Raw genomic sequence first — 57,671 nt, forward strand, 5'->3', positions numbered from 1 at the left:
AACAGAAGGCGATACTTTTTGTGTTAGGGTTGCTGAAAATCTTTTATCTTTTGCAGTCGGATTCGTAATAGATTCTTTCTTTATAGTCTCTGTATTCGTATTATTTATAGGAGTGATAGAAGAGGTTCTACCAAAATCTGTTTTTCCTTTTATTTCGACCTTTTTTGATTGTAAAGAAGATTTGTTATTCTTATTGCTTATTATTGGCTTGAAATTTTCAGACATATTTAATCCTCCAGAGATTCTAGTATTTCCTCATGTCGGTCTAACTCATTTAAAACATCGATAAATACCTGATGAGCTTTAATATCCCATCCATCTGGTTTTCCAGTATAAGAATACGAAACACGTATACCTTCAACATCGTAAACCTTTAATCTTTCTTGATACTTAACGATTGTATCCAGAACATTTCCTCCATATAACTCTTTTGCTTGATCAAGTACTTTAGTATCTACTCGTCCGCCGGGTCTTAGCATGCAAGGTATAATCCCTAGTACTTGTAAATCATTATCGTAAGTGTCTGCAAGATATTGCATGTAAGCAATATAGGTTTGAGCACCGTCCAGAGATAATTCTTGAGTTTGTAACACAATGATACAGTAATCAGCTGCAAGCATAGCATTATCACTATAATCAGATATTGTAGGTGGCACGTCTATATAAATAGCGTCATAGACTTCTTTCAATGGTTTCAGTAGCTCTTTCAAGTAGGTAATTTGCTTAATTTCATCATTCGGGAAACGATTCATTAGTATTTTTGTTAGGTTTCTAAAGGTGGTATTGGATGCAATTAAGTCTAAGTTACTCATGATAGGTGTAATTTGAGTACTTAAGTCTCCTTCCTCAAATCCAGTAGTGATACTCTTTGTAATTTCTTCAAGCTCACCTGTTTTAGCTAAAATACTCGTTGCGTTTCCTTGTGGATCTAAGTCAACTACTAATGTTTTTTTGTTATTGATTACAGCACTTTCATATGCAAGCATAGTTACTGATTTAGTTTTTCCTACTCCGCCTTTAAAATTTCCCACGACATATACTTTTCCCATGAATAGACCTCCGATTGATTAATAATATATCATAAGTATACCAGTGTGGAGTTTACTTGTAAAGAAAATAATTGCAAAAGTAGATTGGTGTAAAAGTATACCAGTATACTAAAGGTGTTATTAAGTATACTGGTATACTGCGAATTTAAAGGAAATAATATAAAAAAGTTCCTATATAGATTCAGGAAGCACCGATATGTAAATACTTTAATCACAAAACGAAAAAAGTATACCAGTATACTGATACACCGTAATAAGTGTAGAAGTATACTGGTATACCATTAAAAAAGTTCAAAAGTATACTGTTGCAAACCATTGTTAAAAATAGTTCTTTACAAGTTGAAGAATGTTCTGTAGTCTAAAAGAAAAATAAACAGTAAAAAAAGAGACGGAAAAATAAGTGAATTGGACCTCACCTATTTTTCTGAATCACATACAAACCTATGTGTTCTCGCTCGTCTCGGTAGTTATGTAAGTGGCTGGAAACCACTTATGTGATTGGATAATCAGTTCAGACTGGGAATCTGAACTTATAGGATTATATTACCATTTTTTGACGGGCAACTCAATATATACATGCTTATTTGTCATGCATTTTAACGAAATTATGACGTTCTAAGCCATTGAGAGAACACAAATCGAAAGATTATTTGTGTTCTCTTTTTTGTTTGGAAAGGATCAGCAACCATGGCATATGATTTAGATGTTGTATACTCGACTATTTTACAGAACGGGATTCGTAAATTTAAATTTAAAAATAGCCGCCTTAAACCTATCTCTTACACAGATCAGTCGGGGAGAGGGGCGATTTTTGCGTACCGTTCAAAGGAACACATGATCGAGGGGATTGGACTAGTGATTACTTCAGAAGAAGGGGTGATCGAAAACAATAATCGATTCACTCATTGGACACCAAATGTATTTCGCTATGGAACGTATGCTGATGAAGCCAGAATGTTTACGAAAGGTCATTCGGAGGACAATTTACGTCAAATCAATACATTCTTTGTTGATTTTGACACATTGGATCCAAACTTTGACTATGGAGAAATTATCTTGGCCAGTCACGAGATCGGCTTTATGCCGACAATGATTCTACGTACACCGCATGGATTTCAAGCTTTCTATGTACTAGACAAGCCTGCATACGTGACGAAGAAATCAAATTTTAAAGTGATCAATGTGGCCAAAATGATCTCAAAAAATCTAAGAAACAAATTTTCAAATGATTATCGGTTTCCAGTTGATGTAAATGCCAATCATTTTGGGATCACACGTATGCCTTCTGAAGAGAATGTTTTATTCTTTGAACCACAGTATCGTTATAGTTTCGAAGAATGGATCGACTGGTCAATGAGAGAAGATGCGGACAAAAAAGCGGAGATCAAAAACGTTTTTGTATTACCATCTACTCAAGAATTTCGTCAAGTCGATGAACCCTGGTTCCAGCTGTTGCTAAAAAGTCAAAAAATACAAGGTGAAAAGGGCGTATATGGTCGAAATAATGTCATATTCACCTTGTCTTTGGCATACTTTTCGTCAGGATACGAAGTAGAAGCATGTGAATTGACGATGTTAGAATTCAATGACCGCTTGGCTAACCCTTTATCTGATCGAGAATTAACCAGAATCATTCGTTCCGCTTACTCCGGAAAATATCAAGCAGCGCACAGAGAAAAAGTTGTCCTATTATGCCAAGAGTGGGTCGATGCCAATCTTTCTGAAGAGCAGCTATTCAATAAAAAACGGGGTTGGTGGAAATTCAAAAAAGAAAGAGCTGTTCGCAAGTATTCACATAGTCATGAATGGGCAGAAGATCTACTGTCCTATTTGAATGAGCAATCCTATGAAGAACAACCATACATTCTTTCTACAAAAAAAGAGTTAACTGAACGTTTAAAGATCCCAAAACGTTCCCTGGACAAAGTACTGAAGCATTTAAGAGAAGAGAACAAAATTCATTTTCGTGTTCGTGCTGGTCGTAATGGAGGTATTATGCTAGCTTCGATACATGGATTGATGCGCTCCGTTATCCGGCTAAAAAAAGAAAGCCAGGGGGCTTATTTCGCTGCGATCTCAGAAGCTTTTGGAAGAGAATACACGTTTATCCAGACAGCACTGAAACGCTTGATAGAACCCAATAAGATCGGCGTGCAAACAAATCTGTTCATGATCGATACAGGTTGAAACTAAAAGGTGCAAATTGCCTATTACATTATATCTATGATACGTTCCTTCTTTTTCTTCGCCTTGCTTGCTGTTCTTAAGAAAGAGTAGTACTATTATCGCAAACGTAATAATATGGCGGGAGGTCTTTCTGACTATGAGTATCAATACCTTTGTATATCCCTACCCGATCAATGTGTTTATTATTTCGCGGCTAGGGATGACAGTAGAGAAATTTTGTGAATTACATGGCTATAAGCAGAGTACAGTAGCAAGCTGGGTAACAAGAAACCGTGCAGTAAAAACGTTACCTTGTGATTTTTTATATTGTCTTAGTCTTTCTTCAGGCTGGTCGATGGATGATGTTTATCGTCATTTATTGGTGTTGGAGGAGAAGTTCTTAAAGAGTATCAATCCAAAAAAAGAAAAAGAACAAATTAATTAGTTCTGTCGATCATTCTTCGTTGTATTTTAGTTTTTTACGTGTTTATTAAGTGTGGAATGGCAACCCTTTTTTTGACAAAAATTATAAAGTGTAAAAATCAGGTGCTTGTTATCTAATCCGATTGTCCTTGACAACGAGCCTCCATGGACGTGAATCAACCGTGGCGAAGCTACAAGCAAATGTATCGGCCACTACGCAACGCTACCACATCCATGCTCATTATCAAGGATCCGCTCCGCCAATCTCCGATTTCGAATGCTGATTGGTGTCTCATATCCCAAAGAACCGTGTAACCGAAGATAATTCCACCAATTGATGTAATCAAATAATGCAGTGACAGAGCAAGTTGGTAAAGATATTCCACTTTTTGTTACTTGAAAATGGGAAAAAAGATTATTCTGTGGTATTTAAGAACGGACAGGTAACTGATTACAACGAAGTATTTAAAAAAGTTATTGAATAATGATTCTTCCATCTTTTTCATTCATTTAACCTACCCCGTTGTTATATGACCGTACTTATACATCTCCAGTAGCTTAGGATAAGCTACTGGGGGTATTTTTTTTCGGATTTGGAACCCGACTATATTTATTTGTATCTGAAATGAAACGGAGATAGTTTCATTAAACGTTGATATATAAGTGTTTTAGACTGTTTCAGGTAGTGATTTTATTGAAAAAATTTTTAAGAAATTTGTATATTTTATACTACTAGACAGTACTGTTTTTTTATAAAAAAATCATATGTAATTGTTTCATATGTATCTGAAATGGTTTTAAAGATAACTATGTAGAAATATAAAAAATAAGTTAACGATCAGTCTAAGTTATATCAAACAACGTTAGACTCCTTTCACGTAGTTTATTAGCAAAAATAAGTTTTATTCTTTTTCTAAAAGGGAGTGTGCTAAAATAAGAGGGTATATAGCAACTTTAAATAAGAGATAGGAGTGTATCTTTTTGGGTGCAGAATTAAATCAAAAATTATTTAGTGCGGCAGATAATCTCCGTAGTAAAATGGATGCGTCAGAATATAAAAATTATTTATTGGGGTTGATTTTCTATAAATATTTATCCGACCGTTTGTTGGAACAAGTGGTTCTTTTAGCAGATGAATCCTTAGAGGAATATGATACGGTAAGCAAACAAACGATGTTGTATCGTGAATTACTTTCAGATGAGGAATCAAAAGAAGCTCTGATTGCCACCATCGTTGATATTTTGGGGTATGCAATTGCACCAGAGTATCTTTTCAACGTCTTAGCGGATCAAGCAAAACAAGCAACGTTCCAATTGAACGATCTAAACAAAGCCTTTGTGCAATTGGCATCTACCTACAATCAATTTAATGGGTTATTTGATGATGTGGATCTCCAATCAAAAAAACTAGGAACAGATGAGCAACAACGAAATGTGACGATTACCGAAGTCATTAAGAAATTGAATGACGTGGAAGTTTTAGGTCACGATGGGGACGTGATCGGGGATGCGTATGAATTTCTGATCAGTCAATTTGCTTCAGAAGCAGGGAAGAAAGCCGGAGAATTTTACATATCATAACTATGAGTAATGTTCATAAAAAGTAGCTATTATCTGAACACTTTTGCCAATACTCCAAAATTAATTAGTACTTAAAACAACAACATTAAACTTACAAAAGATATTAATTAACGCTTATTAAAATTAAATTATGATGGTTACCTAAATTAGTAGGGCGATAAAAATTTTCGTTTGAAAGAAGGTAATAGTATGAGGAAGATTGAACCAAGAATATTTGATGAATTGAAAAAAATTCTTACTTCATTTAGCGATAAGTATTTTGTGGGTGAAGAATTAAATCGTTCTAAATTATCCGATGATTTGCGCAGGTATGATCAAGCCTTACTTAGTAAATTATTTGAGGTAGAGTACATTAAACAACATTTCCTCATTGAGGTTGCTAGGCAAAAATTATTTCAAATTGAACAGCTAGAAGAAGCTATTCTTTACAATGATTATTGGGATACAAGCTATACAAAATATGAAAATCGTATTGGATTAACGACTAATGGAAAATTTCTTCAAGATATTCAAGATGTAGTATTAGATTTTCCTTTTAAGGATATTGTGCTAACCGCATCTATGACGAAAGATGATGAGAATGGCTATGATGATGCACTCCTTAATGAAGTGATTGAAAAGGATGAAATAGATCAATTATTCGACCATAAAGCATTCCAAAAAGTGAAACGTTAAGATCCTAACGGTGAAAATGTGAATACAGTCTTTGCTATCGATAATGATAATTTGATAATTAAGGGCAATAATCTATTAGCTTTACATTCACTATTGGACAATTATGCTGGAAAGGTAAAGCTAATTTACATTGATATTAAAATCACGCAATCGATACAAATACAAACTGCTAGAAAAGGCGATAATACGGGAGTTCTTGAGCTTGTGGCTTGAGAAGCTTTTTTATTTTACGATGAATTTCATCAATGAGATACAGGCATAATTTCCAAGAGGGTAAAAATATAACACCCCTAGGTTTCAAATTAACACCCTATGACACCCCTAAACACCCCCTAAAATTTACATTCCTACAAATATTTATCAAAATCTAATCAATCGTAAAAAAATTAAGCGTTCGCTATATTTTTGTGTAAAATTTCATATCAATTGTGATATAATATATTTATTATCGGCATATTAGATTTTAGAGAAAATAGGTGATAAGATGATGAGCTATAAAAAATTGTGGAAGTTATTAATTGACCGAGACATGTCAAAGAAAGATTTAGCTGAACTGGCTGACCTTAGTCAATACACCATCAACAAATTAAATAATAGTGGCACAGTGACAACTGAGACACTAGCTAAAATTTGCATCGCACTGAATTGTGATGTCGGGGATATTTGTGAAGTGGTGGCTGCGTAACATAGCAAAGGATAGAAGAATTAAAATTATAGCCTTGGGGGACGCTCATGGAATTAAAATTAATTGATAACAAGGGGGATAACACCCTAGAAAATTTAATAAGTGAAAAGGTGACGAAACATTCGAAAATCAGTATTCAAACGGCTGCATTTTCAATTTTTGCTTTTCACGCATTACAAAAGGAAATCAAGCGTTCAAAGGGGTTGCGTTTGGTTCTGACGAAATCTTTCTTTGAGAAGGAAGAAACTAGTTTTTTAAAGCGATATGAAATTGCGCAAAGTGAAGAAGATATTTCTGGAAATAAGTATGAAATTAAGCTCAGAAATAAAATGAACACGGCTTTTATTGCTCGTGAAACGGCAAGGTTGATTGAGGAAAAAGTAAAGGTTCATCAGCTGGGACCAAATCAAAATGCTTTGGATGAACTACTGATTGAAAATGAAGCAGATATTGAAGGTAATGTGGTAGTTCCTTCAATGTTCAAATTTACTTCAGATGGCTTAGGACTTACAGAGTCAAATAACGTTTCTTCAATGACGGGAATTATTGGAGAACCTAATCACTTAGCTGGTTTAAAAGCTGACTTTGACGCTGTCTGGAATGACCCTAAAAAGTCAAAAGAAGTAACAGACAAGGTGCTTGAAAAAGTCAGAACCATTTATCAAGAAAATCCACCTGAATGGATTTATTTTGTATCGCTTTACCATATTTTTCATGACAAGTTGAGTGAATTGGATGAGCAAGATATTGCGCCAGAAGGTTCTGGGTTCAAGGATTCAGTAATTTGGAATAAGCTTTACCAATTTCAAAAAGATGGTGTGATGGGCTTAATTCGTAAGCTTGAAAAATACAACGGTGCGATTCTAGCTGATTCAGTTGGTTTAGGTAAAACTTTCTCAGCCTTGGCCGTTATCAAATATTTTGAGTTGCAGCGTAAACGAGTGCTCGTTCTCGCTCCAAAACGACTACGGGATAACTGGACACTTTATACACGACCTGATGTAAGAAATGTTTTAGTGGATGACTACTTTAACTACACTGTTTTGAACCACACTGACCTTAGCCGTTATAAAGGGGAAAGTGACGGAATCAAGCTGGATACTTTTCTGTGGTCTGATTTTGATTTGGTTGTCATTGATGAATCCCACAACTTCCGTAATAACGATACCAGCGTCAATCGTGAAACCAAAACACGTTATCAACGCTTGATGGAAGATATCATTCAAAAGGGACGTAAGACAAAAGTATTGATGCTTTCAGCTACACCAATCAACAACCGAATGAATGACTTGAAAAATCAGATTGGTTTCATCACTGAAGGCAAAACGGACGCGTTGGCGAAGTATGGTGTTGATGATATTGACACGACACTGCGTTTAGCACAACAAGCTTTTAATCAATGGATGGAACTGGATGAATCTGAACGGACGACTCAAAGCTTTCTTGATAAGGTCAATCCGGATTATTTTAAGTTACTGGACATGTTGACGATTGCTCGTAGTCGGAAACACATTGAAAAATATTATGATACGACTTCATTGGGAGATTTCCCTGAACGCTTGAAGCCAATGACAGTGAAACCAAATATTGATGCATCAGGGCAGTTCCCTGATTTACAGGATGTTTATGATTCAATCGGTTACTTGAACATGGCAATGTACCAACCACTTCAGTATGTGCTCTCGACTAAAAGAAAGCGCTACGAAGAATTGTATGACACCAAGGTAAAAGAAGGGAAGTCGTCATTCAGGCAAGTTGACCGTGAACAAGCCTTGGCTAAATTGATTCGTGCCAATTTGTTCAAACGACTGGAAAGTTCCATTTATTCGTTTGGATCAACCCTTGACCGAATGGTTGGCGGGATTGAAGATATCCTTGAAAAAATCAAAGAGCATCAAGCGGGTAACGTGGAAATGCCAAGTATCACTGATTTTGATGATGAGGATTTGGAAAGTGCCTTTGACGAACAGGCAGTGGGGACAAAAACTAAAATATTGATTGGTGATATGGACTTAGTGAAGTGGTCCCAAGCTCTTAATGAAGATCTTGAAACGTTGAAAGAATTGCAAACCGTCACGCATCGAGTAACACCGGACAAAGATGATAAGTTGATGGACTTGGAGAAAATTCTCAAGCATAAGTATGAGCATCCAATTAATGGCAAAAACAAGAAAGTAATCATCTTTACTGCCTTTGCAGATACGGCTAACTATCTCTATGAGAACTTAGCTGACAAAGTAAAAAGATTTTATGGTCTGAATTCTGCGTTGGTGACGGGTGGTTCTACACCGAACAAAACAACCATGAAAGGTGTGGCCGTCAATGATATGAGTGATATCTTGACGAACTTCTCACCGATATCAAAAGGACGTGACCAGATCAATCCGAACGCAACCGAAGAAATTGATTTGTTGATTGCAACGGATACCATCTCTGAAGGGCAAAACTTGCAGGATGCAGATTACTTGATTAACTACGATATTCACTGGAATCCAGTGCGTGTCATTCAACGTTTCGGGCGTATTGACCGTATTGGCTCACGTAATAAACAGATTCAACTAGTAAACTTCTGGCCAAATGTGGACTTGGATACTTATCTGAATCTGGAACAACGTGTCAAGGGACGTATGGTCATGTTAAATACGGCAGCAACCGGTGAAGATGACTTATTGAATATTAAATCTAATAAAGAAATGAACGACTTGAAATACCGTAAGAAACAGTTGGAACAACTCCAAACTCAAGTCATTGATTTGGAAGACGTCAATGGGGCAATTTCCATTACCGACATGACCTTCAATGACTTCAAAGCAGACTTGCAGAATGCTTTGAAAGAGCATGAGAAGTTGTTGAATGAAGCGCCGCTAGGCATGTATGCAATTACGGATACAACCAACTTCCCTGAAGCTGAACCGGGTGTCATATTGACCTTGAAGCAGCAGACGAATGACTTGGGACAAGAAAATAGTATCTTGCCGTACATTGTTGTTTATATGCGAATGGATGGAACAGTCAAAATAAACTACATGTACGCCAAGCAAGTGTTGGACTTCTTTAAAAAGCTGACGGTCGGTAAAAAGACGGTCAACCAACCACTTGTAGATGAGTTTTATGATGAAACGAATGGTGGTAAGGACATGAGTGCCTATTCTGAAATCTTGAGTAAAGCGATTGAAGCAATTCGAGGTAAGCAAGATGAAGTAGGGATGGGTTCATTGTTTTCACCTGGTGGTACTAGCGTCCAAACTGAACTATTGGATGATTTAGATGATGTTGAGTTAATTTCATTTTTGATTATTAGGTAGGTGAGCGAATTGGAAACGAAAGACATAATCAAATGGTGGAAATTTCCAAGTGCTACAATCATCAATCGAAATCTACCAAAAACGCAAATCTATCCACATATGAAAAATGCGGCGGACAAGCAATTCTTACAAGATTCCGTCCAAAGCATTTATATGTTGGCAAGTCTGAAAACTGACAATACACATATTGCTGTGTATGAGGACGACAAGGAACTTTATCAAGAAATTCAGTTTCTTTATGTGAAAACCAAGGATAAAGGTGACTCGACTAAAATCTATAAAATGTTGGCACACCTGATTCCATATCCATTAGTTATCCTCACCGATGAACCGGATAGTTTTACGATCTACACGGGTCGCTTTGAGAAGTTATCAACAGGCTTTTTGAAGTTGATGAATGTGTATCCATCCCCGGTTTATCAAGATGAAAACTTGGAAGAAGTGTTGCAGCAAATATCACTGATTGATTTACCACGGCAGAATCTGAAAACTTTTTATGATGGACTTCGGGATGAGATTGTGACAGCTACGGCTAAGTCACAATATGGTGAAGCAGTTGCTAATATCACTGGTGAAGAAAAAGACCAGCTTGATGCATTAAAGAAACAGATTGAAGATTTGCGTGGCCAAATTAAAAAGGAACGTCAACTGAATCGCAAAATTGATATGCAGATGAAGCTGAAAAAGTTAAAAGATGAGCTTTCAAGCAAGATTAATCAGTAAGTGAAAGTGTGAAAGGAAATCCTATTTATGATAAATGAGAATAACCAAGTGCCTTCAAGTTCTCTTGATATCACTGAACAAAATATTGAAAAGCTGAAGGAATTATTTCCTGAGGTATTAACTGAAAAGAAAATCGACTTTGATAAGTTACGTTTGATTCTTGGGGATGAAGTTGAAACAGCACCCGAACGCTACAGTTTTACTTGGAACGGCAAGAAACAAGCGATGCAGCTGGCTCAACAGCCAACGGTGGCAACATTGAAGCCAAATAAGGCAAAGTCAAAGAACTGGGATGAAACACAAAATCTTTATATCGAAGGAGATAATCTTGAGGTGTTGAAGATTTTGCAAAAGTCTTATGCGAATAAAGTGAAACTCATATATTTGGATCCACCCTACAACACGGGTAGTGATTTTGTGTATAAGGATAGTTTTTCTGATTCGCTTGAGAATTATTTAGAAGTTACTTGTCAGGTTGATGACGAAGGGAAAAAGTTTTCAACTAATTCAGATACAGATGGAAGATATCATACTAACTGGTTGAATATGATGTATCCACGTCTTAAGTTAGCTAGAAATCTTTTAAGACAAGATGGAGTTATTGCAATTTCTATTGATGATAATGAAGTTGCAAAGCTTAGAAATTTACTTGACGAAACTTTTGGTGAAAATAACTTTATTCAAGAGATTGCATGGCGACGCTCTGATAATCAGGCTAATATTGGTTTAGCTGCACGAGTGAAAGAGTATATTTTAATTTATGCAAAAAATAAGAAGGAATTAGTTTATGGACGATTGCCTTTATCAGAAAGTGCGATTCGGGAGTATCGCTACTCTGATTCTTATGCAGGAAAGTTCCGACGAGGAATTTTACTGGATAAAACTCGCGGACGCTACTCTTATCCAGTAACAACAAAATCTGGAAATGTTTTAAATGGTCCTTGGATGGTTGCGGAAGAAAAATTTAAAGAACTAGATGAAAATAATGGCATTTACTGGACAAGCGGTGGTGAAGAACAACCATATAGCAAAATTTACTTGTCTGAAAGTAAAGGTGCAATACCGAATGACTTTTGGGGAATTGAATATGGAACGAATCAACGAGCTAGTTTAGAAGTAGAGGTTTTATTTGGAGAAAGATACTTTGACTTTCCAAAGCCTGTTTCATTAATCAAAAGTTTGATTTCACTTGGTGCACCAGATAAAGATGATATCGTCCTAGACTTCTTTTCTGGCTCTGGAACTACAGCACAAGCGGTAATGGAATCCAATATTGATGATGATGGAAAAAGAAAGTTTATTCTCGTTCAATTGCCGGAAGATATTGACGCAAAACATAAAGCATACAAGGCAGGAATGCGGAAAATACCAGAAATTGCAGAAAAACGGATCTCTTTAGCCGGGGACAAGATAATTGCTGAAAATCCTGAACTAGCAGGAAAACTTGACGTTGGTTTCAAAGTTTTTGAACTCTCTAAATCAAATATCAAGAAATGGAACGCAGAACCCAAAGACTTGAATGAGCAGTTTGAATTACTGGCTAACAACTTTGAAGAAGGTTCAAAACCAATCGATGTTGTTTATGAAATCATGTTGAAGCAAGGTCTTGATTTGACTTATCCAATTAGTGAAACAAAAGTTGGGGAAGCGGTTGTTTATGATATTGCCTTTGGTGCAATGTTTGTAGTACTTGGTGACAAGATTACGAGCGAAGTGGCAAGTCATATTATTAAGCAAATTGCTGATGAAGAAGCTGAAAACTCAGTAGTTGTTTTACAGGATGAGAAATTCATCAATGATAGTGAGAAGTTAAATACGATTGAGCAGCTCAATGCAAGTGGCATCCAGTACAATGACATTTTAAGTATTTAAAGCAAAGGAGGTAAAGACTCTTGAAAATACAATTTGATACACTCGACTATCAAACAGATGCCGTTAACAGTGCGGTGCGCGTGTTTGAAGGTCAGACAATTAAAGAATCAAATTTTACGATTACAGATGATTATTCACGAGGTTCGATGTTCACTGAGGATGGAATCGGTGTTGGTAACCGTGTGATTATTAATGAAGAACAGATGTTGAAGAACGTCAACAAAACTCAAATTCTGGATGGAATCGTGCCAAGTGACAATCTGTTTGGAAATAACAAAGCTTTCCCGCAGTTCAATATTGAGATGGAAACAGGGACTGGTAAGACTTTTGTTTACTTGAAAACGATTCTTGAATTAAACAAACAATACGGATTTTTGAAATTCGTGATTGTAGTGCCAAGTATTGCGATTAAGGAAGGGGTACTTAAATCCTTCGAGATTACAAAAGACTATTTCAAAAATCAATACAACGGTGTGGTTTATGATTTATTCATGTTTGATAGCAGTAAACTTGACCGTGTTCGTTCATTTGCATCGGCAAATACGATTGATATCATGGTTACGACCATTCAATCTTTCAACAAAGATACAAACGTCATGAACCGTGAAAATGACCAACTTTCTGGTGCACGACCAATTGACCTGATTGCTGAAACACGGCCGATAGTTATTATTGATGAACCACAGTCTGTTGATAATACTGACTTGGCTAAAGATGCTTTGAAGAGTTTAAATCCGTCAGCGGGCTTCCGTTATTCAGCCACTCACCGAGATAATACTTATCCGAAGATTTATCAACTTGGTGCGGTTGATGCTTACGACAATCAACTCGTTAAGCAGATTGAGGTAGCCGGCATCGAGATGGACGAAGATGGTAACCGTGCTCATTTGAAATTGATTGACGTAAAAACTGGTAAGAACGGTATCAGTGCCAAGATTGAAGTTTATAAAAAGACACGTAATGACGCTGATAAAATAACTATGAACTTTAAAGCCGGTGACGATATGTTTAGTAAAACCAAGCTTCAGGCGTATGATGAAGTTGGGTTCATTCAAGACATTGATGCTACACCTGGATTTGAATCAGTTACTTTCTCGGGTAATCCTGAAAAAATCACGCTTGAGTCAGCTACATTAGAAGATGAAGCAATAAAACGTGCTCAGATTTCTAAGACGATTGAAGAACACTTGAACAAGGAGTTGAAGTTCAAACAATCGGGGCAACGAATCAAGGTGTTGAGTTTGTTCTTCTTGGATAAGGTTGAAAACTACCGCGTTTATGATGAAGAGGGTAATCCTAGTCTTGGCCGTTATGCTCGTATTTTTGAAGAAGAATATGAACGCTTGATTCATTTGTCCAAGTACAAAGAATTGAACGATGTGAATGTGCCAGTATCCGAAGTCCATGATGGTTATTTCTCAGCAGATAATAAAGGTAAGTTAAAAAATACCAAGGGTGATACTCAGGCCGATGAATCTACCTACGAGATGATTATGAAGGACAAGGAAGGCTTACTGACTTTCTATGATGAAGAGAAGCATCATACAGCGAAGGCTAATAAAATTCGCTTCATTTTCTCTCATTCAGCTTTGAAGGAAGGTTGGGACAACCCGAATGTATTCCAGATTGCCACTTTGATTGAAACAAAGGATACAATTAACAAACGTCAGAAAATTGGTCGTGGCCTGCGTATTGCGGTTAACGAAGATGGTGAACGTGTCCCTGGATTTGCTGTTAACACGCTGACTGTTATGGCAAATGAAAGCTATAAGGATTTTGCTGAAGGTCTTCAAAAAGAATACGAAGAAGATGGTGTTATCTTTGGTGTATTTAATAAAGATAGCTTTGCGACGATTATTACGCATTACGATGAAGTTACGGAAGAAATGGAAATTCTTGGCAAAGAAAAATCTGAGCAATTGTTCAACTACCTCAAACAGGAAGAATTTATTAATTCATCTGGGCGAGCAACCGATAAGTTGAAACAAGCGATTACTGATCAGGAAATTGAAGTACCGGAAGAATTTATTGATGTTGTGCCACAGATTTTGGTTGCTGCTAAATCTAAGGTTAAGAGTCTTGATATCAAAGATGCCAAGGATAAAGTCGAAGTCAAGGTTGTAAAAGAAGCCTTAGCAGATGACTTTTTAGAACTTTGGAACAAAATCAAATACAAGACGACTTATAAGATTCATTTTGATTCAAACAAATTAATCGAATTTGCTGCAAAAGGAAATGAATCATTTGACGGAGTTGATTCCATTCAGACTCGCAAGGGGACCTACCTTTACAAGAAGGGGATGGTTGAGATGAGTCAAGCCGGTGTAAAGGCTGATGAATCTGGCGAAAGCAGTGTTCGTGCAACAACGAGTGGTATGTACAAATTGCCAGATATCATTACTTTCTTGCAAAATGAAACAAGTTTGACTCGCAAGACAATCGTCGCAATTTTGCAGTCAGTCAACAATCTGGATAGTTTTAAGAACAATCCATTGTCATATATGAATCAGGCTGCGAAGATTATCAACGCAATCAAGAATCAATTGATTGTGGATGGTATTGAATATACTCGTACAAATGATGAATATGAACAGACGCTGTTTAGCACTGAAACCTTGAATGCTTACCTCGGTGAAAAAGGGAATTCGGTTAAAGTTGATGAAAGTAAACAAAAGACTGTTTATGACTATGTTGTAACTGATTCAAACATTGAAAAGGATTTTGCTCGTAAGGCTGAAATGGATGACAATGTTAAGTTCTACATTAAGCTGCCAGATTGGTTCAAGATTCGCACACCGCTTGGGCCTTACAATCCAGACTGGGCATTGCTGTATGAAGAAGATGATGAGCAACACCTATACTTCATCGTTGAAACGAAAGGTGATACAAGCTTTGAACAGTTACGTCCTCATGAATGGGCTAAGATTCTGGCTGGTGAGAAACACTTTAAAGCAGTTGATACAGATATTAAATTTAAGCGGGTTTCTGATGAAGCGGAGATTCGTGGGTAATCTATATTTGAAATAAAGTAGGGAGAAGTAAATCAATGGTACAGCAACGTTAATTTAAAAACTATGTTAATACGCATCAGTTTTACAGAGGGTACATTATTAACTGCTATGAAAACCGCTAATAAAACGGTTGATGATGAAGAAGCAATCAAGATTTTACAAGAAGTCGAGGGGATCGGAACAGAAGCGACAAGAGCAAGCATTATTGAAGCCTTGAAACAAAAAGAATATATCCAAGTCATTAAAAATAAACTTGTTGTGACTGAAAAAGGTAAATTATTGTGCCAGGCAGTTGAAAGTCAGCACCTCTTAACGAGTGCTGAAATGACGGCTAAATGGGAAACGTATTTAAAGAAGATTGGTAAAAGAGAAGGTAATCAAGAAAACTTTATTACGAATATCAAAAAATTTATTGTTCATTTACTGGAAGCTGTACCTAACGATATAGAAAAACTAAATTTTTCTGATTACCAGGAACAGAAAGAAAAAGAAGCAGAAAAAAGTATTGTAGGAAAATGTCCTAAGTGTGGCAACGATATTGTATTAAAAAAATCGTTTTATGGTTGTTCAAATTATCCTGAATGTAAGTTTACTTTAGCTGAACATTTTAGAAAGAAAAAACTCACCAAAACAAATGTAAAAGAATTACTAGAGGGAAAAGAAACCCTGGTAAAAGGAATCAAAAACAAAGAGAAAAAGTCCTACAATGCCGTTGTAAAAATCGGAGAAAAGGGATATATTGATTTTATCTCTTTTTCAAAATAAGCATAAAAGCCCTTTAAACAGGGCTTTTATATATTAATCACAAATCACTTATCACAAATCACAAGTGATTAATCACTTGTGATTTGTGATTCTTAGCGATACAATAGACATATCAAAACAAAAGAGACTGGGGCGTTGTTATGACGAAAGAAGAATTCAAAATATTAGAAGATTTAAGACATATTCGAAACAGTAAAAATGAAGCAATTGTTATCTTAAACAATTATTTTAAAGGCGGTGTTGGAAAGTCTAAATTATCGACTATGTTTGCTTATTTGACAGACAAATTGAATTTAAAAGTTTTAATGATCGATAAGGACTTACAAGCAACATTGACAAAAGACTTAGCAAAAACATTTAAGGTAGAATTGCCACGTGTCAATTTTTATGAAGGCTTGAAAAATGGAAACTTGACTTCTTCTATTATTCATTTGACTGATAATTTAGACTTGATTCCTGGCACGTTTGATTTGATGTTATTACCAAAATTAACTCGCTCATGGACGTTTGAAAACGAAAGTAGATTGCTTGCTACTCTGTTGGAACCTTTAAAAAGTGACTATGATCTCATTATTATTGATACTGTACCAACGCCAAGCGTTTATACAAATAATGCAATCGTGGCGAGTGATTACGTTATGATCCCTTTACAAGCAGAAGAAGAAAGTACAAACAACATTCAAAACTATATTTCCTACTTGATTGATTTACAAGAACAATTTAACCCTGGACTAGATATGATCGGTTTTGTTCCTTATTTAGTTGATACGGACAGCGCAACGATAAAATCAAACCTGGAAGAACTGTACAAGCAACATAAAGAAGATAACTTGGTTTTCCAAAATATTATCAAGCGAAGTAATAAAGTAAGTACCTGGTCTAAAAATGGAATTACAGAACACAAAGGCTATGACAAAAAAGTTTTATCCATGTATGAGAACGTATTTTTTGAAATGCTTGAGCGAATTATTCAATTAGAAAACGAAAAAGAATAGAATCACAAATCACAAATCACAAATCACTTGTGATTTGTGATTGTTGATGATAAAATAAGAATAAGAAGAAATAGAAAGAAGTGAGTGATTATGGGAAATTTAGGCGCACAAAAAGCAAAACGAAATGATACACCAATCAGTGCAAAAAAAGATATAATGGGAGATAAGACGGTTCGTGTTCGTGCTGACTTGCACCATATCATAAAAATCGAAACAGCAAAGAATGGCGGAAACGTAAAAGAAGTTATGGATCAAGCCTTAGAAGAATATATACGGAAATATTTACCTGATAAACTTTAAAAAGGAGTGAAAATGAAATGGCAGTTACGTATGAAAAAACTTTTGAAATAGAGATCATTAACGAATTATCGGCAAGCGTTTATAATCGAGTATTAAACTATGTTTTGAATCATGAATTAAATAAAAATGACTCTCAATTATTGGAAGTCAATTTATTAAACCAATTAAAGCTTGCAAAACGTGTAAATCTTTTTGATTATTCTTTAGAAGAATTACAAGCCGTTCATGAGTATTGGCGGTCAATGAATCGTTACTCAAAACAAGTTTTGAATAAAGAGAAAGTGGCTTAATATGGCAAATATAGTCAATTTTACTGACAAACAATTTGAGAATCGCTTAAATGATAATTTAGAAGAATTGGTTCAAGGAAAAAAAGCGGTTGAATCGCCAACCGCTTTTTTACTTGGTGGGCAACCAGGGTCAGGGAAAACCAGTTTGCGATCAGCAATTTTTGAAGAAACACAAGGGAATGTTATTGTCATTGATAATGATACCTTTAAACAACAGCACCCTAATTTTGATGAACTAGTGAAGCTTTATGAAAAAGACGTAGTAAAACACGTTACTCCTTATTCTAATCGCATGACAGAAGCGATCATAAGCCGTTTGAGCGATCAAGGGTATAATTTGGTGATCGAAGGTACAGGACGAACAACAGACGTTCCTATTCAAACCGCAACAATGCTTCAAGCCAAAGGTTATGAAACAAAAATGTATGTCATGGCAGTACCTAAAATCAACTCATATTTGGGAACAATTGAACGGTATGAAACTATGTATGCAGATGATCCAATGACAGCTAGGGCAACACCAAAACAAGCGCATGATATTGTTGTCAAAAACTTACCGACCAATTTAGAAACCCTTCATAAAACGGGCTTATTTAGCGATATAAGGCTTTACAATAGAGAAGGAGTGAAACTCTATTCAAGCTTAGAAACGCCTTCCATTAGTCCGAAAGAGACCTTAGAAAGAGAATTAAATCGTAAAGTATCAGGGAAAGAAATTCAACCGACTTTGGAGAGAATAGAGCAAAAAATGGTTCAAAATCAACACCAAGAAACCCCTGAATTTAAAGCAATTCAACAAAAATTGGAAAGCTTGCAGCCACCTACACCACCAATACCAAAAACACCTAAACTTCCAGGACTTTAAACCTTAAAAAAGGAAAAGAGTAGTTACCAAAAAACGGTAACTACTCTTTTTTTATAAAAACATTTCCTCATGTTTTAAAAGCTGATCGAGAAATAAAGCACACAACGGTATTCTTTCTTTTTTCAGTTGGTACATTTTGCAGTCTGTAACGTGTCATTTACTGTTTGTTACCTTAACATATCCAGCCGAAAACACAAGGGTATATAAACGAGCAAGCTCGCCCTTGTGTTTTCTTTGTGTCTATGTTGCGTACTCGTCACAGCAAACGACACGAACACACTGCCGAAAATGAACCAACAAAACGAAAAAAGAAAGGAGCGTACACTGTAATTTATTTCTAGCTTTTAAAACATGAGGAAAACAGCTTCACTTCCTCAAACGCCTAACAAAAATGGTTGTCAAAAAACTAAAAATCAAAAAAAAGAAAAGAGGAAAAGAAAATGGAAAAAACAAAAAAATTACAATTAGAAGATTTTACAGAAAATGAGTTTTATGGAACACAAGAACAGCAATATCTAAAAGAAGAAAAAAAATACTTACAAGCCAATTAAGGCTTGTAATTTTATCAGAAAGGAAGTTTTAAAGTGGATATTAAAATAAAAAAAATAAATTTTGAAGGTAATATTTTAAAAGTTATAAAAGCGACAGTAACAGAAATGAGAGGAATAAACAATCATCAAAAATATGATTTTGATTTATATCAAATAGAAGCACGTTCGCCAATGTCAACAAGAGAAATAACTTTAACAGTTGATTTTATAGAAAAAGAAGTATCAGGTGATATTATCGCTTTTGGTGATTGGTACGATTTGGATATAGAATCAGTAAATGAAATATTAAAGCAATTAAAAAAGGAAGAACAAATATTAAGAACAATCAATTTTATTTAAAAAAGTATCAAAAAAAGGAAAATTATTTTCCCTTTTTTTGATACTTTTTAGGTTTATTTGCTTTAATATACTCAGAAAAAATTTTTAAAAATTCTTCTGTTTCTTCTACATTTAAATAGTCAATTTCAAAATACTTTTCTAACAAAGCACCTTTTTCAATTAGATGCTTTGTTCTTCTTTTTCTGTTAATATTTTGCTCGCTATTCGCTCGCAAAATATTTTTTTGAATTTTTAGTTTTTCTATTCTTTTGTTGATGTCATTTAAATCATTATTTACCATAACTATTTAAGTAATTCAGAAAAATTTTGACTATTCGCATTTAATAAAGTTTCTAATTCGTCATAGAATAATTCTTTGTTTTCTTCAATCGATTCAATAGAAATATCATTTTTTGAAAGAGTAGAAAGGACAAAATCACCAATATCTGCTTTTGATTTTAGAATTAATTCTTCTTTTTTCTTTTGTAATTCTTTAATTTGAAGTTCAATATCAGAAACAGTTTTTTTCTTTCTCTTTTTTGGTTTTGTTTTTGGAATGATTTGTTCATTTTCTGTCTTGATGTTTTGATCTTGGTTTTCCATAAAATATCCCTCCTAATATATTGTGTAACTCTATCATATTATATTATTTTTCTAAAATCAATAAATATAAATGGCAATGTCAGGATAAACATATTTACTTTTATAATGATAAGTGGTAAAATTAATTTATTAAGAATTCCCTTAGATGATTTACTAAGGGCGCACTTACACCCACTAAATTACATTTGTGGTTAATGTGCTATAAAACGTAACATTCGTTCAGTTTTATCGTCAGGCGTGTTTGTTAAAATTCGCTACGCTCATGTTTGAAAATAAAGAGAGGTGATACAATTGGCAATCTTCCATTTATCTATGACAATAGCAAAAAGAGAAGGCGGAAAAAGAAGTTTAATTGCAATGGCTTCTTATCGAAGCGGTGAAAAATTATATAGTGAACTATACGAAAAAACTAATCTATACAACCATAGAACTGTTAAACCAGAAGCTTTTATTTTAAAACCTGATTATGTTCCTAATGAGTATTTAGATAGACAGACATTGTGGAATAAAATGGAATTATCTGAAAAGCAACCTAATGCTAGACTGTGTAGAGAATTAAATGTAGCATTGCCAATTGAATTAAATAATTCAGACCAAAGAATGTTGATTGAAGATTTTGTAAAAGATAACTTTGTCAGTGAAGGAATGATTGCAGACGTAGCCATTCATAGAGATGATGAAAACAATCCTCATGCTCATATTATGTTAACAATGAGAGAAGTAGATAGTGAAGGTAATATTCTAAATAAAAGAAAAAGAATACCTAAACTAGATGAAAATGGCAATCAGATTTTTAACGAAAAAGGGCAAAGAGTAACCGTTTCAATTAAAACAAATGATTGGGATAGAAAATCTCTTGTTTCCGAAATTCGTAAAGATTGGGCTGATAAAGTCAACCAATATTTAAAAGATAGAAATATCGATCAACAAATAACAGAAAAATCGCATGCGGAACTTGGAAAAAAAGAACTACCAACAATTCATGAAGGTTTTTACTCAAAAAAATTAGAAGACAAAGGAGTTATAAGCGAGTTAAAAAGAAAAAATTTAGAAATTCAAAGTTACAATGATATTCTAGCCGAACTTGATAAACTTGAAAGTCAAGAGAAAGTGTTAAAACAAGACCAAAACTTCACTTTAAAATTTGAAAAAACTTTCTCACCTTTAGAAAAAGGAGAACTGAAAAATCTTTCAAAAGAATTGAAATTATTTATTAATGATGAAAACATTGATAAACGATTAGGTGAATTAAAACGATGGGAAAATTCACTTATCTTTAATAATAAAATGGAAATTCAAAAACAACGTTTGATGTTAAGTAAAATTAGTAGTGAACGAGATATGCTTACAAAGGCAAATGAAATTTTAGATAAACAAGCAGAAAGATTCTTCAAAAAATCTTATCCAAGTTTGAATATTGACAAATTTTCAAATCACGAAGTTAGAGCAATGGTTAATGAAACCATATTTAGAAAACAGTTATTGAATAAAGATCAGTTAGCAGAGGTCATTTACAATGAAAGAGTAGTAGAAAGAGAAGAAAGTAAAAAGATTTTTAAAGAAAAACCATTTCAAACTAGCCGTTATCTTGATTCAAAAATTAAACAAGTTGAAGATAGTATAACGAAAGAAAATAACCCTGAAAGAAAAGAAATTTTATCAATTAAAAAAGAAAAACTAATAGGAATAAAACAAGGATTAATAGAATATGTTCAATCAGAAGTTGAAAGAAAATTTGATAAAAATGTTTCAATAGATTCAGTCATAGAAGGCGAAATGTTACTTGCAAAAGCTGACTATTACAAAACAACTGATTTTTCTAAAGTCGAAGGAGTTGCTAGATTCAGCAGTGAGGAAATTAATTCCATGTTGGAACAATCAAAAGGCTTCTTAACTAACATTCAGACAGTGAAAATTCCTAATGATTGTCAAGGTGTATTTTTTGTTCAAGATAGCATGAAACATATTGATGAACTAAGCCCATTAGCAAAACACAATCTGAAAAAGGTCGTTAATCGCAATGCTTATTTACCTGATTCTGATAAAATTGAATTAAGTAAGGAAATTGAAAATACTAATAAAGATCAATCCCAAGAATTGGAAAAAAATGAACCTGAAAAAAATGAAGTATCTGTAAAAATGTTCCAATTTGCAAAATCAATTAATCGATTGTTGAGTGGTAACCAACCACAGAAAAAACGAAACTTAGACAAATTGATTAAGCAAACAAAAGCAAAAGAAAATCAATCATTACAAAGGAATATTCCTTTGCGATAAAATAAAAACAAGAGGTGTATAAAATGAAAAAAATTATCAAAAATACAAAGTTTAAGCTTGAAAGTGCGGTTATTGCATTAGGTACATTATTTATTACTGATCCAGTGTTTGCAGCCACTGATCCACAAGCAAAATTAGTTCAAGCAGGGAACACTATAAAAGGTGTCTTAACAGCCTTAATTGTTGTAGTTGGTGGGATTGCTTGTGCGAAGATTGTTATTAAATATTTGCCGTCTATTGATGATCCACAAGAAAAAAATACCATGTATAAAGCCTTGGGAACAGCCTTGCTTGTTACGGCATTAGGTGGGGCGTTGGTTTGGTTAGTACCTTGGGCGTATGGCTTACTTGCTTAATAGAGAAGGGAGTTAGTTATGAATAGCGATCAAGTGAAACAAGCCCTATTAGATTTGTTAAATGCAGACACTGAAAAAGGGCGGACTTGGTTTTTTCCGTCCAATGTATCTGATCGGTACACAGTCATTTTAGGGCTAGATTTAAAACAATCAGCAAAAGCGATCGGTACGGCATTAATAAGCGTGCTATTGGCAATTCTTATTTTCCGTAGCACAGCCGTTTTTCCTTTAATTATCTATGTCATTGTTGGTTTGGTGTCATTTGGCGGTGTATGGGCGTTTTATACAATTAAACCAATTACAGACCGCCCTAACATTTCTATTTCTGATTTTATGAAGCAAAGAAAAGACTTTTCTAAAAGACCAAAAGTCTATTACAAAAAGCCAAAAGAACGAGTGTAAAAGAGAGGTGATTTAATTGTTTGATTTTCTAAAAACAAGTTCCAAAAGTAACGATAATAAAAAAAGCGATACGATAAAAGAAATGATTTATTGGGAAGATAGTTCCCGATTTCAAGGCGTTTTTAAAGACTTTTTTGTCGTTTATCAGCCAGAAAAAAAGCAATTTAGCCTTGTGAGTATGCTAAAAGTTGACGGCTTAAACGTTGATACCTTGCCAGTATCAGAACAAGAAGGGTTAAACGAAGATTTTGGTGTCTTTCTATCTCAAAACGTTCTATATGAACCGCAGATCACTTCTAAGAATGTACCAGTAGAAATTGACGATTTTGTAGAAGCCTGGGGGAATACAGTAGAAAATTATCGCAAAATGCCAGGGCATAACGAAGCTTTATTACAACTAAAAGCTAGCTATTATTACCATTACAGAAATTTAGCAAGTAACATGGAAACTTCAAAGAAACAACATTTTGTAATTAATTCTGAACCAATTTCAAAGGAAACATACGACAGTTTGGAATTGTCTTATCAAGTGTTACGTGATAAGACAAGAACAATCAGAACAGCTTTAATTGCATTTTTAAGTAAATATGATTGTCAGGTTGAAATTTGTACGATTGGCGAGATGAAAAAGGTTTTGAATAGTTAGGAGCGTTAAAATGGAGAAGATACCAAAAGAGAAAATTATTGTAATTCCCGAAGTTGATACGGACGTTGTATCTGATTTAGCACCATTTAACTTTACAGTAGAACGTGACAAATTATTGATTGATGATTCATACGCAGTTCCCTATGTCATTACAAAATACAATAATAAACCAAGAGGAAATTGGTTTAATCGTATTCGTAAAATGAGTGGAGATATAACCATATCTCATTATTACACTAAAGCAAACGGTAACTCATTGAATGATTATTACAACAGAACCATTAAGAACAAGCAAGCAGAGATCGATCGTTCGCATGATCCGTTGACGATTATCCGTTTAGAACGTGAAATGAAAATTGCACAAACGCAGTTAGAACAAGCCGTTGACGAAAACACTTCTTATCTTTATTTATATACCTATGTTTTGATCAAAAGTAAGTCCGAAGATAAGCTGAAAAAATTGTGTGAAGATTTTGAAACACGTTGTATCGCAAGTGGAGTAAAAGCCTTGATTCCATATACTATGATTGATAAAGCGTATTGGAGTGCCTTACCTTTACAATCTAATGAAGTGCCTGAATACACGTACACAATCGCTAATTCAATCAGTGCAAGCAGTATTTTTCCTTTTGATGATAATGAATTAAGTGTATTTACTAAAAATATGATTATTGAGGGAATTAATAAAGATACTGAAAATATCGTTAGTATTGATTACACCAACAGAAAATTAGTAGTCAATCGTAATAAATTCGTTTTTGGTTTATCTGGTGGGGGAAAGACCACTTACCTAACGTCAGACTATCTGAAAAAATATGCTTTTGCTGATAACTCAACAGAACTAAAACACAGAATCGTTTTATTTGATCCCGAAGATGAACAAACAGAACGTGTACGTTCTCTAGGGGGCGAAATAATCAATCTTTCGTCTATGTCAGATGTTCGTATCAATCCGTTTCAAATCTACTCACGCAATACACCAGATATGGATTTAAAAGAATCATTATCCGATTTTGAAGAGGACGAACTTGTAGAAAATCTTGAAATAAAGCACAAAGATTTTGAAATGACTGAAAATGATATTGATAAAGAAATCAGTAAACGAATGAATATTTTAACGCCATATTTCCTAATGGTGGATCACTCTTTGACTGACAGTCAATTATCTATTATTAAGTTAGAAGCTAAAAAATGCTATACGAATTTATACGAAAAGAAAAACTTGTCAAAAATGGAAAACACCGATTTTCCAACATTTTCAGACTTAGAAAGTCGATTGAAAGCATTAGAAGAAACTGATCCCAAACGATACAAGCGAATTGAAGATTTTATTTATTCATTAGAAGATTTTACAATCGGAAGCCGTACCATATTTAACGGTCATACAAATATTGACTTAAACAATCCGTTAATTTGCTTTTCTTTGCGAGATTTACAGACCGAAGAAGGGATCAGAGATTTAGCATACCTCAACAGCTTTAGTTATCTATTTGAAGAAATAACCAACAATCCGCAAATTGTAACGTCTGTTTATGCAGATGAATTTCACTTTTTATTGAAGAATAAAATTAGTGCTGACTTTTTCTTCCAAGCATATAAACGCTTTAGAAAATACAATGCTGATTGTACCGTATCAACCCAACAGATTGATGACGTATTAAAAGCACCTGATAATATCGGTAAAGCAATTATTGGGAATAGCTTTACAAAAGTATTCTTTGGACTTGATGAAACGGAAGCACAAGGTATTTCAAATGAGTTGAAACTTAAACTTACAAAAAAAGAATTATCTTTCATTACCTCAAAACGTCAAGGGGAAGCTTTACTCTTTCATGGAACAAAGAGGGCTAAAATTAAAGTCGATTTGACCCAGGAAGAAATGCGTTTGCTTAACCCAGGCGGATATGAAGATATTTACGGCGTTAGTCCGAAGAAAGAGATCAATTGGCTGTTACGCTCAAAAGTCCAATAGAAGGGAGAAAAAAATGAAATACAAAATCTTGAAAAATTTACAATTCTACTATCAAGAGAATGTCATTGTCGTCCAAATAAACGAAAAATATTTGACGAATCGAGAACATATTTTTGATGTAGAAGAAAGTGAACAATATTTTGTTGATGTCGAGGAAATTTTAACCAAAGACGGAAAACTAGAAATTGTTTATCACCGTCCTAATGGCTATACACCACTACTCGATTTAAAAGAATATGCTGATTTTTATAAATTGGATATAGTGAATCGATTACTTGAAATGAATGTACTAGAAAAAACAAACACCTATCTAGCAATGCAAAATATCCTACTCAAAGATACACGTGACTTGCTTTTTATTTATAAAGCAGATCACTTTAATAATTTGCCTTACTCAACTAAAGAAGAATTAGAGCAGTGGAAAAATTTTATTTGTAGTTTTTTTGGTAAATTCACACTTGAGAAGTATGAGAAGAATCGTATTGAGGTTCTAACAAAAGAAAAAAATTCATTTTTAAATGATGTAGAAGCAATTGAAAGTTTGGAATCATTAAGAGATTTAATAAAAAATCGACTAACCGAAGAACAAAAGAATTTCTTTTCTGCTGAATTACAGGACAAGAAAGCAGACGTCCAAAAAATTCGCAGAAATAAAAGTTTAAAAATTGCGTTAGTTGTAGGTGTTATTGCGTTATATGGCGGTACGGTTTTTCTTATGAAAGTAAATGAGAAGAAACAAGTTACGGCTACACAGCAAAGCGCAGAAACCGAGATCACTATATTAAATAAGATTATTGATAATGATAGTGAAAATATCGAAAAAGATATGCAAAAGCTCAATTATCCTAAGAAAAAACAAGTTGATATTTACGTGAAACTTGGTGATTATATCAAGGCTTATGAACTTGATAAGAAGTCAGATAAAAAAATTATTCAAAGTCTGTACAAACAAGGAGAAACCGAAAAAATAGAAGCCCTTGATTTACCAGGAAGCGACTATTTAGCAGATTTCAAGAAGGTTTTAGCTTATGACAATTCAACAGATATTGAGTATTTGGTTCAAACTAGTACCGATACAACAATTGTTGAAGCTTTAATCGATAAATCAGTAAAAGAAAAAGACATTCCAACAGTAAAAAATATTCGTCAAGTATCAATTACACAAAAGAAATTAGCAATCGATCCTAAACGTCAAATCAGCATGATTGACTTATTGATTGAAAATAACAGTGAAGAATTAGAAAATATGTATAAGGATAATTCTTTAAATGACGACTTGAAGAAAAAACAAACCAATGACTTGTTAGAAGAAAACAACACATTGCTTAGTGAAAAGATTGAATTAACAAACGCTGAAAAAGATTAGGAAGGTTGGTGATTTCATATCATGGGAGCAACAGCTGCTAAACTGCTTATTCGTTATCGAAAACCGATAGCGAAAGCAATTTTAGGCTTTTTCGTCTTTATCGTTGTAATCTTCCTTCTTGTTTTTAATAACGATCAAACCGCCCCTAGTGGCGGACTAGCAACAGAAAACCAAAATTTAAGTGAATCTGTTTTGAGGTACAAACGTACCGTTGAAAAGTACGCTAGACAATATGACGGTATGGAATATGTACCTTATATCTTAGCCCTTATGCAAATTGAATCAGGTGGTGTAGGTGGCGACCCTATGCAATCAAGCGAAAGTTTAGGACTGCCCCCGAACACTATTAAAGACCCCGAACGAAGCATACAACGAGGAGTAGAGTTTTTTGTAGAAAATATGAAAAGCGCTATAAACCGAGGATCAGATATAAAAACAGCTCTTCAAGCGTATAATTATGGCGGTGGTTTTGTTGATTTTGTAGTGAAGAATGGCGGAACGTATTCTTTTGAGTTGGCTAAACAATTTTCTATTAATATGTCAGGTGGCGAAAAGGTACCTTATGTAAATGCTTTATCTACTTCAATGGGCTACAATTACCGCTATAACTACGGAAATATGTTCTATGTGCCAAAATTACTTGAATACGTTAACGAAAGCCAGGCAAGCGCAGAGGGCGTTCAAAACAATTCTAATAATACTGGCGTTGTTCAAGTTGATGTACCCAGTGAATACAAAAATAAATTACGTTATCCAAGATATGACGGACACAACTATAATACAAGCGGTAGTTATCCTTTTGGTCAATGTACCTGGTACGCTTTTAATCGTATGGCTCAAATAGGAAAACCAGTTGATGATTTTATGGGCAATGGTGGCGAATGGGGCTATAAAGGGAAAGCTTTAGGCTATAAAGTAACAAATAAGCCAAAAGTAGGTACGGCAATTTCTTTCCCCCCTGGTTCTTTTGGCTCTGATCCAGTTTACGGACACGTTGCCTTTGTAGAAGTCGTAAATGCAGACGGTACGCTTCTTGTATCAGAGTGTAATGTTGTAAACCCAGGAAGCGGAACAATCAGTTATCGAGTAGTGCCAGCTTCTATTGCAAACATTGCAAGTTATGTTGAATAAGGAGAGGAAGAAATGGAGTTTGACAAAATAAAAGTTGGTTTGTTTATCTCAACGCTTGTTTTACTTGTGGTTACCATAGGCATGATTGTTTTTGGAATAAGGCAAGGCGAACAGATCCGTCACTTAAAAAGTGATTTAAAAAGCGTACAGACGGAACTAGCAGACAAACAAGCGGAACAAAACACTAACCAAAGCGAATCGGAAAAAATTATCAAAGAATTTTACAAGACCGTTTATAACTACGAAAAAAGCCAAAAAGAAATATCTATGACAACGGTTAAAGAATTAGCGACAGATAACGTTTATCAAGAATTACAAAACGAGATCAACGTAAACAATTCATATAGCCCACAGCAAAACACGATTCAAAAGTCTTCAGTAAACGAAAATGAAATAAAAATTCTTGCTTATGAAAGTAAGGATAATTCACAGCAATATCTAGTAACAGCACCGATTCACCAGGTTTTTAACGGTACAAAAAATGATTTTGAAATAAACCAAATTATCCAAATTAAAAACCAACAAATTACCCAAAGAACGACCATTCAATTAGGAGAGGAGTAGAAGCATGGCGAAGAAAAAGCAAGAGCAAGTAAAACTGATTATCCTAGTTATACTCTATCTACTATTATTACCAGTAACATTGATTGTGTTTAAATTATTACCTTATATCATTGCGAATGATACAAACATTGAATTGAGTACCTTTGTTACAACTATTTTAAAGCACCCAATCAATACTTTTTTAGAGATCATTCAATCTAATTACATGATTCCGTTCTTCATTGTACAAATTATTGTTTTAATCGTTTTATTTGTCTTTCTACACCCTACCAAACGCCAACCGTTTGAGGTTGTCGGAAAAACAAACCCTGTTCATGGATCGGCTTATTGGGGGGAAGAATCAGAAATAAATGCACCGAAAAACGTTCATTTGATCCCTGAAAAATCAATGAAAAGTATATTAGAAAAATCAATGAGGAGGGGGAAAAATGAGTAGTTTATTAGCAGAATCAGACGGTTTAATCTTAGGGAAATTTCAAAGCGGAAATGTTGTGATCCAACCCGAAGATAGCAAAATAAGTAATCGAAATATTTTTGTAGTAGGTGGTCCAGGATCATTTAAAACACAAAGTTATGTTTTGCCTAATGTTGTAAACAATCGCAGTACGTCAATTGTTGTAACCGATCCAAAAGGGGAAATTTACGAGTTAACCAATGAAATAAAAAAAGCCCAGGGCTTCAAAACAGTTGTGATAAATTTTAAAGATTTCTTGCTAAGTTCTAGGTACAATCCGTTACTCTATATCCGCAAATCAAATGATACAAACAAGATTGCAAACGTCATAGTATCAGCAAAGAATGATCCCAAACGGAAAGATTTTTGGTTCAATGCACAATTAAGCTTGTTAAATACACTGATTAAATATGTTTATTTTGAGTATGAACCAAGCGCAAGAACAATTGAGGGTATTTTAGACTTTTTAGAAGAATTTGATCCACGCTATAACGAAGAAGGTGTATCAGAACTTGATGAACAATTTGAGCGTTTGCCAGACGGACACGAAGCAAAACGCAGTTACTATTTAGGCTTCCGACAAGCACAAAGTGAAGCAAGACCAAACATTGTTATTAGTCTATTGACGACTTTACAAGATTTTGTTGATAAAGAAGTATCAGAATTTACCAGTACAAACGATTTTTTCTTTGAGGAATTAGGAACGTCAAAAATTTGTTTATACGTGCTAATTTCCCCATTAGATCGAACTTGGGACGGCTTAGTGAATCTCTTTTTCCAACAAATGTTTACAGAGTTATATTTTTTAGGGGATAAGCACAACGCAAAATTGCCAGTACCTTTAGTTATGTTACTAGATGAATTTGTCAATTTGGGCTATTTCCCAACATACGAGAATTTTCTTGCAACGTGTCGAGGGTATCGTATTTCAGTTAGTACCATATTACAATCTTTGCCCCAGGGCTTTGAACTTTACGGAGATAAGAAATTTAAAGCGATCATTGGGAATCATGCCATTAAAATATGTCTAGGTGGTGTAGAGGAAACGACTGCCGAATACTTTTCAAGACAAGTAAATGATACAACAATCAAAGTATACACCGGCGGAACAAGTGAAAGTAAAACGTCCGCAAAAACAACTAACCGAAGCGGAAGTAAGTCAGAAAGCTACAATTACCAAAAAAGGCGATTGATTACCGAAGGCGAAGTGATCAATTTACAACAAGAAGAAAATGGAAGAAAAAGTATTGTGTTAATTGACGGTAAACCTTACATGTTAAGAAAAACGCCACAATTTGAATTATTCGGAAATCTTCTTAAAAAGCATGAAATTTCACAACAAGACTATATAAGCAGTCAAACAGAATTTGCCAAAGAATACATTGAGGAGTTGGAAAAACAGCACAAACAACGAAAAGTGCAACTAGCAAGCGCCCCAATTTTTCACGAGAAGAAACAAGAAGATGATTTGAATAAAAAAGAAATAAATCTACCTGAACAACCGATCGAATCAGAAGTAACAGAAGAAGAGGAAGAAAAAGAACTATTAATGAGTGATATTCTAAGTAGTTTTGATGAAGGTATAGACGAAAACACAACCAACAATGACAACAGCGAATTACCATTTTAAAGATCGGAGGAAATCAAATGAATGGATTGAAAGAATTTTTTGGGAATATCCCAATGTTTCAAAAGCAAGTAGAACGAGAAATTGAAGAAAAAGGGATTGAACCTAGTGAGGGTATTAAAAAAATGGAATTTAGCCGTCAAGTGATCCGTAACTTAGTGATTGGCGTTTTAGTTGTCGGTATTCTTGCTTTTGTGGGCATTTCTTATTTTAACAATAAGAATCAACCACCAGTGACACCAACAGCCACCACCGAAAGCAAAGAAAGCAACCAGTCAGAAACAAGCGGAGAAGCCACAGAAAACAGCTCACAAGCCGTTCAAGGGTCAAGCGACCATTTACTCAAATTAAGTGCGAAAGAGCGAGCAGACGAAGCGACAGAAGCTTTTGAGAGTTGGTACAAGTCTTTCTCTAATGGTGACGTGATTTTAGAAATCAACAAAGAATTATTGAAAGAAGGATCAGGCGGTACAAGCCCGATTGAATTACAAACGAAATTGATCGATAACTTAAAAGCCAAGTTCGGCGATAAGGTATCAGATGATTTTTATACGAGTTTGCAAACAAGTTTCAATTTCAATCCAGTGATCGTTGACGGTACCAAAGGTCTAACGATTTCTAAGCAAAATGACGATCAAAGCCAATGGTTAAATACTTGGTTCTTAGATACGGAAAAAACAGAACAAAACACGAAAATTGTGTTGCGTAATGATTTTCCGTTTGAATGGGTGGACTGGAGAAATGATGCTAGACATAGAGAAGCCTATAAAAATATATTCACGCAATTAGATTGGGATAATGATTTGAGTTACGAAGTTGTTGGAATAAATCTGACAGAATCTAAGAAAAACGTTGAAGGAGTAAGTATCGCATTTGTCATTATGAAGTACAATGAAAAACTTGATAAGTGGCAAGTAACAGGATCGATTGGAGGGATAATCTAATGCCTAATATTTTAGATGTTGGTGAAAATATAGTTGATTCTGGAAAAGATTTAGTTGATAAAGTTAGCGATACAATTTCAGGCGTTTTTGAAGGCGTAAAAGAGAGTGTGGATAGTGTATTGCACCCTATTGATACCTTGTTAGGGAATTGGGGCAGTGACTTGTTAGAAGCCAGTATGAAAATTGCCAATAAGACGACCTTTGATATTCCTAATATCCAATTAATTAGTACCATTACCAACGTGTTTGTCTTTGCCACGACAACCTTTGCGATTTGTATTGTGTTGTATAAGGTCATTGAAGCGCAAATACAAGCTTCTAATGGGAGTGGTGACGCATTGACCGCTAATATTGTTCAAAAGCTGTTTTACTCGTCTATTGCCTTAGCAACGTTGCCCTGGGCAATGAACTTTTTTATCAAAAAGATTGTTGCACCAATCGGGGAATATGTGATTCAACAAGTCGCTAATGATTTGAACGTGGAAACGATCGGCGAACGATTGCGTAATTTCTTAGTATCAAATTTCTTTAATGGTGGCGTTAGCGCCGTTGTTCTCTTTGTTTTCGTGATATTCTTTGCCTTTTCCATTGCCAAGTATTTTGTGGCGATTTGTGTTTTTTATGCTGATTTCTTGGTACTGACTATGTTAACACCATTAGTTGCCTTATCCCTTTTAACGGACGAGCAAAATTACTTTCAAATATGGATCAAAGAACTGTTATCCGAAGCTTTAACCATGCTAATTAAATTGATTCTCTATTTAGCAATGATTACCCTCATGATTGCTGAAAAATATACGTTGCCAAACTTTATGTTAATGATTGGTTGTGGCTTGTTGATTATCAAAACACCGTCTGCCCTACAAAATATGTGGTATTCAACCAAAGTGTCAAAAGGTGGCGGGCTTGGAAACTTAGCTATGATGGCTATGTTTAGAAAATAAGAGAGGGGGATAACGATTGTCTTATTATTTTGAAATACGAATTATTCTTCCCGAAGAAGAAAATCAATTTTTGAATCGAAAATTAAGTAAAAGCGAATTATCCGAAGTCACACACTATTTACAACAAAAGACAAGTCGAGGAATTCCAGTTAAATTTCGTGTAGGTATTTTTAGAGTAGAAGATCAAACAAAAATTATGTCTGTTACGCTGAATACAAAAAATACAAAAGAAACGGACGTAATTAACTTGTTATTAAATCGAGTAACAGATCAACACGTTTTAGTTTACTTGAATGAACCAACAGAACCAACGCTTAATACGCAAGAATTAAATCGTCAGGAGTTAAAAACGAGTAATGAACGCCAAGAAATACCGCAGACAGAAATTCCAACTGAAACAGTAAATGAACCTAGTGTTATTAAGGAAATATCGAAAAAGAACCAAGCAAAACAAACGAATAGTAGAAAAGAATCACTATCAGAATCCATAAACAAGAAAAATGTTCCCAAAATTCATTTGTTCATATCTATTTTGACTCTTTTTATTGTATTATTGATAGGAATAAGTGTTATTCAACAAGTACAACTTCAATCAGTCAAAAAAGAGAACGAATTATTGAAAGAACAAATTGAACGTGTCAAAGAAACGGATATTTCTCAATCGAAAATAGATACTTTTGGAAGATACTTTTTGACTTACTATTTTTCACAGGAAAAAAATCAAGAAAATTATCAGTCAAGTTTAAGAAAATATGTATCCGAAAAGGTAGATATATCCGATTGGAAAGCGTTAGGGAAAACGCTTAAGAGTGTCAATTACTATGGTAGTGAACAAACAAAAAAAGGGTATAGCGTTGAATACCTTCTAAATGTTTCAGTAGACAATCGTAGTAAAATGCAAAAAATCACTTTTGAGGTTGAACCAACTAAAAACGGCTTTCTTGTGACAACTCAACCAAAACTTACAGACTTCTCTTTTAACTGAAATACGCTAAAAAGAGAGTGCTTAAACAATGGGAAAAATTAATTTAAATCAAATTTACACAGCAAAAGAAATGAGTGAAAGGATAGGTAAGAATAGAAATTACCTATCCCAAGCTTACCGTAACAACAAACATGAAATACTTAAAAATTTTAATTATCGAAAAATTGGTGGAACAATTATTTTCTCTGATAATCCCAATAATGATTTATCGCAATTGATTACAGCAAAAGAAGCAAGCCAGTTGTTAGGAAAGAATGATGAATACTTTGCCCACATTTATAAACGGTTTCCTCATAGACTAGAGGGAATCGATCACATTTATACAGGTAAAACATTATTCTTAACGAAAGAATCGCTAGAAGTTTTTAAAAAAAAGATGAATAAAAATGTCAGATAAAGCATATTTATGATATACTATTTATGTACACAAATATTAATTTTTAAGGAGAGAAGAAAATGAAAAAAATTGCCTTTTTAACACTTTTTAGTACAGCGCTATTGGTATCAGCCCCACTTGTTAGTTTTGCGGACGAAGCAACAGGTAGTCCAGGTGTCAATGTTCTAGCTGATGATGTAGTTGATCCAGTAGAACCAACCGATCCAACTACTCCGGTTGATCCAGTTGATCCAGTTGATCCAGTCGATCCAACAGAGCCAACGGAACCAACCGATCCAACTACTCCGGTTGATCCAGTTGATCCAGTTGATCCAGTTGATCCAGTCGATCCAACAGAGCCAACGGAACCAACGGAACCAACGGAACCAACGGAACCAAGGGAACCAACAGAGCCAACGGAACCAACGGAACCAACAGAACCAACAGAGCCAACGGAACCAACGGAGCCAACGGAACCAACGGAGCCAACGGAACCAAGCAAGCCGACAGAACCAAGTAAACCAACAGTACCAAACAAACCAGTAGACACAAACCCAATTGAAAACCCAGTTAATACAGACACAGGCGTTGTGATTGTTGCAGTTGAAGATAGTAAACCAATCATTCAATTAGCAGACGGAACAACAAAAAAAGTTGAAGCTAAAGAAATTGGAGCAGACGTTCAAAAAGACGGAACAGTTACAGTTAAAGGTTTAGACGGAAAAATGAAAGTTTTACCAAAAACAGGTGAAACAGCAAATATTGCATTGTCTGTCCTAGGTTCATTAATGGTATTAGGATCAGGAATCATTTTTAAAAAGAGAATTTAAGTAAATTTAAAAGCATGGTCTCAAGTTTCACTAGCAGCCATGCTTTTATTGAATCATTGTAGGATATTTTAAAGATAATTGCCCACTTTAAAATTAAACATGTGCTTAGAATCGTTCTAGGCAACACCAATAACAACCGTAGAATCAGCAACTTGGAATCATTTTACAATCATGTTATAACGTTGGTAATTATGCTAAAATCTTTTTTACGAACATAGTAGGAGAATTATATTATATGTTTTGTCAAATTAAGTTAGAATAAAATGCTTCTTGTACATAGCTCAAAAATATCTCAATTGGTGTTCTGTAATTCAATGATTTTCTTGGAATATGATTACGTTGATTGCTGACACTGGAAATAAATGTCTGATTCACTTCTCTAAAATCCATTGATTTCGGCAGTCCATTACGACGCAGAATCCCGTTAGAATTCTCGTTTAATGGGCGTTGAGAAGGTGTTCCAGGGTCCGCAAAATATATATCAATATCATGTTGGTTACTAATGGCTTTCCAGTTAGAAAATTCTTTTCCACAGTCAAACGTAATAGATTTAAAGAAGTTTTTAGGGAAGCGAGAAAACCATTGATTAAGGGCAGTTTCAATATCTAATGCCTTACGGCCGTTGGGTTTAATCGTGATAATTACTTTAGATAATCTTTCAACTAAAGTAATGACGGCACTTTTATGATGAATGCCAACGATCGTATCACCTTCAAGGTGACCAAACTCAGAATTGAAATCAGGATAATTATCAGGTCTATCATGGATTGAGCGCTGATATTGTTGTTTTCCCCGTTTTTCCTGATGGCCATTGGGTTTTCTTTTACCTTTCATCGGTAGTGTGTCAATATCAAATATTCCTTTAGAAAATAAACGATAAAGTGTTCTCATACCGCATGAAACAGGCCTTTCTTTTCGCCCGATAATGACGTCAGGCGTCCAACCAAGAGTGACTTTCTCTTTAATGTAATCTACTTCATGAGCAGGTAATTGAATGACTTTTCTACCACATTTTTTCTTATTTTCTTTATACTGGTGCCAATAATCAAGAGCAGTCTTGCCTTGCTTGAACTTATTGACTACATTATAAATAGTTTGTATAGCACGTCCCATTCGGTTAGCGATTTCAACCGGTTTATTATGTTGAAGATAATATGATTCTATCATTGTCAGTTCGTCTATGGTAAGATGTTTGTAGGTCATTTATGGTTACACTCCTTTGTTTTCTTTCGTCGGAAATACAATTTGAGTGTACCATAAATGCCTTTTTATTTTTCTAACTTAATTTTACAATTCGCGAGGTATTAAAAGCAGCGCTATCTACCCTAAAAAAGAGTTTTTATAGCGCTGCTTTTAATTTTAGAACGAAAGATTTTAACGCATCACTTAATTTTTCACCAATTTTTTGGTCGTTTTGTCTCTGAATGTCAGTTCTAAGTTCAAACCGTCTGCAATTTTGGTAATAGTTTTTAACGAGGGAGCATAAGAAAAATTTTCTACTCGAGCTATTTGAGCTTGAGAGACATGTACCTTGTCAGCTAATTCTTTTTGCGTCATTTTTTTTTCTTTACGCAAGCTAGCTAATAGAGCGGTCAATTCAATCAGTTTTTTATCTTCTTGCGAAATGCTGCTAATATCTTTCTTTACATCGGTCCATTTCATATTAATTATCCTTTCTTACGTTCTAGCCAATCAGCTAGTTCACGCTTCGCTTGTTCAATTTCTCTTTTAGGCGTTTTTTGTGTTTTCTTTCTAAATTGGTGCAATAAAATCAACTGATTATCTTCTAGGGTTGCGAAAAAGACCCGATTAGGGATGGGACGTAGTTCCCACAGTTTCCCCTCAATTTGTTTTACTAGCGGTTCTCCTACAAATGTGCCATCATATTCAAGGCGTTCCATTTGGTAGTAGAGCTTTTTTAAAGTCGATTTGTTTTCTTTTGTTGGATTACTATCTAATTCTTTGATCCAATCCATGATTTGACTTTGCCCTTTTTTATCTTCATAAATTTCTATTTCATATTTTTTCATAGAAACTCCTATCACGTTCTGTATAATCAAACAATATATCAAATTTGATATATTGTCAAGTAAGCTAAGAAAGAAGTGTTTTTTTGGTTCGGTTTTGAATAAAGAGGCTGTTCTGCTGCTGACTTTACAGTCATAGCTCTGGTGATCGACTTGCTGATAGGAGGATGAAATGGGAAACGAAACCTCACCCTTGAGGAACGTTGCATTTTTAATAAGCATAGAAATGAGCAACCTCTCTTTTCTATCCTGATTTCCATTTTTTATTTATTATAAGCGTACTTACAGACTTTAGACTGTCGTGGGCAGAACGTTTTAATTTTCATTTAGTTAAAAGGTCCAGCTAGAATGTAAGTGGAGAATACCTATTTTATTAATGGTCCACTAGGGTTAATAATTTATTAAGACCACTCAAATACCATACGTTAGCTCATTATAAAATTGATATTGACACTAACTTCTTTTGAATAAAAAATGATGAATTCGTATAAAATGATAGTAATATTCCAATATACTGATATTGAAAGTATATATGAAAGCGCTATAATTATTAACATATCCAAGTAGCTATTGGTTTTATCTGACTTGCAACTCTTTATGAATCAAAAATTTTTTTGGTAAATATGATAGTGAATTAATAGCTAGCATTCAGATGTAACATACTGAATATCAATAAAAAAAGAAGGGAATATAGGTGAAATCTAGCAAGCATATTGTTGCTTAGATTAAAATTATTTTAAAAAAATTAAATTGAAGGGATGAATTAATTATGAAAAAATATTTATTTTTAACTATAGCTATACTTTCCGTACTAGTTTCAGGTTGCTCAAGTACTGAAAAAAAGGAAAATGAAGGTAAAGGAAATGATGAACTAGTTATTTGGACTTTTAATGATGAAATGAAAGATATTGTTGATGACTATTATTCGAAATATAGCCCAGAGTCAAAAATCAAAGTAGTAGTAACACCAGCAGACAATTATGATATGAAACTAGCACCACTTTTAGGGACTGATAGCGCCCCAGATGTAATTGCTTTAGAAGTTAATTCTGTAAAAAAATATATTAATTCAGGCAATTTAGCTAGTCTTGAGCCCATTCGAGAAAGTGTTGAACAAGCACAAACATATGATTACGTGTTAGACGTAGGGAGTAATGAAGAAGGAAAACTTATGGCAAGTTCTTGGCAAGCAACACCTGGGGCATTTTATTACCGAGCAAGTTTAGCATCTAAGTACTTAGGTATTGAAAATCCAGAAGAAATGCAAGAGAAAGTAAAAGATTTTGAAACACTCTATCAAACCTCTATAGAGCTTAATGAAAAAAGTAATGGCGAAGTTTTTATGTTTAGTGGTGTTGATGACTTAGAGCAAATATATTTAGGATCCAAAAAACAACCTTGGGTAATTGATAATAAACTAATCATTGACCCTAACTTATTAAATTTGCTAGAAATGTCTAAAAATTTTGTGGATAAAAAACTTACAAAAGATGTAGAGGCTAGAAGTGAAGCATATTACAGCGGGATATCTTCTGATGACATATTTGCAACAGCTCTTCCAACATGGGGACTGCATTTTATTTTAAAACCGAATTCTCAATCAAGTGATGGAGCAATTGATACAGCAGGTGATTGGAGATTGACCAAAGGCCCGGCTTCATATATGGGTGGGGGTACATTTTTAGCTATGACTAAAAACTCAAAAAAACAAGAAGAAGCAATTAAGTTCATTGAATTTGTGACAACCAATCAGGAATTTTTGGAAAATCATGCAAAACAAACCGGTGATTTTTTATCAAGTGAAGCCGTTGTAAATAAAATAAAAGGTGAATTTTCCGAAGAATTTTTGGGAGGACAAAATAATTATGAGTACTTTTCTGAAATGGCAAAAGATGTAGATGGGAATACATCAACTGAATATGATGAGGATTTAAATAAATTATTTAGGTCTGCTGCGATTACACCTTATTCTAAAGGTGAAATTTCTTTGGAAGATGCAATAACTAATTTTAAACGTGAAGTGCTTAATTTATATCCAAATTTAGAAGTGGAATAATTAAAATTTGAAAGGTGAATAGTAATGAAAAATCAAGCAGTCAACCCATTTTTGCCTAATTATGAGTACATTCCGGATGGTGAACCTTATCGTTTTGGTGATAGGATTTATCTCTTTGGTTCACACGACAAATTTGATGGAAATGTTTTTTGTGAGAATGACTATGTGTGTTGGTCAACTTCAGTCGCCAATCTCTCTGATTGGCGGTATGAAGGTATAATTTATCATAAAACACAAGATCCACATAATTTGAAAGGAGATCGATATTTATACGCTCCTGACGTCCAATTAGGAATTGATAATCGTTATTATTTATATTATGCATTAGATACGCATGGGATTATATCAGTAGCGGTTTGTGATACACCAGCGGGAAAGTATCAATATTATGGTACTGTTAAATATCCTGACGGCAGATTTGTTGGAGGTGATAAAGGGGATATATTTCAATTTGATCCAGGCGTCTTGATTGATAATGATAAAATTTTCTTATACAGTGGCATTGCACCCGTAGATAGCGTTGAAAATGACAGAAATTTCGGTTATCGTCGATATGAGGGCGCGTATTGTCTTGAGTTAGAGTCAGATATGTTAACAGTGAAGAACGGACCTAATTTAATACTTCCTAAAATAAATGCTTCTGATAACACTAGCTTTTCTGGACATGAATTTTTTGAAGCAAGCTCAATGAGAAAAGTTAATGGGATGTATTATTTGATCTATTCATCTATTAATGGACATGAATTATGCTATGCAACCAGTAAGAAACCAGATAGAGACTTTATATTTGGTGGAACAATAATTAGTAATGGGGACGTAGGATATGAAGGTCGAGAATTTAAGGATGCTTTAAACTATACAGGAAATAATCATGGAAGCATTATTGAAATAGATGGACAATGGTATGTTTTTTACCATAGACACACTAATCAACATAGCTTTTCTCGCCAAGCTTGTGCTGAGAGAATCTACTTTACTGAAGATGGTCATATTCCACAAGTAGAAATGACAAGTTGTGGTTTAAATGATGGAGTACTGATTGGTAAGGGGAAATATCCTGCTTATATTGCTTGTAATTTAATTGGACCTAAAGGCACAAGGTTTTATCCTATTCAATCGTCAGATTCCCAAAATCATCCCTACTTTACTCAAACGGGTGATGACCGTGAATCAAATGGTGATCAGTATATTGCAAATATTACAAGTGGGACTGTGATAGGTTATAAGTATTTTGATTTAAGCAAGACCACTAAAGTATCAATACAAGTTAGAGGTAGTGGAAATGGAAAATTTAAAATTTTAAATCGTGTTAATGGTGAAGAAATAAGTTCAATTAATATAAAGGTGCAATCGGAACATCAAAATTTTTCGAATAATATTAACCTAGACAGCACTAAAAGTGCACTATATTTCAAGTATGAAGGAACCGGAATCATTGAATTTCTCTCATTTACTTTAAGTTAGTTACCTATATATCAGGCTGTTCGAGTCTAATATATAAGTTGAGCTAGTGGATCAGAAATTTAAGATAAGGGGAATGGAGTATGAAAAAAAAGAAATTTGAGCACTACAATAGATATGGTTATTTATTTATTGCACCCTTTTTAATAATTTTTATAATTTTTCAATTATATCCAATACTGTATACGATGGGACTTAGTTTTACAGATTTAAGCGGTTGGAATACAGAGTTTAATTTTGTAGGTTTAGATAATTTTAAGAACTTAATAAAAAATGACTTGTTTTGGCAAGCAACCAAAAACACATTTTTAATCTGGACTCTTAACTTTATACCACAACTAAGTTTAGCGATGTTATTAGCCTCTTTGCTTACTAATGCAAAGTTAAAAATTAAAGGGGCAACCTTCTTCAAGATTATGTTTTATTTACCAAACATAATAACAGCCGCCTCGGTATCAATTATATTTTTTGCGTTATTTAGTTATCCGGCTGGACCAATCAATCAAGCTTTGTTAAGTTTAGGGATAATTGATACAGGTGTTGATTTTTTTAGAAATACTATAATAACAAGAGGTATTGTGATATTTGTTCAATTTTGGATGTACTATGGATCAACAACCATTGTTTTAATTTCAGGGATACTTAGCATAGATGAGTCGCTTTTTGAAGCAGCACGAATAGATGGTGCTACTGGCCCACAAATTTTCCGGCATGTTACATTGCCATTGTTGAAACCAATTACCCTGTACACGTTAATCACTTCATTAATCGGTGGTTTACAGATGTTTGACATTCCCTTTTTATTAACAAACGGGGGCCCTAATAATAGTGTCACAACTATTACAATGTTTATTTATAATCAAGCGTTTTTAGGGAATAGAAATACTAATGTAGCATCTACTGCTTCAGTAGTATTATTGGCATTTTCACTATGTTTAAGTACGATTGTATTTAGACTATTTAGAGATAGAAAAGTGAAGGTATAAATATATGAATAATATAATGAAAAGAAAGTTATTGTATATCTTATTTTTTATATTGACATTACTTAGTGTCATTCCATTTTGGATTGTATTAGTAAATGCTACTCGATCAGCAGAACAAATTCAACAAAGCGTTTCCTTGATTCCTGGAAGTAATTTTATGAATAACTTACGTGTCCTTTTAAGTGGTGGATTTGATATTGTAGGTGGTTTCAAAAATAGTTTTATAATCTCTATCAGCTCAACAGTGTTGAATGTATATATATCATCCTTAACTGCGTATAGTTTCGTAGCTTATGATTTTAAAGGAAGGAAATTGATATTTGGTCTTGTATTGTGCTTGTTAATGATACCAGGACAAATTAGCATGGTTGGGTTTTATCAGATGATGAATAACTTTAATCTTTTAAATAGCTTTATTCCATTAATTTTACCGGCAGCAGCAGCACCTGGAACTGTATTTTTTTTAAAACAATATCTGGATACGATTTACCATAAAGATTTGGCTGACTCAGCGAGATTGGATGGGGCAGGCGAATTTAAAATATTCCATTCTATATTCTTACCTTTAATGAAACCAGGAATCGCAACAATGGCTATTTTCTCTTTTGTTAGTTCGTGGAATAACTTCCTAATGCCATTAATTTTAATTAATGATTCAGAAAAGTACACGCTTCCAATGTGGGTACAAATGTTAAAAACGGATATTTATAGCACTCAATTTGGTAGCATGTATTTAGGCATGGGATTATCAGTTATTCCGCTGATTATTATATATTTGATTTTATCAAGGCATATTATTGGTGGTGTGGCGGCTGGAGGTATTAAAGAATAATTTTATTATGTTATTTATTCCGTTCGCGATATTCTTTTGGAAGTAATTGAAAGTGTTGTTTAAATTTTTTATAAAATAATGTTAAATTGGTAAAACCCGCTTGTTTTGCAATGTCGTTTATTGTGATGTTTGTATTAACAAGAAGAAATGCAGCTTGGTTTAATTTTAATTCCAAAACTATCTCACTGTAATTTTTATTGAAATTATTCTTAATCAATGAGCTTAAGTAGTTCGGCGTGTAACTAAATTGTTTTGCGATAGAAGATAAACTACTGTTTGAATAATTTGACTCAATATATTTCATTATTTCCATCATAGAGTACTGGTTGTTTGCGCTATTAACTCTTTTGTTTGTGTCATATTCAAAAATCCGTACAAGGTTTAAAAATAGTAAATTTAGGTAACTTTCCTGCATTTGATATGATCCCGTGGAGGGATGGTACGTTTCCCATAGTAATTGTTTAAATAGCAATGGGATATGTTTATTTTCTGATGAGTGAAAGATGATGTATTGATCATGCTTTTGGGTATAAGAAATGGAATTTAATAAAAAGTCTAATAGAATTCCTTTTCTAGAAACATTTTTAAAAAAGTTAGCGTTAAAATATTTTTTTTGAATTAAAACATTAATAATAATATCTTTCGTTGAAGTTTCCATAATAGCATGAGGAATATCTGTATCAATAATGCAAATTTCTCCTTTTTTTAACAAAACAGATTTACCATCAATAATTTGTTGACATTGTCCATCATAGACATAGTTTATTTCAATAAATGTATGTTTATGCATAGGAACTTCAATAAAACGATCGTGCCTTGTAATACGAAAATCTTCATTGTCATTTATGAGTGAGTCAAAAATATAAACGTATTTCCCATTTATTTCAGATTTTTTCAAAGAATTATAGTAATCAGTCAAATCCGTTCTTTTTTCGTCATCAGTAATAACTCGAATTTCATTATCTAATTTGATGAAATCCATGATATCTTAACTCCTTTTATCCATAATATAACATCGTAGGTTTTGATAGTCAATTACCAACAAAGTACCATTGAAGCACTTTATTGAAAGCGTTAAGATTAATCTAATAGATAAACTAAATTAATTTATTCATTTATATGTATTATTTTTTAACAATATAAATAATGTGGATAATTAATTAGACTTCAAATATGGAGGATAAATAATGTTAGCAGTTACGAACTTAAAGTGTAATTATCAAACTAATCCTATAGGAATTGATGATTTGCGACCATGCTTTAGTTGGCAAATAAAATCTAGTGAGAGTGCCGTCTTGCAGCAACAATATCAAATACAAGTAGCTTTTGATGAAAATTTTAACGATATCATTTGGAATAACAGGAGTTTTTCGGTAGATTCGGTTCATATTCCATATGACGGGCCGAATTTAAAATCTCGTCAGCGTTATTATTACCGGGTTAAAGTATGGATAAGTGAGCATCATGAATCTCCTTGGAGTCAAGTAGGCTTTTGGGAAATGGGTATATTAACAGAAACTGAATGGAAGGCAGAATGGATTACAGTGAAGGGGAGGGGGACAAGTGCAGAATTTGGTAGTAGATCTCCTTTCAGTTGTAGTAAGGAATTTAAGATAGAGAAAAAAATAAAAAAAGCAATTGTCTATGCAACAAGCTTGGGAGTCTATGAATTAAAGTTAAATAATATAAAAGTGGGCACTGACTATTTTACCCCCGGTTGGACAGATTATAATCATCAGATACAATATCAGGCGTATGATATTACATCGTTACTCCAGTCCGATAGTAATAAATTGTCTGCAACAGTGGGTGAAGGATGGTATAGTGGTTATCTTGGTTGGCAAAAGCGTAAAGATAGTTATGGTAACATCAATGCGATTTTTGTCCAAGTTCATTTAGATTATACAGATGGACAGGAAGAGATAATTATTTCAGATAGCTCTTGGATAGGAGAAAATTGTAATATAATAGCATCAGATTTATACAATGGCGAAATCTATGATGCTCGAGAAATAGAAGGAAATCCGGGAAAGGTTATTGTTTTAAATCATAGTAAGAAAGAGTTGGTTGCACAACAAAATGAACCAGTTAGAATTATGGAAGAAATTGCTCCAATCGCATTATTAAAAACGCCAAGTGGCGAAACAGTTTTAGATATGGGACAAAATATGGTTGGTTGGGTCAGATTTAAAGCCAATGGTGATGAAGGCCGAAAATTAACCCTAGTTCATGGTGAGGTTCTAGATCAATATGGAAATTTTTATCGTGAAAACTTACGAAATGCTGCGCAAAAAATCATCTATATTTGTAATGGAGAAGGAGAATTTGAATATGAACCTCACTTCACATTTCAGGGTTTCCGTTATGTAAAGTTGACAGGTTTTACTGAAGATATAAAACTATCAGATTTTAAAGGAATTGTCCTCCACTCAGCTATGGAAGAAACAGGGGCTTTTTCCACTTCAGATGCTCATCTTAATCAACTTCAGCATAATATACTATGGGGTCAAAAAGGAAATTTTGTTGACGTTCCAACTGACTGTCCACAAAGAGACGAAAGGCTTGGTTGGACTGCTGATGCACAAATATTTGCACGAACAGCTTCTTTTAATATGAATACGGCACTATTTTTTAGTAAATGGTTAAAAGACTTGGCGTTTAATCAATATGCTGATGGTTCAGTTCCACTGGTTGTTCCGGATATTGTCAAAGGACAAATATTTATTACAGATACGAATGAAGAAATTTTAAAAACAGCGGCCGCATGGGGTGACGCAGCAGTAATTAATCCTTGGACAGTTTATCTATGCTATGGTGATAAGAAGATTTTAGAAGAGCAATATACGAGTATGAAGAGGTGGATAAATTATATTCGTAGCCAGGGGGAAAATGAGTACCTCTGGGATTCTGGTGCACAACTAGGTGATTGGTTAGCATTAGATAATAAACCAGGCAGTAAATTTGGAGCAACTGACGAGTCGTTAATAGCAACGGCTTATTATGCACATTCTGTAAAAATATTTTCTGAAATTGCAAAAATACTCTATAAGTTTGATGACTATAAAACATACTGTGAGTTACATAAAAATATTAAAATTGCTTATGGTGAAAAATTTATTGATAAAGAAGGGGATTTAACCTGTCAGACACAAACGGCACATATTATTTCGCTTCATTTCGATTTACTACCAGAACAATTTAAAAGAGATGTTGCGAAAAAATTGGTCACTCTGATTAAAATGAAAGGTGTACATTTAGATACTGGATTTGTTGGAACACCATATATTTGTCATGCATTAGCAGAAAACGGCTATATCGAGGTCGCTTATGCCTTGTTGTTTCAATTGGATTACCCCTCATGGTTATATCAAGTAGAAAACGGGGCTACTACTATGTGGGAGCATTGGGATGGAATTAAGGAAGACGGATCTTTCTGGGATACAGAGATGAATTCGTTTAACCATTATGCTTATGGATCTATTGGAGATTGGATGTATCAATATATAACAGGAATAGATATTTTAGAAGCGGGTTATAAAAAAACAAAAATAGCCCCACAACCTACCAAACGATTAAACAATGCTAAGGCAAGTTTGATGACAATGTACGGTGTGCTTAGTGTTTCTTGGGAAAAGAATAGTAATCAATTTTCATTAGATGTTATAGTACCGCACAACACGACAGCGATAATCTATTTACCCTTAGTGAAAAATCCAATAAGCTTGCAAGAAGAGATTATTCAGAAATATCCAACAACTAGATTTAATTACTTAGACACACGGCCAGAAGTGTTTTCTTTTGAAATCGGATCCGGAGAATATGGATTTAAATATGAATATAATTTAAAAAAAGAATCTAATGTCTAATTTTGTGAATTGTAGAATTAAGGGCTCTTTGTCAATAAGGACTGATGAGTTGTGTAAAATCAAATCTGGGTCAGAATGAACCACATTCTGGCTCAGATTTTTTTGTTATCTTACATTGATTAATTGATTGATCAAAAAGATTCTAATTCTCATGTTCTCGAATGATTTAAATCCGTAGGATACTCGTTTCATTGTCTTTATGTGGGTATTCTTCGCTTCTATTTTTCCATTGGAATAAGGATAGATCATTGCGTTGGTGATGCCTTCTTCATGGGTAAGAAGGTTTTGAAGCTTTTCTCGAAAGCCGTCATCTAACGTTTCGGGAAGTTCTGCCAATAAGGAGAAAAATAGGTTAGGGTCTTTGTCTCGAAAGGCTTCAACTAATTCATGAAAAAAGGGATACGCCTCCTTCAGGGGCGTAGAAAACTCAAGCAATCGATCAATCATCATTGCTTCAGTAAGAAATGGGTATTTTGGTGCTCGGAAACTTTTCCATGTTTTGTATTCATAATGGTTGATGTTTGCACGATTTTTTAGCAAAAAGCGCCAGTTCTTTTTCAGTTTTTCTGCCTGGCTTTTCTGTCCGACTTTACGCAGTTCATTCATTTCACGGATACGCAACTCATTGAACGCTTGATTCATGTGTTTGACAATATGAAACCGATCAATCACGACTTTCGCATTTGGCAGAACACGTTTGGTGAGCTGGAAGTAGGCGGCGTTCATGTCTGTCACCAAGAATTCTACTTCTTCTGGATTGGTACAACCTAAGAAATAGCTTGTTAATCGAGGTAATTTACGCGTAGGCAAAACATCTATTAATTTTCCTGTTTCGCCATCTGCACAAATAAAGCTCATTTTATCTTCTATAGAAGCATGCGAACGAAATTCATCAACCATCAATACTCTGGGGAGAATCTTCTTAGATTGCTTTGGTAAATAGCTTTTAAACTCTTTCAATGTACGAATAACGGTGGTCAAAGATACCTGACAGCTTTTCGCAATAAAAGATAAAGATACTTTTTCAGTCAGTAAAGAAGCAATTTTATATCTAACATGATTTGCGATTGAATGTCTGGGTTGGACAAAATAACTTTGAGCCGTCCAATGGGTTCGGCAGTTTTTACAGGTATAGCGCTGCTTTTTTAGGCGCATAACCAAAGGCATATGATTGTATTGTTCAAAACGGACAATCGTTTCCTTCTTCCCATTTTTCACTATAATTGCTTTCCCGTTTCCATCTATCACAGTAGAACCACAACTTCTACAAGCACGAGGAGTAGGCGAGAGAACAGCATCGACGACCAACATCTTTTTCTTCTGAAGGGTCTCGTAAGAGAGCTCTGTAATCAACAAATCTTTCTCTATTATTCTCAGCATTTTTTTGATAGAATCATTCATATAGCATATCGTCCTCTCAGTTGTTTATTTTGTGGTGATTTAATCATACTAGAGAACGATATGTTTTTTAATACCTAAAATGAAAATGGGACTGAAGAATCAATTCTGATTCATCAGTCCCATAAATTATAGAGCCGAATTAAGTTAGCCAAGTTACATAGCATCTTACCTCAGATTAATATGGTGAAGAACAAAGATAAGTTAGAGATCATGCGATTACAGATAGAATACATTGTAAAGCGTTATATTTGGATTGAGTGTCTGTACGTCTAATGGCATGGTGCTTTTTAGAACTTCTGTTTAACCATTATATTCGGATAATCCCTGTCAGTAATATGCTCGCTTATGGAAATAGTGGGTGGTCCTTTCCTGTGGCGGATATCAATTAGCCAATAACGTCAAAACGCATCTTAAAATCAGATGCGTTTTGACGTTATTGATTTATGAACTAAGCAGCTTATGATTCTCAATTTTTTTATCATACAAGTATCCTTTGTCGACCTTCACTAAAGTAAGCCCGAAATATAAAAAAGCTCACCTTTTGAATACGGCATTAAGAATCGTCCATTAGTGCGGAACTATCGTCCACCGAATGCGGATAAAAAGTCCACCAAGTGCGAAAATAATCGTCCAAATCGATAACCCTCTGTATACTTATTTTATGTATGAGTTTTCATACAAATAAGTTATAGGAGGTTATTTTTATGATCAACTATCATAAAATTCTTGAAATGCATCTACAAGGGATTTCTCAACGAACAATCTCTTCCAGTACGGGGCATTCAAGAGATAAAATTAGAGAGGTGGTGAATCAAGCAAAAGCCAAAGGCTTAGAAGAATTGTCTAAAGAGATGACTAATCCTTGGTTAGAGGATTATCTATTCCCCGAGAAAAGTGCTAATCAACGTGGGTATTACGATCCTGACTGGGATTATATCCATAAAGAACTGCTCAAAAAGAATGTCACGCTCAAACTTCTGCATAAAGAGTATGAACATGAGGCAAAGATTCAAAACAAGATGCCTTACGCTTATCGAACATTTTGCGAGAAATATGGTCACTACGGTAAGAAGTACAAATTAACCATGCCTATTCATCGCAAACCCGGTGAAATCTTGGAAGTGGATTGGGCAGGCAGTACATTATCTGTTAAAAACAATGAGAATGGCGAAGGTATCAAAGTTTATATTTTCGTAGCTACCTGGCCATTCAGTCAATATAGCTATGTTGAGGGATTTTATGACATGAAAACAGATAATTTGGTTAGCCGCTCATATTCATGCCTTAGAATTTTTCCAGGGGGTACCTGAAACGGTTGTGTCGGACAATCTTAGGACTGGTGTGACAAAAACGGATTACTCAGAGCCACTTTTAAATGAAGGTTATCGACAATTAAGTGATTATTATCGTTTTACTATTGTCCCTGCACGGGTGAGAGCTCCAAAAGATAAACCGTCGGTTGAAGGGAATGTTGGATTTATTAGCCGTCAAGTCATTGCCGCCTTGCGTAATGAAACGTTCTTTAGTTTAAAAGAGTTGAACCAGGCCATTACTGAAAAGACTCAAGAATTGAATCAAGAAGCCTTTCAGAAAAGACCTGGTTCAAGGTTTACAGTCTTTCAGGAAGAAGAACTTCCGTTTTTAGGCTCCCTTCGTCACCCTCGCTTTACACAGTCTCAATGGCGGATATCTAAAGTCCAATTAGATTACCATATTCAGGTTGAGCGTATGTTTTATTCCGTTCCCTATGAATATGTCAATGACGAAGTAGAAGTAAGATTAACTGACAACCTAATAGAAGTGTACTTCAATGAACATCGAATTGCATCTCATAAACGACTTCGGGGCGATATTGGTCAACACTCTTCAAATATCGATCATATGCCAGATAATCACCGTCGTTATTTAACTCATACCCCCAAAGAAAATTTATTATGGGCAGAAAATATTGGGCCAAATACTTACGCGTATGTGGATTATATTCTTTCCAATAATGTGGAAAAGAAAGCCCTTAAATTACTCGCTACTTTAAGAAATACAGCCTCTAAATACTCGTTGGAAGAGTTAGAAGCTGGTTGTCACACGTTGATGTCTGTCGCAAAGGAACCAACAAACTCATTACTAAAATCCATTATCAGTCGTGCAAAGAAACGAAAGAAAGCTTTAGATACTCATTCGAAAGCATCAATTATAGAGGAGCAAACGGATAGCAACTATGGATTTGTCCGCGGTGCAGCCTACTTTGGAGGTAAAAAATAATGAGAAATGAACAAACACTTGAAAAGTTAAAAGCTATGAGATTAAGCGGAATGGCAGACCTATACGAGCAGCAAGCAATGGACGAATCCAGTCAATCCTTAGGATTTGAGGAACGTTTTGAGTTACTGGTAGACGCGGAGTCTGCCCGCCGTAAATCGAGTAAATTAGAGCGTTTAATTCAACAAGCAACATTTAGTGATCCAGATGCCTCTATTGAAGGAATTGAATACTATCCGGATCGTCATCTCGATAAAAATTTAATTTCTAAACTCGCACAAGGACAGTATATTGAAAACAATCAAAATATTATCTTAATGGGTGCTTCTGGAAACGGAAAGACCTGGATAGCCAATGCCTTCGGTATTCAAGCCTGTCGTCAATTCAGAAAAGTGAAATACATTCGTCTTCCAGAATTAATTGACGAGCTGGCTTTAGCGAAATATGAAGCTGATGGCTCTTATCGTAAACTGATTAAAAAGTATACGAAAATTGAACTACTTATTATTGACGAATGGTTATTGATGGAGCTTTCTTTGGAAGATAGTGTTCATATTTTTGAAATCGTCGAAGCCCGTTTGAAACAAACGTCTACCATATTCTGTTCGCAATATACTCCTGAGGGGTGGCATGAAAAAATAAAAAATATTCAATTAGCCGATGCGGTTCTGTTGCAAAGTTTTAAATAAAGAATAAAATCCCTTACGGTATCTATGATTTAAGCTGGGATTCCCAATAATACCTTGATTTCAGTACAGACCGAAAACCCGAAGAGAGTGCCTTCTTTTCGGGTTTTCTTATATAATCCTCGAATGGCTTCCATGCCTTTAATCGTGGTAGAGGCAGTGCGTAAACTTCGATAGAATTTATTGCGTCTCTTTACTGGACGATGGTCTTGTTCAATCAAATTATTCAGGTATTTAATGGTACGATGTTCTGTCCCTTGATAAAAGCCGTATTCTTTTAGTTTCTTAAAGGCACTTGTAATAGAGGGGGCTTTATCTGTGACTACAACCTTCGGTTCATCAAACTGCTTCACTAACCGCTTAAGAAAAGCATAGGCTGCTTGTGTGTCCCGTTTTTTACGTAACCAAATATCCAAGGTTAAACCATCTGCATCGATGGCTCGATACAAATAATGCCATTTTCCTTTAATTTTGATGTACGTTTCATCCATTTTCCATGAATAAAAGGATTTTTTATTTTTCTTTTTCCAAATTTGATAGAGTAGTTTGCCATATTCTTGCACCCAACGATAAATCGTCGTATGAGAAACGTTAATGTCACGATCATATAAGATTTCTTGAACTTCACGATAGCTAAGGTTATAACGAAGATAGTAGCCCACGGCTACAATAATCACATCCTGCTGAAATTGCTTTCCTTTAAAATGATTCATCGTCATTCCTCCTGCTATCTTTTTCTATTATTCTACCTTATTTGATAGTAGATTTAAAACTTTGCAACAGAACCATTCTAAGTAAAAATAAAAAACTATTGAAAATAAGTAATTTAAATGTTAATGTACTAATATATCAGTTGGCAAGTATAAGCATACAAGATTATCTGAAGCTTTATAACCTACAAAATGAGGGAGTTGAAAAAGAAGATTTTAAAAAGTCTATAGTAACAATAGTTCGATGAATCAAATTACTTAACAAAGCTTATATATTAAGAGAAGCTTAATCATTAAAACATGTAATTCAAAAAATTACAGTTTTATGAAAGCGCTAATCAAAAAATGGAAACGTATTTAAAAAAGGATGTGACTAATTTGAGTTATAGAATGGTAATTATCTCTCACGGTAAATTTGCAGAGGGTGTAAAGTATGCTTTAGAAATGATCATAGGAAAGCAAACATTTATTGAGACATATGGTCTAAAAAAAGGGGAAAATCCAAATTCGATAATCGGAAAATTTACTGAAACAATTGATCAGGCAGATACTGTTGTCATTCTATCTGATTTAATAGGAGGAAGCATGCATAATGCAGCAGTTAGTTTACTGAGTAATGAAAACGTTATATTAGTTGGAGGTGTTAACTTATCATTAGCAATACAGATTGCGCTAACCAAACCGACAGATGTTAGAACAATTGATGAACAAATTGAAGAATCTAAAAATTCATTTAAAAGAATTGTTTTGGAAAGAAAAAAATCTGATGAAGACGAAGATTCTTTTTTTTAAAGTATAAAATATTGGAGGATGAAGCAAGTGATTAAAATGATTAGATTAGATGATAGATTGATACATGGACAAGTTGCAGTTATGTGGACTAAAAGATTAGGTGTTGAAAGAATTATTGTCGCAAGCGATGAAGCAGCTGCTAATGAACTACAAAGCAACGCATTGAAAATGGCAGCACCATCGTCAGTTAAAGTGTTTATTATGCCAATTGATAAAGTAACAAAGATTATCAATGATGAGCGTTCAAAATCAAAAAAAATACTTATTGTAACAGATACACCCGGGAAAATTCAACGATTAGTCAATCAGATTGATGAAAAACCTGAAATCAACATTGCAAACTATGGACGTGTCGCAGGATCAATTGGAGACAAAATAAAAGTGACAGATACTGTTTATATTACTGAAGAAGATAAAACGATTCTGCATGACATGATGGCCGAGGAATATGAAATAACATACCAACCATTACCAGAAGATAGCAAAATTATGCTGAAAAAACTAATGAAGGAAGATGTTTAATATGTATGCAGCACTAGTTGTAGGATTAGCAATTATGATTGGTAAATTTTTTGACTGGTGGATGTTCTCCATGCTATCAAGACCAATCTTTTTAGTTTCTATTGTTGGAGTATTATTAGGAAGCCCAGTTGAAGGTGTTATGTTAGGTGCCTCACTAGAATTGATTTTTATAGGCACAACATTTATTGGTGGTGTCATGCCACAAGATATTATTATTGGTTCGGTGTTTGCATCTGCGTTGGCCATTGTATATGGGCAAGATGCTTCAGTAGCCGTAGCACTATCTGTTCCATTGAGTTTGCTTGGTTCTGTTTATTGGAACTTCTTCAAAGGGGGCGTAACCTTTGTAGCGGAAAAATTTGAAAAGTTGATTGATGAAAGAAACCTTAGTGGATTTAGAAAATTATGGATTGCACAATATGCAACATTCTTATTAAGTTATTTCCTAATTGGTTTTATTGGATTTTATCTAGGTGCAGAGTATATCAATATTGCAGTTGAAGCGATCCCTGAATGGATCACAGCAAGTATGTCAGTAGCTGCAGGAATGCTTCCAGCTTTAGGGATGGCATTATTGATGCTTACTCTATGGGATAGAGAAACAGCACCATACTTCTTCATTGGCTTTGCTCTTGTAGCATTCTTTGGAGGCAATTTAATTAGTATAGCATTCATTGGTGTAGCAATTGCAACAATTATTGGATTTAACGAAGTCAAGAAGAATAACAAACCTGAGGTATCAACTACTAATGGGATGTCATTAGATGACGACGAAGAGGAGGATTTTTTCGGTGAGTGATGAAAAAAAAGGTCTATTAAAATCAACTAAAGATGAGAAAAAGATATTTAGAAAAATCTTTTGGAGAAGTGCAAACTTATTGTTCGTACCAAGTTTTTCTAAGCAACAAGGAACAACCTATTCATGGGTAATGCTTCCGTTTCTAGAAAAAATTTATGGTAAAGATTCTGAAGAACTTTACGATAGAATGAAGGAACATCAAGCTTTCTTCAACATTACAGCAGCAATGGCACCTTTTGTTATTGGATTGAACGTTTCGATGGAAGAAGAGAATAAACGTTTCGATACATTTGACCCAACTTCAATTCAAGCAATGAAAGCTAGTTTGATGGGTCCTCTATCAGGAATTGGAGATGCCATTTTTTGGGGAACGCTAAGAGTTATTGCGACATCTATTGCATTGGGTTTGAGTTTAAATGGAAATTTATTAGGCCCTATCTTGTTTTTACTGATCTTTAATATACCAAATTTAATTGTAAGATACTATGGAGCGTTGCTTGGATATAAGATAGGAAATACGTATATTAGTCAAATGATGAGTAATGGAACTTTCCAGATTATTACGAAGGCATTCTCAATACTCGGTTTGTTGATGGTAGGAGCAATGTCTGCCCAGTTTGTCAAACTTGAATCTACGCTGGTTACAGAGCTAGCAGGACAAGAGTTTAACTTACAGGAAATTTTAGATTCCATAATGCCTAGGTTGCTTCCGTTGATCTTGACAATAGGAAGTTTTGTGTACATGCGTAAAAAGAATAAACCAATCAGACTGATGTTAGCTATATTTGCTATTGCAATTGTCCTTACTTTACTCGGAATCACGGGTTAAAAATGAATGTGTAATAAAATCACATCATTCTCAACTAAAACAAATTGTAAAGTATTTAAAAATCATGAAATGAATAAGGAGGATCTATGTTATATCCATTAAACACTGAAACTAGAATTGTTATTGATTTATCAGGAATATGGAAATTTAAAATTCCTGATGAGGGAGAGAAAGTGGCGCTAGACGTGCCACTTACCAATCCTATCCAAATGGCGGTACCTGGTTCTTTCAATGATCAAGTAGCTAACGCCGAATTAAGAGAACACGTAGGAGAAATCTGGTACGAAAAGGATTTTACTATTTCTAAGATGCTTAATGATCAGAGGCTAGTTATCAGATTCGGCTCTGTCACGCATCAAGGAAAAGTATATTTTAATGGAGAATATGTAGGAGAACATGTGGGCGGCTTCACACCATTTGAAATTGAAATTGCAAGCGAGAAATTGAACATTCAAAACAATTTAAAGTTATGTCTTTCGAACATATTAGACAATAAAACATTACCGAATGCAGTGCTACAGAAGAAAAATAATAAGAAAAAGGTAATTCCTAATTTCGATTTTTACAACTACAGTGGTATACATCGACCGATTAAAATCTATTCTACACCTAAAACATACATCAATGATATTACGGTTACGTACGATGTGGATGGGAATAATGCGTCAGTGAAACCGAAAATAGACGTGAAGGGAGACTATGATAGAGTTAGTTACGAACTATATGATGATCAAAAACAGTTGTTGTTAAACACTGACCAGAATGAGTTTCTAATCGAAAATGTGAAACGATGGCAACCGCGAAACGCCTATTTATACCAATTAAAGGTGAATCTACACGGTGTCACTGGAGAAATCATCGATACGTATACCGAAGAATTTGGGGTACGAACCCTGAAAATTGAAAATAATAAATTTTATATTAACGATAAGCCGTTCTACTTTAAAGGGTTCGGCAAGCACGAGGACTTCCCAGTTATTGGTAGAGGTTTGAACGAAGCAGTTAATAATGGTGATTTCAATTTAATGAAATGGACAAATGCTAATTCTTTAAGAACAGCTCACTACCCATATTCTGAAGAATTTATGTATATGGCTGATAGAGAAGGATTTGTCGTAATTGATGAAGTGCCAGGTGTAGGTCTATTTAATAAATTCAATGTAGATGTCTCTAAGAACAAAGATAATAACGTAAATACGTGGGACATTGTTGATTCTTCAAGTAACCATAAACAGGTAATTGAAGAGCTCATTTCAAGAGATAAGAATCACCCTTGTGTAGTTTCATGGGCTGTAGGGAACGAACCAGCAGGGCATCAAGAAGGAGCCCGAAAATATTTCGAACCGTTAGTAAGTCTAGCTAAGGAACTCGACTGGGAAAAGAGAGCTGTTGTTATACCAAATATTATCAATGCAGATCCAGATAAAGATGAACTGACAGGCTTAGTGGATATTATTTGTCTAAATCGATATTATGGATGGTATATCAATCATGGAGAGTTAGAAGAAGCAAAAGTGAATCTCAAAAGAGAAATGGAAAAATGGCACGAAAAATATCCTGATAAACCGATAATGTTTTCAGAATTCGGAGCGGATACGATAAGTGGATTTAACTCAGTATACGGTACCCCTTTTACCGAAGAGTACCAAGTAGATTATTTTAATGCTAACTTTGAAGTCTTAGATAAACTATCGTATTTTATAGGAGAACATGTGTGGAACTTTGCAGATTTTGAAACACATCCAACAGTTAGAAGAGTAGATGGAAATAAAAAAGGCATATTCACAAGAGATAGGAAACCCAAGTCAATAGCACATTATTTGAAGAAAAGATGGGAAAACAAATAATAAAAGCTATGAAACCCAATCAATGTCATTAATTTAAGATACTTGACAACTGGGAAGAGTGGAGGCTGGGGAAAAGTCACTTTTTAGTAATAATTTATAAATTTGAGTTATTAAAAACACCGTCAAATCAAGGATCATTCTTCCTAGGTTTGACGGTGTTTTCTAATTCAGCTAGTTATTTCGGCTCTTCGACATTTAGTGTTGGTAAAGATAAATTCAACTGAAAAATCAAGTCTGATCCAGTTAAATAGATTGTTTAACTGGATTTATTTTTTGTTGTAAAAATAAGTCCTTGCATAATATAAATTCTGGCACGAAAGTTGAAGAAGTTACGGTAGCCGTAGGCTACTCTCTTTATCACTTTAATTTTATTATTTGTTCCCTCTAAAGCACCATTATTATACTTTGTTTCAAATGCATTTTGAATGCCCTGTTTGTACTTGTTCAAGAAGGTTAGTTTCTTTCTAAACCATTCGGGAAGGTTTATATCCATGCTATTTATTGTATCAAAAAAACTGTCTGTATCCTTTTGTTTGAAATGATAGAGCAGAAGCTGGCATATCTCATAGGCTGCGCTTAATTGATCATTATAACTTAAAAGGTCATCCATAATTGCTTTTTCAATCATTGGTCTTCTGAACGATCGATTGTACCTGTAATTCGAGGTATCTAAGTTATAAGAGTTTTTAAGAAACAGTTTCCAGAAACGCTTTAATCTTTTATATTTGATTGAATCTGTTTTATGGTATTTATTCATCGTTTGAATACGTAGTTGATTGAGTGTGCGAGAGATTTGTTGGACAATGTGGAAACGGTCCGTAACGATTTGAGCATTAGGGAAAACTGATTTGACCAATTCAAAATAAGGGGCATTCATATCCATAACGATATGCTTTACCTTTGCCCTTGTTTTGCGACTATATTTAAGGAAATAAGCTTTTAAAAAAGCTAGTTTGCGGTTCTCTAGTACACCAATCAATTTATTAGTATTCCCATCCATATACACAAAGCTCATTTTCCCACTACAAGATTTCATTGATTTAAACTCATCAAAGCAGAGGACAGAAGGTAGATATTTGAAATTGGGTTTATAAGATTCTAGGCACCTCCGCATGACCCGCGTAACTGTGACATCAGTAACAAAATATCTTTCTGCTATATCTTTTCGGCTGATATATTTCGCTAAATCTAATGCAATTTGTTGTTTTAATTCATTTGAAATACAGCAGTTTTCTTCTACAAGATTTGTCTGTGCATTAAAAGTTGAATGACATTCTTTGCATAGGAAGCGTGTACGGTCTAATGATAGCTCTGTTTTAGCAGAGCGAAAAGGCAGCAGTTGAACTGTTGTATTGTGTGTGCCATGCTTAATGATTTGCCCTTCATTCTTTATGCCACATTTGCGGCAGTAAGGTGGCGTGTAACTTAGTTTAGCCAAAATGATATTCGTAGTAATACCCGCTTCTTGTTTAGTAACGAGCCAATCTTCTTCGAAGATTAAGTTTTTATCTGTTAAACCTAAGAGTTTTTTAGTACAATTGTCCATGAGA

Annotated in this window: 50 protein-coding genes and 5 pseudogenes; 43 read left to right on the forward strand and 12 right to left on the reverse strand. The window is 34.4% G+C overall.

Going from position 1 to position 57,671, the window contains the following annotated elements; all coding sequences use genetic code 11:
- Positions 1-225, reverse strand: a pseudogene (locus tag IGJ25_RS16230) (hypothetical protein); the annotation flags it as partial.
- 2 nt (positions 226-227) lie between these two features.
- Positions 228-1,049 (reverse strand): ParA family protein, encoded by an 822-nt coding sequence (locus IGJ25_RS16235; RefSeq protein ID WP_002298756.1) that lies wholly within the window; start codon positions 1,047-1,049, stop codon positions 228-230.
- 687 nt (positions 1,050-1,736) lie between these two features.
- Between IGJ25_RS16235 and IGJ25_RS16240 the strand changes: the two genes are divergently transcribed.
- Both IGJ25_RS16240 and IGJ25_RS16245 read left to right on the forward strand, forming a co-directional pair.
- Positions 1,737-3,236 carry a primase C-terminal domain-containing protein gene (locus IGJ25_RS16240; protein ID WP_263729322.1) on the forward strand — a complete coding sequence of 500 codons (1,500 nt, stop codon included), beginning with the start codon at positions 1,737-1,739 and terminating at the stop codon, positions 3,234-3,236.
- A 136-nt stretch (positions 3,237-3,372) separates the two neighbouring features.
- Positions 3,373-3,660: a type III secretion system protein PrgN gene (locus IGJ25_RS16245; protein ID WP_251844806.1), complete on the forward strand. Its 288-nt coding sequence runs from the start codon at positions 3,373-3,375 to the stop codon at positions 3,658-3,660.
- Between the two features lie 191 nt (positions 3,661-3,851).
- Here the strand turns inward: IGJ25_RS16245 and IGJ25_RS16250 are convergent.
- Positions 3,852-3,989: pseudogene (locus IGJ25_RS16250) on the reverse strand (IS3 family transposase); the annotation flags it as partial.
- Positions 3,990-4,619: 630 nt separating this feature from the next.
- Here IGJ25_RS16250 and IGJ25_RS16255 point away from each other — a divergent pair.
- The 13 genes and pseudogenes from IGJ25_RS16255 to IGJ25_RS16315 form a co-directional block, all read left to right on the forward strand.
- Positions 4,620-5,210 (forward strand): annotated as a pseudogene (locus tag IGJ25_RS16255) (type I restriction-modification system subunit M N-terminal domain-containing protein); the annotation flags it as partial.
- Between the two features lie 198 nt (positions 5,211-5,408).
- Positions 5,409-6,029, forward strand: a pseudogene (locus IGJ25_RS16260) (site-specific DNA-methyltransferase); the annotation flags it as partial.
- A gap of 349 nt (positions 6,030-6,378) precedes the next feature.
- Positions 6,379-6,579 carry a helix-turn-helix domain-containing protein gene (locus IGJ25_RS16265; RefSeq protein ID WP_002403339.1) on the forward strand — a complete coding sequence of 67 codons (201 nt, stop codon included), beginning with the start codon at positions 6,379-6,381 and terminating at the stop codon, positions 6,577-6,579.
- A 47-nt stretch (positions 6,580-6,626) separates the two neighbouring features.
- Entirely contained in the window at positions 6,627-9,884 is a 3,258-nt protein-coding gene (locus IGJ25_RS16270) for a helicase-related protein (protein WP_438779449.1), read from the forward strand.
- Positions 9,885-10,607, forward strand: coding sequence for a DUF4391 domain-containing protein (locus IGJ25_RS16275; RefSeq protein ID WP_002351807.1), 723 nt, complete (start codon positions 9,885-9,887; stop codon positions 10,605-10,607).
- Positions 10,608-10,634: 27 nt separating this feature from the next.
- On the forward strand, positions 10,635-12,479 hold the full coding sequence (locus tag IGJ25_RS16280) for a site-specific DNA-methyltransferase (RefSeq protein ID WP_002340512.1): 1,845 nt from the start codon (positions 10,635-10,637) through the stop codon (positions 12,477-12,479).
- A gap of 20 nt (positions 12,480-12,499) precedes the next feature.
- Positions 12,500-15,490, forward strand: a complete 2,991-nt coding sequence (locus IGJ25_RS16285; protein WP_438779450.1) for a DEAD/DEAH box helicase family protein — start codon at positions 12,500-12,502, stop codon at positions 15,488-15,490.
- 78 nt (positions 15,491-15,568) lie between these two features.
- A pseudogene (locus IGJ25_RS16290) lies at positions 15,569-16,255 on the forward strand (DNA topoisomerase); the annotation flags it as partial.
- 140 nt (positions 16,256-16,395) lie between these two features.
- Entirely contained in the window at positions 16,396-17,250 is an 855-nt protein-coding gene (locus IGJ25_RS16295) for a ParA family protein (RefSeq protein ID WP_438779451.1), read from the forward strand.
- A 90-nt stretch (positions 17,251-17,340) separates the two neighbouring features.
- The gene (locus IGJ25_RS16300) at positions 17,341-17,550 is read left to right on the forward strand and encodes a peptide-binding protein (RefSeq protein WP_000527318.1); all 210 of its coding nucleotides are present in this window, start codon (positions 17,341-17,343) and stop codon (positions 17,548-17,550) included.
- A 17-nt stretch (positions 17,551-17,567) separates the two neighbouring features.
- Positions 17,568-17,840, forward strand: a complete 273-nt coding sequence (locus IGJ25_RS16305) for an antitoxin (RefSeq protein WP_000301765.1) — start codon at positions 17,568-17,570, stop codon at positions 17,838-17,840.
- Between the two features lies 1 nt (position 17,841).
- Positions 17,842-18,705, forward strand: coding sequence for a zeta toxin family protein (locus IGJ25_RS16310; RefSeq protein WP_438779452.1), 864 nt, complete (start codon positions 17,842-17,844; stop codon positions 18,703-18,705).
- A 584-nt stretch (positions 18,706-19,289) separates the two neighbouring features.
- Positions 19,290-19,595 carry a hypothetical protein gene (locus IGJ25_RS16315; RefSeq protein ID WP_438779453.1) on the forward strand — a complete coding sequence of 102 codons (306 nt, stop codon included), beginning with the start codon at positions 19,290-19,292 and terminating at the stop codon, positions 19,593-19,595.
- Positions 19,596-19,617: 22 nt separating this feature from the next.
- Here IGJ25_RS16315 and IGJ25_RS16320 read toward each other — a convergent pair whose 3' ends face one another.
- Together IGJ25_RS16320 and IGJ25_RS16325 are read right to left on the reverse strand one after the other, a co-directional pair.
- Positions 19,618-19,875: a hypothetical protein gene (locus IGJ25_RS16320; RefSeq protein WP_438779454.1), complete on the reverse strand. Its 258-nt coding sequence runs from the start codon at positions 19,873-19,875 to the stop codon at positions 19,618-19,620.
- 2 nt (positions 19,876-19,877) lie between these two features.
- Positions 19,878-20,177 carry a hypothetical protein gene (locus IGJ25_RS16325; protein ID WP_002325624.1) on the reverse strand — a complete coding sequence of 100 codons (300 nt, stop codon included), beginning with the start codon at positions 20,175-20,177 and terminating at the stop codon, positions 19,878-19,880.
- Positions 20,178-20,468: 291 nt separating this feature from the next.
- Between IGJ25_RS16325 and mobQ the strand changes: the two genes are divergently transcribed.
- From mobQ to IGJ25_RS16400, 15 genes are read left to right on the forward strand one after another with little or no spacing between them, the layout of a single operon-like run.
- Positions 20,469-22,454, forward strand: a complete 1,986-nt coding sequence (gene mobQ, locus IGJ25_RS16330) for a MobQ family relaxase (RefSeq protein WP_438779455.1) — start codon at positions 20,469-20,471, stop codon at positions 22,452-22,454.
- Between the two features lie 23 nt (positions 22,455-22,477).
- A complete protein-coding gene (locus IGJ25_RS16335) occupies positions 22,478-22,810 on the forward strand; it encodes a CagC family type IV secretion system protein (RefSeq protein WP_081119536.1) in 333 nt (110 codons plus the stop codon).
- An 18-nt stretch (positions 22,811-22,828) separates the two neighbouring features.
- Positions 22,829-23,212, forward strand: coding sequence for a glycosyl transferase (locus IGJ25_RS16340; RefSeq protein WP_001083514.1), 384 nt, complete (start codon positions 22,829-22,831; stop codon positions 23,210-23,212).
- Positions 23,213-23,228: 16 nt separating this feature from the next.
- The gene (locus IGJ25_RS16345; RefSeq protein ID WP_163327516.1) at positions 23,229-23,858 is read left to right on the forward strand and encodes a hypothetical protein; all 630 of its coding nucleotides are present in this window, start codon (positions 23,229-23,231) and stop codon (positions 23,856-23,858) included.
- Positions 23,859-23,868: 10 nt separating this feature from the next.
- A complete protein-coding gene (locus IGJ25_RS16350) occupies positions 23,869-25,830 on the forward strand; it encodes a VirB4 family type IV secretion system protein (protein ID WP_163327515.1) in 1,962 nt (653 codons plus the stop codon).
- Positions 25,831-25,843: 13 nt separating this feature from the next.
- The gene (locus IGJ25_RS16355) at positions 25,844-27,196 is read left to right on the forward strand and encodes a conjugal transfer protein TraF (protein WP_212463079.1); all 1,353 of its coding nucleotides are present in this window, start codon (positions 25,844-25,846) and stop codon (positions 27,194-27,196) included.
- 21 nt (positions 27,197-27,217) lie between these two features.
- Complete coding sequence (locus IGJ25_RS16360) at positions 27,218-28,327, forward strand: lysozyme family protein (protein WP_311809127.1); 1,110 nt, start codon at positions 27,218-27,220, stop codon at positions 28,325-28,327.
- Between the two features lie 12 nt (positions 28,328-28,339).
- Positions 28,340-28,891 (forward strand): hypothetical protein, encoded by a 552-nt coding sequence (locus IGJ25_RS16365; protein WP_141062720.1) that lies wholly within the window; start codon positions 28,340-28,342, stop codon positions 28,889-28,891.
- 4 nt (positions 28,892-28,895) lie between these two features.
- Entirely contained in the window at positions 28,896-29,327 is a 432-nt protein-coding gene (locus IGJ25_RS16370; RefSeq protein ID WP_200771036.1) for a hypothetical protein, read from the forward strand.
- Positions 29,320-30,975: a VirD4-like conjugal transfer protein, CD1115 family gene (locus tag IGJ25_RS16375; protein WP_438779456.1), complete on the forward strand. Its 1,656-nt coding sequence runs from the start codon at positions 29,320-29,322 to the stop codon at positions 30,973-30,975. The genes IGJ25_RS16370 and IGJ25_RS16375 overlap by 8 nt, the downstream gene beginning before the upstream one ends.
- A gap of 17 nt (positions 30,976-30,992) precedes the next feature.
- The gene (locus tag IGJ25_RS16380) at positions 30,993-31,916 is read left to right on the forward strand and encodes a hypothetical protein (RefSeq protein ID WP_311801562.1); all 924 of its coding nucleotides are present in this window, start codon (positions 30,993-30,995) and stop codon (positions 31,914-31,916) included.
- Complete coding sequence (locus IGJ25_RS16385; RefSeq protein WP_284589609.1) at positions 31,916-32,860, forward strand: conjugal transfer protein TrbL family protein; 945 nt, start codon at positions 31,916-31,918, stop codon at positions 32,858-32,860. Before IGJ25_RS16380 ends, IGJ25_RS16385 begins: the two co-directional genes overlap by 1 nt.
- 16 nt (positions 32,861-32,876) lie before the next feature.
- The gene (locus IGJ25_RS16390; RefSeq protein WP_438779457.1) at positions 32,877-33,845 is read left to right on the forward strand and encodes a hypothetical protein; all 969 of its coding nucleotides are present in this window, start codon (positions 32,877-32,879) and stop codon (positions 33,843-33,845) included.
- 28 nt (positions 33,846-33,873) lie between these two features.
- Entirely contained in the window at positions 33,874-34,242 is a 369-nt protein-coding gene (locus tag IGJ25_RS16395; protein ID WP_000516429.1) for a hypothetical protein, read from the forward strand.
- A 59-nt stretch (positions 34,243-34,301) separates the two neighbouring features.
- Positions 34,302-35,051, forward strand: a complete 750-nt coding sequence (locus IGJ25_RS16400) for an LPXTG cell wall anchor domain-containing protein (protein ID WP_438779458.1) — start codon at positions 34,302-34,304, stop codon at positions 35,049-35,051.
- A 243-nt stretch (positions 35,052-35,294) separates the two neighbouring features.
- Here the strand turns inward: IGJ25_RS16400 and IGJ25_RS16405 are convergent, their stop codons facing one another.
- The 3 genes from IGJ25_RS16405 to IGJ25_RS16415 all read right to left on the reverse strand — a co-directional run bounded on the left by IGJ25_RS16405 (position 35,295) and on the right by IGJ25_RS16415 (position 37,081).
- The gene (locus IGJ25_RS16405) at positions 35,295-36,254 is read right to left on the reverse strand and encodes an IS30-like element IS6770 family transposase (protein WP_000221326.1); all 960 of its coding nucleotides are present in this window, start codon (positions 36,252-36,254) and stop codon (positions 35,295-35,297) included.
- 183 nt (positions 36,255-36,437) lie between these two features.
- Entirely contained in the window at positions 36,438-36,713 is a 276-nt protein-coding gene (locus IGJ25_RS16410; protein WP_438779459.1) for a helix-turn-helix transcriptional regulator, read from the reverse strand.
- Between the two features lie 5 nt (positions 36,714-36,718).
- Positions 36,719-37,081, reverse strand: coding sequence for a type II toxin-antitoxin system RelE/ParE family toxin (locus IGJ25_RS16415; protein WP_438779460.1), 363 nt, complete (start codon positions 37,079-37,081; stop codon positions 36,719-36,721).
- A 766-nt stretch (positions 37,082-37,847) separates the two neighbouring features.
- On the opposite strand from IGJ25_RS16415, the gene IGJ25_RS16420 reads away from it, so the two are divergent.
- The 4 genes from IGJ25_RS16420 (at position 37,848) to IGJ25_RS16435 (ending at position 42,413) form a co-directional block, all read left to right on the forward strand.
- Positions 37,848-39,134: an ABC transporter substrate-binding protein gene (locus IGJ25_RS16420; RefSeq protein WP_438779461.1), complete on the forward strand. Its 1,287-nt coding sequence runs from the start codon at positions 37,848-37,850 to the stop codon at positions 39,132-39,134.
- A gap of 24 nt (positions 39,135-39,158) precedes the next feature.
- Positions 39,159-40,598 (forward strand): family 43 glycosylhydrolase, encoded by a 1,440-nt coding sequence (locus IGJ25_RS16425; RefSeq protein WP_438779462.1) that lies wholly within the window; start codon positions 39,159-39,161, stop codon positions 40,596-40,598.
- A gap of 80 nt (positions 40,599-40,678) precedes the next feature.
- A complete protein-coding gene (locus tag IGJ25_RS16430) occupies positions 40,679-41,581 on the forward strand; it encodes a carbohydrate ABC transporter permease (protein WP_438779463.1) in 903 nt (300 codons plus the stop codon).
- Between the two features lie 4 nt (positions 41,582-41,585).
- Complete coding sequence (locus IGJ25_RS16435; protein ID WP_438779464.1) at positions 41,586-42,413, forward strand: carbohydrate ABC transporter permease; 828 nt, start codon at positions 41,586-41,588, stop codon at positions 42,411-42,413.
- Positions 42,414-42,423: 10 nt separating this feature from the next.
- On the opposite strand, the gene IGJ25_RS16440 is transcribed toward IGJ25_RS16435, so the two are convergent.
- The gene (locus IGJ25_RS16440) at positions 42,424-43,395 is read right to left on the reverse strand and encodes an AraC family transcriptional regulator (RefSeq protein WP_438779465.1); all 972 of its coding nucleotides are present in this window, start codon (positions 43,393-43,395) and stop codon (positions 42,424-42,426) included.
- Between the two features lie 205 nt (positions 43,396-43,600).
- On the opposite strand from IGJ25_RS16440, the gene IGJ25_RS16445 reads away from it, so the two are divergent.
- A complete protein-coding gene (locus tag IGJ25_RS16445; RefSeq protein WP_438779466.1) occupies positions 43,601-46,279 on the forward strand; it encodes a family 78 glycoside hydrolase catalytic domain in 2,679 nt (892 codons plus the stop codon).
- Between the two features lie 105 nt (positions 46,280-46,384).
- Here IGJ25_RS16445 and IGJ25_RS16450 read toward each other — a convergent pair whose 3' ends face one another.
- Positions 46,385-47,680, reverse strand: coding sequence for an ISL3 family transposase (locus tag IGJ25_RS16450; protein ID WP_438779467.1), 1,296 nt, complete (start codon positions 47,678-47,680; stop codon positions 46,385-46,387).
- A 704-nt stretch (positions 47,681-48,384) separates the two neighbouring features.
- Between IGJ25_RS16450 and IGJ25_RS16455 the strand changes: the two genes are divergently transcribed.
- Genes IGJ25_RS16455 through IGJ25_RS16465 form a run of 3 tightly spaced genes read left to right on the forward strand, consistent with a single transcriptional unit; the run spans position 48,385 to position 50,625 of the window.
- Complete coding sequence (locus IGJ25_RS16455; RefSeq protein WP_438779468.1) at positions 48,385-48,990, forward strand: hypothetical protein; 606 nt, start codon at positions 48,385-48,387, stop codon at positions 48,988-48,990.
- A gap of 31 nt (positions 48,991-49,021) precedes the next feature.
- The gene (locus tag IGJ25_RS16460) at positions 49,022-49,939 is read left to right on the forward strand and encodes a Mu transposase domain-containing protein (RefSeq protein WP_438779469.1); all 918 of its coding nucleotides are present in this window, start codon (positions 49,022-49,024) and stop codon (positions 49,937-49,939) included.
- A complete protein-coding gene (locus IGJ25_RS16465; protein ID WP_438779470.1) occupies positions 49,939-50,625 on the forward strand; it encodes an ATP-binding protein in 687 nt (228 codons plus the stop codon). The genes IGJ25_RS16460 and IGJ25_RS16465 overlap by 1 nt, the downstream gene beginning before the upstream one ends.
- 29 nt (positions 50,626-50,654) lie before the next feature.
- Here IGJ25_RS16465 and IGJ25_RS16470 read toward each other — a convergent pair whose 3' ends face one another.
- Complete coding sequence (locus tag IGJ25_RS16470) at positions 50,655-51,335, reverse strand: IS6-like element IS1216 family transposase (RefSeq protein ID WP_002325565.1); 681 nt, start codon at positions 51,333-51,335, stop codon at positions 50,655-50,657.
- Between the two features lie 375 nt (positions 51,336-51,710).
- Between IGJ25_RS16470 and IGJ25_RS16475 the strand changes: the two genes are divergently transcribed.
- The 5 genes from IGJ25_RS16475 to uidA all read left to right on the forward strand — a co-directional run bounded on the left by IGJ25_RS16475 (position 51,711) and on the right by uidA (position 56,121).
- Positions 51,711-52,124, forward strand: coding sequence for a PTS sugar transporter subunit IIA (locus IGJ25_RS16475; protein WP_438779471.1), 414 nt, complete (start codon positions 51,711-51,713; stop codon positions 52,122-52,124).
- A gap of 36 nt (positions 52,125-52,160) precedes the next feature.
- Positions 52,161-52,646 carry a PTS system mannose/fructose/N-acetylgalactosamine-transporter subunit IIB gene (locus IGJ25_RS16480; protein ID WP_438779477.1) on the forward strand — a complete coding sequence of 162 codons (486 nt, stop codon included), beginning with the start codon at positions 52,161-52,163 and terminating at the stop codon, positions 52,644-52,646.
- 1 nt (position 52,647) lies between these two features.
- A complete protein-coding gene (locus IGJ25_RS16485; RefSeq protein ID WP_438779472.1) occupies positions 52,648-53,445 on the forward strand; it encodes a PTS mannose/fructose/sorbose/N-acetylgalactosamine transporter subunit IIC in 798 nt (265 codons plus the stop codon).
- A complete protein-coding gene (locus tag IGJ25_RS16490; protein ID WP_438779473.1) occupies positions 53,438-54,274 on the forward strand; it encodes a PTS system mannose/fructose/sorbose family transporter subunit IID in 837 nt (278 codons plus the stop codon). The genes IGJ25_RS16485 and IGJ25_RS16490 overlap by 8 nt, the downstream gene beginning before the upstream one ends.
- An 86-nt stretch (positions 54,275-54,360) precedes the next feature.
- Positions 54,361-56,121 carry a beta-glucuronidase gene (gene uidA / locus IGJ25_RS16495; protein ID WP_438779474.1) on the forward strand — a complete coding sequence of 587 codons (1,761 nt, stop codon included), beginning with the start codon at positions 54,361-54,363 and terminating at the stop codon, positions 56,119-56,121.
- 256 nt (positions 56,122-56,377) lie between these two features.
- Here the strand turns inward: uidA and IGJ25_RS16500 are convergent, their stop codons facing one another.
- The gene (locus IGJ25_RS16500) at positions 56,378-57,667 is read right to left on the reverse strand and encodes an ISL3 family transposase (RefSeq protein ID WP_438779475.1); all 1,290 of its coding nucleotides are present in this window, start codon (positions 57,665-57,667) and stop codon (positions 56,378-56,380) included.
- Positions 57,668-57,671: the final 4 nt, after the last annotated feature.

Source organism: Enterococcus sp. DIV0240d (assembly GCF_051711245.1).
GTDB lineage: Bacteria > Bacillota > Bacilli > Lactobacillales > Enterococcaceae > Enterococcus_D > Enterococcus_D casseliflavus.

Coding starts and splice junctions, on each gene's coding strand:
- IGJ25_RS16235 (WP_002298756.1), bottom strand. CDS start 1,049: ATGGGAAAAGTATATGTCGTGGGAAATTTTAAAGGCGGAGTAGGAAAA.
- IGJ25_RS16240 (WP_263729322.1), top strand. CDS start 1,737: ATGGCATATGATTTAGATGTTGTATACTCGACTATTTTACAGAACGGG.
- IGJ25_RS16245 (WP_251844806.1), top strand. CDS start 3,373: ATGAGTATCAATACCTTTGTATATCCCTACCCGATCAATGTGTTTATT.
- IGJ25_RS16265 (WP_002403339.1), top strand. CDS start 6,379: ATGATGAGCTATAAAAAATTGTGGAAGTTATTAATTGACCGAGACATG.
- IGJ25_RS16270 (WP_438779449.1), top strand. CDS start 6,627: ATGGAATTAAAATTAATTGATAACAAGGGGGATAACACCCTAGAAAAT.
- IGJ25_RS16280 (WP_002340512.1), top strand. CDS start 10,635: ATGATAAATGAGAATAACCAAGTGCCTTCAAGTTCTCTTGATATCACT.
- IGJ25_RS16295 (WP_438779451.1), top strand. CDS start 16,396: ATGACGAAAGAAGAATTCAAAATATTAGAAGATTTAAGACATATTCGA.
- IGJ25_RS16300 (WP_000527318.1), top strand. CDS start 17,341: ATGGGAAATTTAGGCGCACAAAAAGCAAAACGAAATGATACACCAATC.
- IGJ25_RS16305 (WP_000301765.1), top strand. CDS start 17,568: ATGGCAGTTACGTATGAAAAAACTTTTGAAATAGAGATCATTAACGAA.
- IGJ25_RS16310 (WP_438779452.1), top strand. CDS start 17,842: ATGGCAAATATAGTCAATTTTACTGACAAACAATTTGAGAATCGCTTA.
- IGJ25_RS16320 (WP_438779454.1), bottom strand. CDS start 19,875: ATGGTAAATAATGATTTAAATGACATCAACAAAAGAATAGAAAAACTA.
- IGJ25_RS16325 (WP_002325624.1), bottom strand. CDS start 20,177: ATGGAAAACCAAGATCAAAACATCAAGACAGAAAATGAACAAATCATT.
- IGJ25_RS16335 (WP_081119536.1), top strand. CDS start 22,478: ATGAAAAAAATTATCAAAAATACAAAGTTTAAGCTTGAAAGTGCGGTT.
- IGJ25_RS16340 (WP_001083514.1), top strand. CDS start 22,829: ATGAATAGCGATCAAGTGAAACAAGCCCTATTAGATTTGTTAAATGCA.
- IGJ25_RS16350 (WP_163327515.1), top strand. CDS start 23,869: ATGGAGAAGATACCAAAAGAGAAAATTATTGTAATTCCCGAAGTTGAT.
- IGJ25_RS16355 (WP_212463079.1), top strand. CDS start 25,844: ATGAAATACAAAATCTTGAAAAATTTACAATTCTACTATCAAGAGAAT.
- IGJ25_RS16360 (WP_311809127.1), top strand. CDS start 27,218: ATGGGAGCAACAGCTGCTAAACTGCTTATTCGTTATCGAAAACCGATA.
- IGJ25_RS16365 (WP_141062720.1), top strand. CDS start 28,340: ATGGAGTTTGACAAAATAAAAGTTGGTTTGTTTATCTCAACGCTTGTT.
- IGJ25_RS16370 (WP_200771036.1), top strand. CDS start 28,896: ATGGCGAAGAAAAAGCAAGAGCAAGTAAAACTGATTATCCTAGTTATA.
- IGJ25_RS16375 (WP_438779456.1), top strand. CDS start 29,320: ATGAGTAGTTTATTAGCAGAATCAGACGGTTTAATCTTAGGGAAATTT.
- IGJ25_RS16380 (WP_311801562.1), top strand. CDS start 30,993: ATGAATGGATTGAAAGAATTTTTTGGGAATATCCCAATGTTTCAAAAG.
- IGJ25_RS16385 (WP_284589609.1), top strand. CDS start 31,916: ATGCCTAATATTTTAGATGTTGGTGAAAATATAGTTGATTCTGGAAAA.
- IGJ25_RS16395 (WP_000516429.1), top strand. CDS start 33,874: ATGGGAAAAATTAATTTAAATCAAATTTACACAGCAAAAGAAATGAGT.
- IGJ25_RS16400 (WP_438779458.1), top strand. CDS start 34,302: ATGAAAAAAATTGCCTTTTTAACACTTTTTAGTACAGCGCTATTGGTA.
- IGJ25_RS16405 (WP_000221326.1), bottom strand. CDS start 36,254: ATGACCTACAAACATCTTACCATAGACGAACTGACAATGATAGAATCA.
- IGJ25_RS16410 (WP_438779459.1), bottom strand. CDS start 36,713: ATGAAATGGACCGATGTAAAGAAAGATATTAGCAGCATTTCGCAAGAA.
- IGJ25_RS16415 (WP_438779460.1), bottom strand. CDS start 37,081: ATGAAAAAATATGAAATAGAAATTTATGAAGATAAAAAAGGGCAAAGT.
- IGJ25_RS16420 (WP_438779461.1), top strand. CDS start 37,848: ATGAAAAAATATTTATTTTTAACTATAGCTATACTTTCCGTACTAGTT.
- IGJ25_RS16425 (WP_438779462.1), top strand. CDS start 39,159: ATGAAAAATCAAGCAGTCAACCCATTTTTGCCTAATTATGAGTACATT.
- IGJ25_RS16430 (WP_438779463.1), top strand. CDS start 40,679: ATGAAAAAAAAGAAATTTGAGCACTACAATAGATATGGTTATTTATTT.
- IGJ25_RS16435 (WP_438779464.1), top strand. CDS start 41,586: ATGAATAATATAATGAAAAGAAAGTTATTGTATATCTTATTTTTTATA.
- IGJ25_RS16440 (WP_438779465.1), bottom strand. CDS start 43,395: ATGGATTTCATCAAATTAGATAATGAAATTCGAGTTATTACTGATGAC.
- IGJ25_RS16445 (WP_438779466.1), top strand. CDS start 43,601: ATGTTAGCAGTTACGAACTTAAAGTGTAATTATCAAACTAATCCTATA.
- IGJ25_RS16450 (WP_438779467.1), bottom strand. CDS start 47,680: ATGAATGATTCTATCAAAAAAATGCTGAGAATAATAGAGAAAGATTTG.
- IGJ25_RS16455 (WP_438779468.1), top strand. CDS start 48,385: ATGATCAACTATCATAAAATTCTTGAAATGCATCTACAAGGGATTTCT.
- IGJ25_RS16465 (WP_438779470.1), top strand. CDS start 49,939: ATGAGAAATGAACAAACACTTGAAAAGTTAAAAGCTATGAGATTAAGC.
- IGJ25_RS16470 (WP_002325565.1), bottom strand. CDS start 51,335: ATGAATCATTTTAAAGGAAAGCAATTTCAGCAGGATGTGATTATTGTA.
- IGJ25_RS16480 (WP_438779477.1), top strand. CDS start 52,161: ATGATTAGATTAGATGATAGATTGATACATGGACAAGTTGCAGTTATG.
- IGJ25_RS16485 (WP_438779472.1), top strand. CDS start 52,648: ATGTATGCAGCACTAGTTGTAGGATTAGCAATTATGATTGGTAAATTT.
- uidA (WP_438779474.1), top strand. CDS start 54,361: ATGTTATATCCATTAAACACTGAAACTAGAATTGTTATTGATTTATCA.
- IGJ25_RS16500 (WP_438779475.1), bottom strand. CDS start 57,667: ATGGACAATTGTACTAAAAAACTCTTAGGTTTAACAGATAAAAACTTA.